Here is a 55200-nt window from a genome sequence, read left to right as displayed (position 1 = left end):
CGGCGTTGCGGTAGACCAGGTACGGACCGCCCGCGATCTCCATCACGAACGGGGTTTCCGGCGCGGGCGGCGGCGTGGACTCCTCGACGCTCAGCGTCGCCTTGTCGAACTGCGTGATGCGGTTCCGCTCGACCACGTAACCGGAGTCGTCGCCCTGCACGACCTGGCTGCCGTTCGCGGCGCCGGGCACGTCCGCGCGCGCGTCGACCCGGTTCGTCGAGCCGTCGACGTGGAACGCGGATTGGGCGGCGTCGTTGTAGACCCAGTGGCCGACCTGGACGAACTCCAGCCGTTCCGGGGTCGACGCCTGTCCGGTGACGGCCAGGCCGACCAGCGCCAGGCAGCCCGCGACCACCAGCGCCACGGCCATCCTCGTTCTGGCCACCACGCTGAACCGCTTCGTGCCGCGCTCGTCGGTGTTCACGCGATCAAGCTAGAGAGCGACCATGAAATTTCGATGAAACAGCCTGTCTCGGGCTCGCGGCCGCTTGTCATCGAAACCTCATGTTCGCGCGGGAGGCTCGGGCGACACTCTGAGGAGGCACGACGATGACCGATCTCGGCGCGGCCAGGACGGGCGGGCGGTACCAGGCGCCGCCTCCGCCGCTTCCCCAAGCGGGGGCCGCCGTACCGCGGGCAGCGGCCATTCCCGACTCGCTCGCCTACGCGGCGCCTGCCGCGCGGGCGGCCGCACGTGAGGCGGCGCTGGCCGCGCTCACCGCCGCTCGCCAGGCGGAGCAGCAGCCGCGTTGGTCCGCGGCGGTGCCCGTTCCCGCTCCGGCGCCCGGTCCGCCGCGACCGAATCCGCCGGTGCCCGTCACGGGTCGTCGGCCCCGCCGGTTCGGCGGGATCGGGATGGCGCAGATCGTCTGCTGGCAACTCGTCCTCGTCGCGCTCGTCCTGGTGGCTGGGCGGCCCTGGCCGCTGGTGGCCGCGGTGCTCACCGCCGCCGTGGTGGTCGTCGCGCTGACCGCCGTGCGGATTCGCGGACGCTGGCTCTACTCCTGGCTCGGTTCGGCGTCGGGTTACCTGACGCGCGACCGCGACCGGGATCTCCGGAACGCGGGCGAGGCGGGCCGGGCGCTGCTGCGCCTGCTGTCGCCGGAAGCGACGGGGATCACCGGCGAGATCGGCGACGAGACGGTGTTCATGGTCAGCCGTGCCGACGGGATCACCGCTGTGCTGCAACCGAAGTCGGCCGTCCGTGAGCGGCCGATGCCGTCACCGCTGACCTTGCTGCCGCCGTCGCGGGAACAGGCCTTGGACGTCGCCGCGCAGGTCATCCACCACGTCGGCGCGGACCGCTCACGGCCGCCGCGCGGCTGGGTCGCGCTGCAGGCGCTGCGCACCGTCGACGTCCACCGGGACGCCGACGTGCGGCAGGCACTCGGGAACACGATCCGGCGCGTACGGCGGCAGCTGCGGCGCGACGGGCTCCCGGTGCGGGCGCTCGCCGAAAACGAGGTCCTCGGCGCGTTCGCGTCGCTGGCGCACGTCACGGCGGGCCGGGCGCGGATCCGGGAGGACTGGCGGTTCTGGCACAGCGGCCCGATCTGCCAGGCGACCTTCCACCTCGACGGCTGGGACACGCTTTCACCGGCGCTCGCGGTGGATCTGACGCGCCGTCTGCTCTCCGCCGCGCCCGGTACCGCGGTGACACTCGCCGTGACCGCCCGCCGCGGTGCCGCCGATTCCGAACCCCGGGTCAGCGCGGCGATCCGGATCGCCGCCGCGGGTGCCCATCCGGTGGAACACGCGGTGCGGGACCTGGAACTCGCCGCACGCCGGGGCGGAGTGACACTGGACCGGCTCGACGGCAGGCACGCCAAAGGGGTGGCCGCCACCCTGCCGATCGGCGTCAGTTGAGCACGACGATCGCGACGGTGAGCGCGGTCGCGTACAGCGTCCAGGCGAGGTACGGCAGCAGCAACGCGGCGGCGACCCGGGAAGACCGGCGGAAGTACAGCGCCGTGACGACGATGGCGACGTCGAGCACGAGGATGTCGGCCAGTGCGAGGCCGTACGCGCCGGCGGCGAAGAACAGCGGCGTCCAGGCGGCGTTGAGGACCAGCTGTGCCGCGTACCAGACCAGCCCCCGGCGTTCGCCGCCGGATTTCCAGTACAGCCAGCCCGCCACCGCGATCCCGAGGTACAGGACCGTCCACACCGGACCGAACAGCCAGGCCGGCGGCGCGAACGGCGGCAAGTCCAGTCCACTGTAGACAGACCGGGCGCCGGACGCGGCCAGGCCGCCGACGAGCGCGACCACCGCGACCGCGACCAGGAACGGAAGGAACGCCAGCGGCGCGCGGAGTCGTCCTGGCATCGTGGTCATTCCCGGCTCCTGTCTTCGGCTCGTTCGAGCGTAAGTCAGGGAGCACGCCCTCGCAGCGCCGATCCGTGCCGCACCAGGCGATTACCTACACCGTTCGGGTGGCCCGGCCAGGAGCGCAATACCCGCCGTGATGTCCACCCGGTCGATAGCTCGACACGAGCCCGATCCGCGCCGATCAGTAAGTCGAACATCACATTCAGCTTCGCTGTGAAAGCGGTACCGCGGCGGGCCTCGTGTGACCAGACTCGGTGCAGGGGGTGCTGCTCGGAATGGACTCAGGTGACAGACGCGAGAACAGGATAACCGGAGACGTCTCCGGAACCGCGGTACAGGTCGGCGCCGTTCACGGCGACATCTTCCTCCAGCAGGGGGTCAAGCCGGTCATTCCGCGTCAATTGCTTCCGGTGTCCTCGTCGTTCACCGACCGGGAACGGGAACTGACCGCGCTGACCCGGTTGCTCGACGACGACCAGCGGCAAGGGCCGGCGCTGGCGGTGATCACCGGATCCGGCGGAATGGGGAAGACGGCGCTCGCGTCACGCTGGATCACGAAGCACGTCGACCGTTTTCCCGATGGCCAGCTCTACGTGAATCTGGGGGCCTTCAGCGCCGACGGGCCGACGACTCCCGACGACGTGCTCGGCGGTTTTCTCCGCGCGCTCGGCGTGCCCGCGGAGCAGGTGCCCGCCGAGATGGCGGAGCAGGCGGCCATGTACCGGTCGGTCACCGCCGGCAAGAGGTTCGCCGTCCTCGCCGACGACGCGGATTCCGCCGCGCAGGTCCGGCCGCTGCTGCCCGCGTCGCCGGACAGCGTCGTCGTCGTGACCAGCCGATGGCGGCTCGGCGCACTGGCCATGGACGGCGCGCGGGCGCTCGTCGTCTCCCCGCTCGACGAAGACGCGGGTTTGCGGCTGCTGGAAAGAACCGTCGGCACGCAACGTGTAACGACAGAACCCGAACGGGCCAGGGAGTTGGTCTCGCTCTGCGGTGGTATGCCGATCGCCCTGTGCGTGGCGGCCGCACGGCTCTCGACCCGGCCCCAATGGCCGATTTCCCGGCTGGTGGGCGTGCTTTCCGACGAGAAACGCCGTCTGTCGGGCCTCAAAATCGCCGACGAAGCGGTCGTGCAGGCGAGTTTCGACCTTTCCTTCGACGAATTGGACGCGGAGACGGCGCGGGTCTACCGCCTGCTCGGTCTCCACCCCGGCCGCGAGTTCGGTCTCGGTCTCGCCGCGGCCGCGATCGACCGTCCCGCGACCGAGACCGAGGACGCGCTGGACTCCCTGGTCGTTTCGAGTCTGCTGACCGACATCGGGCCTGACCGGTTCCAGTTCCACGATCTGACGCGGGTGCACGCGCGTCAGAAGGCGGCCAAGACGGAGGATCAGTCGGCCCGATCCGACGCGCTGCGGAGAATGCTGAACTGGTATCTCGACCACGTCGCCGAAGCCGATCTCGCCATCATCCCGCACCGCCATCGGCTCAGCCCGCGCCACGAACACGCGGAGCCAGCACGGTTCTCCGATTCCCGGGGCGCCTTGGACTGGGTGGAGCAGGAACTCGCGAACGTCGTCGCGACCATGCACACCGCCGTCGAAGAGGGCTGGTGGCAGGAAGTCTGGCAGTTCTGCGAGGGTCTGTGGGGTTTCTTCCTCTACCGCAAGCATTATCGCCAGTGGGAGAAGACGCACAAATGGGCGGTGGACGCCGCGCGGCACTGCGCGGATCCCGCCGCGGAAGCGCGCATGCACATCCAGCTCGGCTACGCCTATCTCAACACCGAGAAATTCGAAGACGCGCGGACACAGTTCGCGGCCTCCCTGGAAGCCTCTCGAACGATCGACGACCCGGCCGGTGAGGCGACCGCGTGGGAACACCTCGGCGTCGTCGCACAAAGCACCCGAGACCACCAGCGCGCGCTGGAGTACTTCACCCGTGCCCTGCGGCTCGCGGAGCAGGCGGGACAGCACCGCGGTGTGGTGCTGCATCTGAGACGGATAGGAGAAGCCAGCGCGGCTTTGGGGCGGACGCAGGAGGCGATCGGTCACCTGGAGCGCTCCGCCGCCGAAGCACTGGCGATCGGCGACGTCGTCCTCCACGCACGGGCACAGACACGGCTCGGCAACGCCCACCTCACCCTGGGGCAGGTCGGCGAAGCCTCCCGGCTGCTGGAGGAAGCGGCGGCGACGTTGCACCGTTCCGGCGCCGATCCGTATTACGCCGAAGCACTCGAAAGCCTCGCGGAATGCGGGCTGCGCGAGGGCGACACTCACGCGGCCCGCACCCATCTCCAGCGGGCGCTGGAGATCTACCGTCGTTCGAGGGATCTCAAGGCACATCGGGTGGAAGCACGGATCGCGGCGATCGCGGACGACACCGAAAGCTCTTCCGGGCCGCCGCCGGAATAGCGGGGCCAGCCGTCGATCCCGGTCCCGGCCGGGCCAGGGACGAACCGGTGATCCCGGAACCGGATCGAATCCCCGGCGATGACCGCCAGGGCCCCGGGCAACGCGCTCAGGACGGCGTCCGGCGCGGCGGCGCAGATCACCAGATCCGCGCGGCGCAGCCAGGCTTCGGGCGTCTTGCCCGCCCAGGCGACCAGCACGTGGTCCGGCAGCCCGCATTCGTCGGTCCACCGCACCTCGACGACGGCGCCGCGCGGCCGCGCCCTCAACTCTCCGGCCATTCTCGGGTGAGCAGCGGAACCGGCGTGACCTCGGCCGGGCGGTCCGGCTCGGGCATCGCGAGGATCCGGTAGATCTCCTCGCGCAGCCGCGCCGCCGCCTCCCCCGGCATCGAGGTGATCCGTTTCTCGATGGCCGTACGCCGCGAACCACCGGCGACGAGTTCGTCCACCTGCCCTCGCAAGGACCGCGCGGGGTCGAGAACGGACGCGGACTTCCAGAGCAGGCCGGCGAGACTTCCCTTCCGGACGTCGAGTACGGAGCCGGGATTGAGCAGAACCGGTTTCCCCAGCCCCGCCGCGTACTGCGTCACCGAGCCGTGGTCCCCGATCACGCAGTCCGACGCCACCAGCGCGGCCCGCCAGCCTTCCTCCGGCGGCAGGAGCCGGATCCCGGCTTCGAGCGCCTCGGCGAGCCACGCGCGCACTTGGCGGCTCCCGTGGGCCGACCACGTCAGCGGGTGCAGGGCCACCATCACCCGGTACTCCGGACTTCGCAGCACCGAGGCCAGCCGGGTGATCAGGTCCAGGTTCCCGCCGAACAGGGAATGCGGGGACCAGGTCGAACTGATCATCACCAGTTTCCGGTGCGCCTCGATTCCGGCCGAGTCCCGGTACCTCAGCCGCAGCGGCATGCTCGCCCGGATCCTGTCGTAGCAGACGTCGCCGGCGACGACGACCCGCGAAGCCGCCTCGGGAAAGGCCCGGCACATTCGCCTGGCGTCGTCCTCGTGGGCGAACACCATCGTTTCCGGGACCACCCGGCCGTCGCGGACGAGCAGATCCCTGGGATGTCCCGCGATCCCCGTCCCGTGCGGACTGACCCGCGACCGGATCCCTCCGGTGCCGTGCGGAAGCACCAGCACCGGCGCCTCCAGCTCGTCGATGCCCACGTGACTGGACGCGAGGGCCAGATCGAAGCGCATCCGCGAAGCCTGGTGCCACGGCAGGACGAGGCCTCCCGAGCGACGCAGGTACTCGTCGACCCCTGGCCATGTGTCCGGGCCGTCGGGTGTGGTGAAGGCGATCTGCACCCGGGCGTCCGCCTCCAAGAGCGGCAGTACGTCCGCCAGCCGGGTACCCGCCGTCATATGCGGCACCACCGCGAGCACCCGGCGGCACCCCGTCCTGGTCAGCCATCGCTCCGCCGTCCTGCTTCCCGGCACACGCGCCCACGAGATCCCGGTCATCGCCGCCCCCGTCCCGCCACCGACGAAATCCGCAGTCGTCCCGCCATTCCCGCCTCCACTCGTTTCAGTGATTCATCGTCACTGCGGAAAAGAGTGGCGGCCCGATCGTTCAGCCTCCTGTTCCGGGAATAACACCGCCCTTTCACGAGATGCCAGAGAGATGACAGATACCTGTCAGACGCGCCTTGACCTGGCCAGATCCGGATCCACCTGCGAAACTCGACCGTGGGAGCGCGGTCACTTCGGTGACACCTTGGGAGGGGAGGCGCCGTGGAGCAGCACATTTCGTTCGGATTTCTCGGCAAGACAATCGTTCGGATGCACGGTCGTTTGACCGTGCAATGGGGAAGAGCGCAAGAACACGCGGTCCTCGCCGTCCTGCTCGCTCAGGCGGGGCGGCACATTCCCATCCAGACGCTCGTCAGGCAGGCATGGCCGGAGGACCGGGCGCCACGAAATCCCGCTGCCACACTGCATACCTACGCCAACCGGGTGCGCGCCATCCTTCAGGACAGCGACACGGACGCGAGACTCGACAATACCGGCGGCGGTTACCAACTCCTTGTCGACCGTAAGGCGATCGACTACTTCCGGCTCGCCGAATCGATCACTTCCGCGCACCAGGCGTTCCGCGAACACGATCACGAACGAATACGCTCACTACTCGAAGGCGCCCTTCCGCTCTGGCGCGACATTCCGCTCGCCGAAGTGCGTACGGAATGGGCGGAGAACTGGCGGAATTCCGTCATCTTCGACGAATGGATACCCGCCAACGGCCTGCTGATCGACGCGTACATCGGCCTCGAAAAGTTCGATCCGGCGCTTCGCAGGCTCAACGATCTCCAACGCGAGCACGGTTTCATCACCGGTCTCGTCCGGCGCCGGTTGACCCTCCTGCACAAACTCCGGCGGCACAATGACGCCACCGAATACTATTTCGCCGCTCGGCGGCAGCTACTGGCCGACGGCGACGACCGAGGTGCCGAAGAACTCCGTCTTTTCCAGGATTCCCTCGCCGAAGCCGATCCACCGCCGTCGGCCGCCGGGCTCACGGCGCCCCGCCGAGAACCGAACGTCCCTCTGCTGCTGCGCCGTTTGCCCCGCGACATCACCGACTTCACGGGCCGCGAAGCGATACTGGCGTCGCTCGACCGGCTCACCGGAGCGCACGAAGGACCGCCCCATCCCGCGGTGATCGCGCTCGTCGGCGCGGCCGGGGTCGGCAAGACGGCCACCGCGCTGAGATGGACCCATCGCACGAGCACCCGGCATGCCTGGGGCACCTTCTTCATCGACCTCCACGGCGACGGCACCGCACCGCGGGTGGAGACCACCCAGGTCATCGACGACCTCCTCGACGCCTTGGGTTACGAGATCACCTCCATCACCGGCACCGCCGGACGTGAGACGAAACTCCGCTCACTGCTCGCCGAACGCCGGATGCTGATCGTCCTCGACAACGCGGCCGACAGCGCGCACGTCCGCCCGCTGCTCACCGCGCTGGCCGACTGCGTCGTCGTCATCACCTCACGCCGCCGCCTCACCGCGCTGTCGGTCCGCCACGACGTCCGGAACCTCACCCTCGGCACCTTGCCGCCGGACGATTCGGCCGCATTCCTGGCCCGGCGCATCGGCGCGCGGACGACGCGGGAGCCGGAGGCCGTGGCACAACTGGCGCGGATCGGTGCGGGACTCCCGCTCGCCCTCGCCCTCATCGCCGAACGCGCCGCCAACCGGGCGGGCACCACCTTGACGACCCTCGTCGGCCAGTTGCGGGATTCCGACGTCCTGCTGCACATCGGCGATGACGGCGACGGCGCGGACGCCAGCCTCAATTCGGCGTTCTCCTGGGTTTATCGAGCACTGCCTCCGGCCTGCGCCCGCGTCTTCCGGCTGCTGGGCATCCATCCCGGCGCGGAGATCAGCGTCGAAGCGCTGAGCGCGATGGCCGCCGCCGGCCGCCTGGAAACCCAGCGAGCCCTGGATTCGCTCGTTTCGGCACATCTCGTCTCCCAGCCCGCCGACATCGACCGCTACCGCGTCCACGACCTCCTGCACCGGTTCGCGGCGGTCCTCGTCAGGGACGATCACGAATTCGTGCCCGCCAGGAACCGCATGTTCTCCTATTACCTGCACAGTGCGGACGCGGCGCAGCGGACCGCTTCCCCGCATCGTCAGGCGCCGCCGATGCCGCCGCTCGAACCGGGCTGCGTTCCCCACCGCTTCGACGACGTGTCCGAGGCGCTGCGCTGGACTCTCCTCGAACGTTCGAATCTCGTGTCCATGGTCCGCCGCGCCGCGGAGGACGGCCTGCACGGCTACGCCTGGCGGCTACCGCATTGCCTGATCGACACGCTGAAGCGCTATGGGCTGTACGAAGACTGCATCAGCACGATGACCACCGCGGTCTCCTCCGCCGCCGCGGACGGGAACATCCACGCGGAAGCGTCCTCCAGTAACGACCTCGGTGAGATCCACCTGATCACCGGCGCGTACGACCTCGCGGACCGTTATCTGGGCCGGGCCCTGGAACTGTCCCGGCGCCACGGGATCGCGGTGGGGGAATTGTCGGTGACGCTGAACCTGGCGCGCCGTCACCAGTACGCCGGGCGGCTCCCCGAGGCCATCACCCGTTTCCGGGAATGCCTGCGGCTCGCGGAATCCGTCGGCGACCGGGAGCGGCAAGCCAAGGCCGCCCACCGGCTGGGCGACGCGCTCGTCGAACTCGACCTCCACCACCAAGCGCTGCCCCACTATCAGCTCGCCCTCGACCTGCGCCGGAAGGCCAACGACGTGGCAGGCACGGTGGCCACCCACACGGCGCTTGTCGACGCCTACACGAAACTCGGGGACCTGGACGCCGCGGACGCGCACCAACGTCCCGCTCATGAACTCCTCGACCAGGTCGGGATGACGGTCGCGACACGGCTGTACACCGTGATGGCGGAACTGGCGCACGCCCGCCGCCAGGACCGCGACGCGCTCCGTCACGCGCAGCACGCCCTCGAACTGGCCGAAAGGGCGAACCATGTCAACGGGAGGGCGCGGGCGTACGTCGCGCTTGGTTCGATACTGGCCGATCGCGGGAATCGCGAGGACGCGCGGTGGGTGTGGCGAAAGGCCGCCGGGCTCTACCGGGATACGGGCAGGGACCGGAAAGCCGAGAAAATCGACGGGCTCCTCGCCGAGATCGACGAGCCCGATCCGGTCGTCCCGCTCGCGAGGTCGGGGGAAGAGGACACCGTGGCTCTCCCCGCGCCGCCTCGCCCTATAGGTTCACGCAGCCCTCGAACGAGTGATCAATTGCGTCACGGCACGCCACCGATCACTTGATTTCTCCCGAATGCGCATGTCCGGCGTGTATCACCCGATTGGTCGAACAACTCTGAGTAGAGGGGGATTTGCGGGGAGGGAACTTGATCTCCTACGATGCGCGCGTGGCTGAAAATAGCCCGTCATGCCCGTATTTCGAGGAGAACCTTGAGCACAACCACGTTTCTTGCTGTACTGCCTGACGTCCCCACGATTTTCGCGGTCGTCGCGAGTTGGTGGAACTGCTGACACACCCCGGGTCGCCCGGACTTCGGTCCGGGCACCATCAAGCTCCCGAAATACCCGGTACCGTGAGGTGACCGTGCCCGACCGGACCCGACGGGGAGCGATCCGATGCCAGAACCGGTCCTCATTTCTCTCGCCGCCGCTCTCGCGGCCCGATCCGTGGCCGGTTTGTACAAACTGGTGAAGGAAAAATTCTCCGAAGACCCCGAGGCGACGGCGGCGCTCGAAGCCGCCGAAGGCGCCGCGGAGGATTCCGCGGAAGTGCGCGCGCTCGCGACGCGGCTGTCCACGGCCGAAGCCGAAGACCCCGAATTCGCGGAGCGGCTTCATCGCGAGTGGGACAAGGCGGGCGGGAACAGGGCCGAGACCGGTGGCGTGGTGAACACGGTCTCGGGCACGGTTTCCGGGAAGGTCGTGCAGGCCCGCGACGTCCACGGGAACATCTCGTTCTGATCCGGGCCACGGAAAACGCGTCGCGTCCACCTTGGCGCGTCACTAAGATCATCGCGCGATGAACGACGAGACTTTCCTCGCCCACGTGGCGGACGGCCTGGCCGCGTTGCCCGCCGTGCACGCCGTCACGCTCGGCGGATCACGCGCCCAGGAAACCCACAACCCCGGCAGCGACTGGGATTTCGCCGTCTACTACCGCGGCGGTTTCGACCCGGCGGATCTACGCGCCCTCGGCTGGGAGGGCGAGGTGTCCGAGATCGGCGCCTGGGGCGGCGGCGTGTTCAACGGCGGCGCCTGGCTCACGATCGACGGCAGGCAGGTCGACGTCCACTACCGCGACCTCGACGCCGTCGAGCGGCACCTCGCCGAGGCCCGGGAAGGCCGGTTCCACTGGGAGCCGCTGATGTTCCACCTCGCGGGCGTCCCCAGTTACCTGCCGGTCGCCGAACTCGCCGTCAACCGCGTGCTGCGCGGCGACCTGCCGCGGCCGGACTACCCGGAAGCCTTGCGGGAAACGGCTCCGGCGATGTGGCGGGGCCGCGCGGAACTGACCCTGCGCTACACCCGGGGCGCCTTCGTCCCGCGCGGGCAGGCCACGGAGGTCGCCGGCGCGCTGGCCACCGCCGCCATGGAGACGGCGCATGCGGTCCTCTCGGCCCGCGGCGAGTGGGTCACCAACGAGAAGCGGCTGTTGCGGCGGGCGGGACTGCGCGAGGCCGACGCGATCATCGCCGGTCTGCGGGCGGACGCGGATGTCCTCGCCAAGGCTGTCGACGACGCGGAGACGCTGTTCCGCGCGGCGGATTCCGCCACCGGGTAGCCGCGACCATCCCTGTGGCGCGCGTCACGGAATGACCGGCGATCTTCAGCGCTACAGAGAGATGAGACCCGTTCCGTACCAAGGGAGTGACATGTCCGCCACCGCCACGCCGGAAGAGACCGCTCTGGCCGTCCCCGCCCTCGACGACTTCGACTTCCCGCTCACCGACGGCGCGGCCTGCCGCATCGACGACCCGGACTGCGAAGCCTGCCAGTAAGCCGCCTGCCGGTTCTCACGCGGTGAAGGACGCTTTCCCCGCATGCGACGCGGGGAAAGCGTCCTTCAGCCCGGGCTCAGTTCACTCGCCCGTCGACGGCCGCCACGATGAGCGCGGCGCACCGCTTGACCGGCAGGCGCCGTTCCCGCGCCATCGTATCGAGAGCGGCACGGGCGGCAGGCCCAGGTAATCCTTGGGTGGCAAGCACTTTCAGCGCCAGGCTGATGACGTCGGCGGAAGGTGGCGCTTCAGGCATGAGGGGCCTCCGGCTCGCTCGGCGGACTGGCGAACGGCTGCGGGTACCCGCTCCCGACCGGGTTCACACCTCCCGTTTCACCGTGAAGACCGCCGGTCGTCGACGGCGTCCCGCCGGACCTGCTCGGCGTGCACCCCGATCTCCCCGAGCCGTTCGGCGAATCCGGTGTGCTCGCGGGGAAGCCGCGCGCGCAGGTCGGCCAGCGGGGCCAGCAGACCGGTGACGTCGTCCTCGCCGAGCACCGCGCTCACCCGGTCCGCGCTTTCCCTCGCCCTGGCGTTCAGCCCGTCCAGCGCGCCGGCCTGACCGGCCAGCTGCCGCAGGATCGCCGAGTTGCGCCGGGCCCACTCCGCCACCGCGCGATCACCCGCCCGCCGATCGCGTTCCGCGTCGACCCGTGCCTCCCCGGTGTGCTCGCCGCCGGTGGACGGCCGCAACCGCAGGAACCGCCGCTCCGCCGCCTGACGGCTCGCGACGCCGAGTGCCGGGGCAAGCGCCGTCCAGCTGGTGCCGCCCTCGCGAGCGGCCGCGATCAGCTCCGGTTCCCACGCGGCCAGCTGTTCGCGCACCGTCTTCAGCGCGATCAAGGCCTCCAGGACCCGCTCCGGTTTCGAAGCGCCGGAGCGGGCCTCGGCCACGATGTCGTGCACGGAGCGCACTGTCCGAGCGGGGTCTTCTTCCATTCCTGTCATCCCGTCTGTCATCGGATCGACGACTTGGCGGTTGTCATCGTTTCGATGACATGCTACAACAGTGGTGCGTGTTGACACCAGAGACAACGAGCCAGGAGGTGGAACCCGATGTTGATGCGCACCGACCCGTTCCGCGAGCTGGACCGGTTCGCCCAGCAGATGTTCGGCACCACGACGCCCGGAACGTGGTCCAAGCCGGCCACGATGCCGATGGACGCGTACCGCGACGGTGACGAATTCGTCGTCTGCTTCGACCTTCCCGGTGTCGCCGCCGACGCGATCGAGCTGGACGTCGAGCGCAACGTCCTGACGGTCAAGGCGGAGCGGCGGCCCTCCCCGGGTAAAGACGTCCAGATGCAGGTTTCCGAACGCCCGCTGGGTGTTTTCTCCCGTCAGTTGTTCCTCGGCGACGCCCTCGACACCGACCGCATCGCCGCCGGGTACGAGGCCGGCGTGCTGACCTTGCGCATCCCGATCGCCGAGAAGGCCAAGCCGCGGCGCATCGAGATCAAGGGCGCCGAGTCCGACCGCAAGGAGATCCAGGCCTGAGTGTCCCTTCCGGTGCGGGGCCGGCTCGGGCCCCGCACCGGCGGAGACCGGGGAAGAAAGGAAGTCCTCGTTGCTCACCATGCCTGTCCGGCACCCCCACACCCGTGAAGCCGTGTGGGACTACCTCGCCGACGTCACGGAGGCCCTCGGCGTCGGCCTCGAATCCTGCTCCGTCGACCACGACAGCCCGGTCTCGGCCTACGTCGCGCTCGACGGACGCCTCCCCACCCATCCGGAACGCGACGTGGCCCTGCTGTGGGACGAAATCCACGGCTGGGCCGTGGCGATCGAGACCCATTCCGGCGAAGACCTCATCGTGCTCCGCTATCTGGGCGGGAAGACCGCCACGCCGGAGCCCGCCAGGGTCGCGCGCTTCGTCAAGGCCGTACGCGAAGACGACCACCGCTTCGGACAACTCACCCCACCGGATTTCGGCACGCTGTCCGCCATCCACGAGTGACCGCGGCTCGCGTCGGGTACCTCCGAAGGGCTTAGGCCGTGTCCTGTGAGTATCGCCTGGCGTGCTGACCTGCGAAAAGAGAGCGGGGGACCTTTGGTATCGCGGGAGGGTGTGTGGATATAGGGACGTTGAGTGTCCCTATATCCACACACCCCTCACTCGCTGTCAGGGCCATCGCCGACCGTGTGGATTTTGGTGCGTTGGATGACCAGAAATCCACCCGGTCACCGCGCGGGCGACCGCGAACATGACTTACAGGACACGGCTTCGACCCGGAAGGAGTGCCGTGACCAGGATCGGCCTGTTGTACCCGACGCGAAACTGCGGCGAGGACGATTTCCTCGCGCTGGCGGCGAAACTGGATCCGGACCTTGTCGTGGACTTCGCGTACGTCCCGTGGGAAGAGAGGATCGGCCGGGTCGACGACCTCGACCCGGCCGGAAAACACGAAGCCGTCCGCGAACTCGGGGCACCGGACCGGCTTTCGGCGGCCGCGCGGTTCGACACGACGCCGCAGGTCGTCAGCTGGGCCTGTTCCAGTTGCAGTTTCACGCGCGGCCTCGAAGGCGCGCTCGAACAGAGCCGCGTACTGGGCGAACGGCTCGACGTGCCCGCGCGCAGCACTTCCTTGGCATACCTCACCGCGCTCGCCCACCTTGGCGCCGATCGCGTCGCACTCGCTTCGGTCTATCACCGCGACACGACCGCGACTTTCGCGGATTTCCTCGCCGAAGCGGGGGTCACCACCGTTCACTCGGTCTCCGCCGACGCCCCCTCGGACCGCGCTCTCGCCACCTGGGACCGCGGGCAGATCACGGAACTCGCGATCGCGGCCGACCAGGCCGAGGCCGAAGCGGTGCTGATCCCCGAAACCGCCCTGCATACGGCGCCGCTGCTCGAAGAACTCGAAACCGGACTCGGTAAACCCGTGCTGACGGCCACCGCGGTCACCCTCTGGGATTCCTTGCACGCACTGGGCACACCGCCGATCCGGCCGGGGCTCGGGAAGCTGTTCGCGCCGGCCTCTACGCCTTGAGCCTGCCGCGCAGCTCCTGCAGCGTCTTCGTGAGCAGACGGGAGACGTGCATTTGGGAGATCCCGACGCGCTCGGCGATCTGAGACTGGGTCAGCCCGTCGAAGAACCGCATCGCGAGGATCGCCCGTTCGCGTTCCGGCAGCTTTTCGAGCAGGGGGACCACGGTGTGCCGGTCCTCGATGTGCTCGAACCGGGAATCCAGCTCCCCCACCACGTCCGACAGGGGAAGCGAGCCCTCACCGTCGTTGACCGGCCGGTCGAGTGACGAGGTCTGGTAGCTGTTCGCGGCGAGCAAGCCTTCTCGGACGGTGTCGACGTCCAGGTCGAGGTGACCGGCGAGTTCGGTGGGGGTCGGCGCGCGGCCGAGGGTCTGGGTCAGCTCCGTGGTCGCACGCGAAAGCCGGGTGCGCAGCTCCTGCATCCCGCGCGGGACGTGCACGGCCCAGCCGGTGTCGCGGAAGAACCGCCGCACCTCGCCCATGACCGTCGGCACCGCGAAGGCGAGGAAAGCCCCGCCCATCCCGGGATCGAACCGGTCGACGGCCTTCATCAGCCCGATCCGCGCCACCTGGACCAGGTCTTCCCTCGGCTGGCCTCGTCCGCTGAAACGGACGGCGATGTGCTCGGCTATCGGCAGGAGTTCGAGGATCAGACGTTCGCGCAGACGGCGCCGGTCCGGGTGCTCGTCGGGCAAGGAGGCCATCTCGTCGAACAAGAGGCGGCAATGCGAATAGTCGTCCTTCCGCGCCCTGCCGCTTCGGCGGTCACGCGGGGACGGCACCACCTGTTCCCGCTCTTCCCGCAGGACGGAGTGGTCGAGGTCTTCCATGAGCGACGACGCGTTCATCAAAGTCACATTCGTCCCTGGTGAACTGGCATGGGTCCGCTCCCCTCGTCTCCACCGGATTACCCGGCAGGCGGATATGACAAACATCGGCCGCCCTGACCTGGACGGGTGATCTCACGATTCGTCCGTGATCCGAAGGGGTATTCGCAGGTCACGAACTTAGAGGAGGAGCCGTGCCTGAACAGAGCTGGAGCGACAAACGCGAACGTCAGTACTCGCACATCAAGTCCTCTCAGAAGAAACGCGGCGCGAGCACCGACCGCGCCGAGGAGATCGCGGCGCGCACGGTCAACAAGAACCGCGCGCAATCCGGTGAATCCAAGACCGCGAGCAAGAGTTCGACCAGGGACACCTCACCGCAGAAGCGCGGCGGCCAGCGGTCCGGCAACCGGAAGGGCCCCGGCGGGCCGACCAAGGACCAGCTCTACAACGAGGCCAAGAAGCGCAACATCAAGGGCCGCTCGAGCATGAGCAAGAAGGAACTGCAGAACGCCCTCGGCCGCTGATCGGAGGCAGGATGGACCACTCGCGCGCACCGGTACTGGAAGCCATCGACGCCTACCGCCGCGCGGCATGTTCATCTACGACGCCGCGGATCCGGAGCTGGGCACGGTACGGGTCGTCACCTGATCTGTCTCGGCGCTGACGATGGAGGATTTGGGACGTTCAGTGTCCCCAATCCTCCATCGTCGCGACCAGTCGAGTGGGGAGGAAAGCACAGGTCAGGGCGGTCACGAGCGGCGATTCGGGCGCGCGTGAAGACACCTTCCCCAGTACATGAAGGACCCCTTCCTTGCGCCTAGGTACAGGAAGGGGTCCTTCATGTACTTCGAACCCCAAACACTTCACGACCCGGGCGTGACCACCTTCAGGGTCGGCAGCAGCCCGGTGAGCTCAAGAGCGCGGAGCAGGACCTTGGACGGCGCCAGGCTCAGGTCGATGCCTGCCTCCGCGCAGTGACGGTTCACCTGCACCAGCACGGAAAGGCCCGACGAGTCGCAGAAGCTGACTCTGGTCAGGTCGAGCACCACGGCACCGGGACGGCACTCCAGCAACGCCTGGAGCTTGGCCAGGAGCCGAGGGCTGGTCGCAATGTCGATGTCACCCGCCACCTCGACGGTGATCGCGTCTTCCGAGCGCACCGTCTCGACCACGACGAGGGGAGCGGCCTGCCCGGCTTCGGTGTCGATCGCCATGCATCGACGGTAAAAGGGCCCGGTCCGGACCGCAACCGTCGTCTTCCGTTCAGGACGACTGGACGACCTGCCGCGCGATCTCGTCCTTGCCCATCTTCGAAGCACCCGTCACACCCGCGTTGCGCGCCTGGGTCAGGAGTTCTTCCTTCGTGGCCTCACCAGGACGGTCGCCGAGGTGCGAAGTGCGGCTCGTCACAAAGGCTTCACCGAGTTCGCGCCGCCGTGCCTCGTTCAGTTCGCGCCGCATCTTCGGCAGGACGGTGGTTTCCTCTTCCTTCACGTGATGCGTGACGGCCTCGACGAGGTCGGAAAGCACCTTGTCGAACTGCGTCGACCCGGGATCGGTGTCGTTCAGCTTCACCAGCAGTTGCTCGGCTTCGGCGTGTTCCTTCTGGCCGTGCGCGACCTCGTCGGACTCGTCGGCCTCGCCTTTGGCCGCCGGGTACACCTCGGCCTCCTCGGCCCGGCTGTGCGCGGTGAGCAGCGACGAAAGCACCGGGACGAGCAGCGGTCGTTTCTCCGGATGCCGTTCGAGTTCGCCGAACAGCCGCTCCACCTCGCGATGGTCCTGCATGATCAAGTCCACTACGTCGCCCGCCACAGCCGTCTCCTCGGTCCGGGATCACTTCGACGCCGTCGGGTACCCGCGCGGAGCCGATTCATTCCTCTCGGCGCCGGGATATCCTCACCGCATGGCTTGCCGTATCACCGAACTCATCCTCGACTGCGCCGATCCGGTCCGGATGGCGGCGTTCTGGTGCGAAGTACTCGGGTACGTCGAGATCGGCAAGGAAGGCGACGACATCGAGATCGGCCCGCCAGGAACCGGCTTCGGCGGCCCTCAACCCACGTTGATCCTGAGCCGCAGCGACGATCCGAAACCCGGCAAGCTCCCCCTGCACCTCGACGTGAACCCCACCGACCGCGATCAGGACGCGGAACTGGAGCGGCTGCTCGCCGCCGGGGCGGTGCCCGCCGACGTCGGCCAGACGGGGGAAGAGTCGTGGCATGTGCTCGCCGACCCCGAAGGGAACGTGTTCTGCCTCCTTCGCAAGCGGGTCGATCCCTGAGCTCCGTCCACATCGGACTTTCGATTGGCGGATGACACCACGGGGTACCCGTGAGGGACCCGAACCCGACTGGATGGTCAGTGATGGCGGACGAACGACTGTGGCAGCGCGACAGGGCCTGTTTCGGCTCCGCCGAGGACATCTCGGCAGGCCCGCTGGCCGAGCAGTTCGTCGAGCTCACGCGCCTGTTGCTGACCGCGTCGACGCCCGCGCAGGTCCTCGAGCAGATCGTCGCCGCCGCGTACCGGGTGGTCCCGGGCGCGGATCTCGTGTCGGTCACCCTCCGTGCCCCGGACGGAACCTTCCACACGCCGGTCTCGACCGGTGAGGTGGCGCTGGAGCTCGACGAGGTGCAGTACCGCGCCGGGTCCGGGCCCTGCGTCGACGCCGCCGCCGGCGAAAGCCCCGGGCACGTCCGCAGCGACGACCTGGCGGCGGAGAAGCGGTGGCCGGAGTTCTCGCGGGCCACCGTGGCGCACGGTTTCACCGCGATCCTGTCCACCGTGCTGGTTCCCCACGCGGCTCCGCCGAAGCTGCCGGGGGCGCTGAACATCTACAGCCGCCGCCCGGACGCCCTCGACACCGTCGCGGAGGACACCGCGCTGCTGCTGGCCACTCACGGTTCACTCGCCTTGGCGAGCACCAACGCCGTGAACCGGGCGGAGCTGGAGGCGCACCACCTTCGCCGGGCCGTCGAATCGCGCGACGTCATCGGGCAGGCGAAAGGGATCCTCATGCATCGACGCGGCCTGACCGCCGACGAGGCCTTCGACGTACTACGCCGCACCTCTCAGGACCTCAACGTGAGACTCGCCGAACTCGCCCGCACCCTCGCCACCCGGCACGACGAACTAGACCTCCCCTGAAGCGCGTGAAGGCCCCCTTGCCGAGGGAAGGGGGCCTTCACGCGCAAAACGGCGGACCCGCGATCAGGCGAGGTCGAACCGGTCCAGCTCCATGACCTTGGTCCAGGCGGCGGCGAAGTCGGCGGCGAACCGCTCGCGTGCGGCCTGACCCGCGTAGACCTCGGAGAGCGCCCGCAACTGGGAGTTGGAGCCGAAGACGAGGTCGACGGCGGTGGCCGTCCACCTCACCGCGTCCGTGGCGACGTCACGGATCTCGTAGACGTTCTCCTCGGCCTCCGACACCTTCCACCGGGTGCCCGGCGAGAGGAGGTTGGTGAAGAAGTCGTTGGTGAGCACGCCGGGCCGGTCGGTGAAGACACCGTGCCGGGTGCCACCGGTGTTGATCCCGAGTGAACGCAGGCCGCCGACGAGGACGGTCATCTCGGGGGCGGTCAGGTCGAGCATGTAGGCGCGCTCGACGAGCAGGACCTCCGGCTGCAACTTCTCCCCGGGACGCAGGTAGTTGCGGAAGCCGTCGGCGCGCGGCTCGAGCAGCGCGAACGAGTCGACGTCGGTGTCCTCCTGCGTGGCGTCGGTGCGGCCGGGGCGGAACGCCACGGTCACCTCGGTGCCGGCGTCGCGCGCGGCCTTCTCGACGGCGGCCGAGCCCGCCAGCACGATCAGGTCGGCCAGCGAGATCTTGGCGCCGCCGGCGTCGTTGAACTCGCGCTGGATGCCTTCCAGGGTCTCCAGCACGCCCGCGAGCTGCTCCGGCTCGTTGACCTCCCAGCCACGCTGGGGTTCCAGGCGGATCCGGGCACCGTTGGCGCCACCGCGCTTGTCGGTGGACCGGAAGCTCGCCGCGGCCGCCCAGGCGGTGCCGGCCAGCTGAGCGACCGTGAGGCCGGATTCCAGCACCTTCCGCTTGAGCGCGGCGATGTCGTCTTCGCCCACGAGTTCGTGGTCGACCTCCGGCACCGGGTCCTGCCACAGCTGCGGTTCCGGCACCCACGGTCCCAGGAAGCGGCTGACCGGGCCCATGTCGCGGTGCAGCAGCTTGTACCAGGCCTTGGCGAAGGCGAGGGCGAACTCGTCCGGGTTCTCCAGGAAGCGGCGCGAGATCTTCTCGTACGCCGGGTCGACGCGCAACGCCAGATCCGTGGTGAGCATCGTCGGCTTGTGCTTCTTGGCCGGGTCGTGGGCGTCCGGGATGATCGCCTCGGCGTCCTTGGCGACGTACTGCTTCGCGCCGCCGGGGCTCGTGGTGAGCTCCCATTCGTGGCCGAAGAGGATCTCGAAGAACCGGTTGCTCCACTGCGTGGGCTTGTCGGTCCAGGTGACCTCGAGACCGCTGGTGATCGCGTCGGCGCCCTTGCCGCTGCCGTGGGTGCTCAGCCAGCCGAGGCCCTGCGTCTCGATCGGGGCGGCTTCGGGCTCCGGGCCCACGTGGTCGTCGGCGATACCCGCGCCGTGGGTCTTGCCGAAGGTGTGGCCACCGGCGATGAGCGCGACGGTCTCCTCGTCGTTCATCGCCATCCGGGCGAAGGTCTCCCGGATGAAATGGGCCGCCGCGGCCGGGTCCGCACTGCCGCGGGGTCCCTCCGGGTTGACGTAGATGAGCCCCATCTCGGTCGCGCCGACGTCGGGCACCATCTCGGTGTCAGTGGCGTAGCGCTCGTCACCGAGCCAGGTGTCTTCCGGGCCCCAGAAGATCTCCTCGGGCTCCCAGGTGTCCTCGCGGCCGAAGCCGAAACCGAAGGTCTTGAAGCCCATCGACTCCAGCGCGACGTTGCCGGCGAGCACGAGCAGGTCGGCCCACGAGATCCGCTGGCCGTACTTCTCCTTGACCGGCCACAGCAGCCGCCGCGCCTTGTCGAGGTTGGCGTTGTCTGGCCAGCTGTTGAGCGGGGCGAACCGCTGCGCACCGTCACCGGCCCCGCCGCGGCCGTCGTGGATGCGGTAGGTGCCCGCGGCGTGCCAGCTCATCCGGATCATCAGGCCGCCGTAGTGGCCGAAGTCGGCGGGCCACCAGTCCTGCGAGGTGGTGAGCACCTCGACGATGTCCCGTTTGAGGGCCTCGACATCGAGTGCGGCGAACTCGCCGGCGTAGCTGAAGTCCGCGCCGAGCGGGTTGGATTTGGACGAGTGGGCGTGCAGCACCGAAAGGTCGAGCTGGTTGGGCCACCAGTCCTTGTTGGTGCGCGGACGGCCGCCGGACTTCGGCGTCGGCGAGTCGATCGCCGGGTTCTCGCTCTCGCTACCGTGCGCGGTCACGGAGTCGTGGGCCACCGGGCAGCCCTTCTCCGGGGTGTCACTCATTTCTTTCCTTCCGGGGCAGGCGAATTCATCGCTGGACGGGTTCGGCCGCACAGTCGGGGCAGACGCCCCAGTAGACGACCTCCGCCTCGTCGGTCACGAAACCGTGGTCGGCGGAGGCGGTGAGGCAAGGGGTATGGCCGACGGCGCAGTCGACATCCGCGATCGCGCCACAGGACCGGCATACGACGTGGTGATGGTTGTCCCCCACCCGGGTCTCGTAGCGGGCGAGCGTGCCCGCCGGCTGGATGCGGCGGATCAGACCGGCTTCGGTCAGCGCTCGCAGCACGTCGTAGACCGCCTGGTGCGAGACCGTCGGCAGGTCGGCCCGCACCAGCGCGATCACCGTTTCGGTGTCGACGTGCGGATGATCGCGCAGCGCGGCGAGCACGGCCAGCCGGGGCCGAGTCACGCGCAGCGAAACCGCTCGCAGCTGTGCCTCGAAGTCGGACATCACCAAGGACGATAAGAGCGTCTCTGGAACGGGTCAAATCAAGGCCACTCCGGAGTGACGGCCGGTTTCGGGGGGATCGACTCCGGGTAGCCGGTGAGCGAGCCATGACTTGCGTGAGGTGAGTTCATGACAACGACCGGAAAAGGCGAGCCGCCGGACCACATCGAGACAGCCGACGTCGAGTGCCTCGAAAACGCGGTCGACGTCCTGCGCGCACTGGATTACCGGCAGGGTGGTGCCTTTTCCCGCGACGCGGTGCACGTCGTGAAAAGGGTCAGCCTCCTGCTCCATTGGGGCGCGGTCCCCTGCGCGCTCCGGGCACGGCTGCTGACCGTGCTCGCCGATCTGCACAATCTGCTCGGCTGGACGGAATTCGACATCGGCCGCCGGATTCCGGCGCGGCTCCGGTTCGACCGCGCACTCGCTCTCGCCACCGAGGCGGGGAACGACGGCCTCGTGGCCAACATCTGTTATCGCCTCGGCAGACTGGAACTGCACCATGACGACGTCGAAGCCGGGCTGAGCCATCTCCGCCGAGGGCAGGCCGCCGCCGATCGGTCCGGTTCCGGGCGGGCGCGGGCGATCCTGACCGTCAACGAGGCGTGGGCCTTGGCGAAGGCCGGGGACGAGCGTGCCGCCCTCGCCTGCCTCTCGGAGGCGGAGTCCCGGTTCGAGCGGGCGGACACGTGGGCGGCCGCGCGGCCTTGGGAAGCCTTTTTCGGCACCACGGACATGGAAGCGATGCGAGGCACCGTCCTCACCGAACTCGCCCGGACGGTCACCTCGCGGCACAGCGACGAGGCGATCGCGCGGCTTCGCGACGCGACCGGCCACTACGGCGTGGAAATGTCCCGCAGCCTGGCGCTCACCCTGATCATGCTCGCGCAGAACCACGCGCTCCAAGGCGATTTCGACGAGGCCGTCCGCATCGGCACCGAGGCGGTGGACCTCGCGCGCGGCCTCGGTTCCGCCCGCACCAAGGACCGGCTCGCGCCGCTGGCGACACTGCTGCGCGCGCACGCGACCGACCCGGCCTCCCGCGATCTGCTCGCCCGGATCGACGCCTATCGCGCCGAGCCGGTCCCGTGCCCGGCGAACCGCCGCCCGAGCAGTACCGCGGTCGCCGCGAAACCCACGCACAATCCGGCCCAGACACCCCAGCCGCCCCAAGCGAACACGTAGGCGCACAGGACCATGGCCGGTACACCGATCGCCCAGTACCCGACGAGGGTGCAGCGGAGCCCGGAAACGGTGTCGCCGAGCCCGCGCAGCAGGCCGACGAGGATGTTCTGCGTTCCCTTGCTGTACTGCTGCGCGATGGCGAACACCAGCAGGGTCGACGCGGTGCCGAGCACCACCGCGTCGGCCTCGCCGTGCAGGAACGGCCACAACAACACCTGCGGTATCACCAGGTACGCCAGGCTCACCACCGCCATGAAGGACCACGAAAGGGTGAGCGCCTGCCGGGCGATCACCGGCGCCCGCCGACGTTCGCCGTGGGCGACCGCGCGACTGACCAAAATGGACGATCCCTGCGACAGTCCGATGTTGACCTGGTAGACGATGTAGGCGAGCTGGTTCGCGACGTTCGACGCGGCGAGCATCGCCGGGCCGAAGGCTCCCATCAGCACGGTCGCGATCGAGGTGATCGCGGCCTCGGACCCGTAGGTGAAACAGATCGGGGTCCCATGCCGGACGATATGCCGGACGACCGCCGGATCCGCGCGCCAGAGCGCGAGCGACACCATGGGGCGCAGCAGCGGATCCCGCCGGACGGCCGAGGCGAACACGGCGAGGGTGAAGAACTGGACCAGTGTCGTCGCCAAACCGATCCCGGCGATGCCCAGTGCCGGCAGGCCCGCCCAGCCGTAGACGAACGCGGCGTTGAGGGCGGCGTTGACCGCGATCGACACCAGCGTCACGGCGAGAAGGGAACCCGGGCGCCGCAGCCCGACGGCGAACTGACGCAGCACGTTCAGCCACACCATGGGGAACAGCCCGCCAGCCAGCGCGAACATCATCGCCCTTGCGAGTGCGACGATCTCCGGTTTCTGGCCGAGCAAAGGCAAAGCGGCCGCGAGTCCACAAAGGACCGCCGCGCCGATCGCCGCCGTCATGGTCGCGACGAGCAGCGCGGACCGCAGGAGCGACCGGATCTCGTCCCGCGCGCGTTCGTCGAGTTCGCCGGTGCCGGTACGGAGTTCGCCCGCACCGGCGGCCGTGGCCACGAGGTTCCCGACGCCGGTGACCATGCCGACGCACATGGTGCGGATCTGGTTGTAGAGCAGGATCGCCAGCCCGCCCGCCGCCACCGCCGTCACCCCGAGCAGGCCGAGCATGGCCAGGTCGACGCTGGTGAGCGCCACCTGTGCCAGCTGGATTCCCGCGATCGGCGCGGCCAGTGCGACGAGTGCCCGGTATCCGCGCGTGGCCACCATCGTGGTCATACGCCCACCGCCACCGGACGACCCGTCCTGTCGCGGATGGCCACTCGTACGGACTCCGCGTAGGCGGCGAACCAGCGATCCATCCGCCGGTGGGCGAGTTCGTCGAGCACTCCCCTGGCACGCAGCCATTCGTCGTCGTAGACCGAGTCGAGGTACTTCTCGCCCGCGTCGTTGCACAGCACCACGACGGTACTTCCGGCCGGATACGCGTAGAGCCGCCGGAGCGCGACCTGGATCGCGCCGCCGGTGGTCCCGCCGACCAGCACCCCGGTGCGCCGCCCGACGACGCGAGCCCCGGCGAAGGCGTCGCCGTCGGACACGCGGTGGGCTTCGTCGATCACCGATCGGTCCACGTTGTCCCCGACCGGGAAACCGGCCGGGCTGCCCGCCCCGGTCTGGTGGTAGATCCCCGGCGCGCCACCGAAGATGATCGAGCCGACGGGTTCGACCGCCACCGCGTGCGTGCCCGCTCCCGCCGCGCGCAGGGCGCGGGCCGTGCCGCACAGCGAACCGCCGGTGCCGATCGCCGCGACGAGCACGTCGACGCCGCCGAGCTGCTCGACAAGTTCCCGCGCCAAACCGGTGTAGCCGTTGCCGTTCCCCGGATGGTTGTGCTGATCGGGATGGTAGGCACCGGTGTCCGCGGCGATCCGGGCCGCGACCCGCCTCCGCTGGACCGAACTGACGCCGCCGTCCGCCGGGGCCTCGACGAACACCAGCTCCGCGCCGAGCGCACGCAGCATCCGGAGCTTTTCGCGGGCGGCGTGATGGTCGACCACGGCGGTGAACCGGTAGCCGCGTTCCAGTGCCACCAGCGCGAGCCCGTTGCCGGTGTTGCCGGAGGTGGGCTCGACGATATGCCCGCCAGGCCGCAGCCGTCCTTCGAGTTCCGCCTCGTCGATCATCTGCCTCGCCATGCGCACCTTGCACGAGCCGGTCGGGTTGAGGTGGTCGAGTTTGAGCAGGAGGCGCGTGCCGGTGCCGGTGCGCGCGAGCTCCAGCAGCGGCGTGTTCCCGATCAGATCGGACGCGCGCTGGACGATCGTCATCGGATCTCCTGGATCGGATAGTCGGTGTCGACGTGCCAGTGGTCGCCGTCGACCACCACCTTCGGCGGCAGGGGAAGCTGGTGGAAACCGCTCTCGTTCTTGTCCATCTGGTAGCCGGCCGTGTTGGGGTACACGAGCAGATCGCCGGTCCTCGGCCGGGCGGGCAGTTCCACCGCGCGCCAGGTGAGCACGTCGTACTCCATGCAGCTCGAACCCCCGACGCCGGTGCGCACCGGCGTGCCGTCCGTGGCCTCCCTGCGCACGAGGAGCGGATCGGGCAGGAATTCGCTGCCTTTCCACTGCTCGGACAGGCTCATGGACAGACCCGCGACCGTGGTGATCAGGTGACCTTCGGCCGGTTTACAGCCCAGCACCGGGAACACCGAGAACCCGGCGCCGTCGACGAGCGCCCGGCCCGGTTCGAGCAGCAGCTCGATCCCGGCCGCGCGCAGGCGTTCCGCGAGCGGCTTCCCGGCGATCTCGTGCCGCAGGATGGCGGTGACCATGGCCGCACCGGTCGGCGACTGGTGGTACGGATAGGTCCGCGCCGGGTTGCGGCCGTCGTGGAACCAGCCGTCATGCCTGCCGGACTCGAACCGCGCCCAGTCCTCGGCGTCCACATAGGACACGGCGATTCCGCCGCCGATACTGATCTTCGACGCGGGATGCCCGAGCGCGCGGGCGTCCTGGCAGAGCTCGATCAGGTACGCGGCGAGTTCCGCCCGCGGCACGGGGTCGTAGCCGTCGAGATGGAACGAGAAACCCCGCAGGACGACCGGTTCGGCACACTGCCGCACAGCCGTCTTCAAGGCGTCGGGCGCGAAGCCGAACCGGCTCTCCGGCGCGGACGGCGGCCTCACCCGCAGCAGCACCTGGGCCGTCTCCCCGAGTTCGGCGGCCATACGCGCGACGCGTTCCAGTTCGTCGGCCGCGTCCACCGCGATGAGACAGCGGTGCCGCAGGGCGAGCCAGAGGAGGCCGTCCGGTTTGGCTGCGCCGGTGACCCCGATCGCCTCCCCGCGCAGGCCGTTGCCGAGGGCGTGCACCAGTTCGGGCACGCTCGCGACGTCGACGCCCGTGCCGGGCAGGGTGCATTCCCGCAGCCACGCCGCCGCCTTGTTGGCCTTCTTCCCGTAGTAGACGGTGCCCTCGACGCGCTCGGCCGCGAGCGCCGCGACCATTCCCCCGAGGTTCTCGGAGAAAGTGGCCGGATGGATCACGTGGAAGGGGCCGCCGCCGATCCCGCGGGCGATCTCCCACAAGGTCTCCGAGTCACGCAGCCGGTGCGCCCAGGGACGTTCGAGCGCGGGCAAGGGCGGGGACAGGGTGTCGATCAGGTCCACAGGGCCACCTCACGGCCGCGGCCCGCCGCGATGGCGCGGGCGGCCAGCGCGTGCGCCACCGGGATGTCGGTGATGATCATGCCGCTGCTGAAGGCGAACACCCGGTCTTCGTCGGCGCGACGGCCGGGCGCGCGACCGGCGAGGATGTCGGGGAGTTCGGCGTCGATGCGGAACACGCCGTCCGGACCGGCCATCCGCTGCCCGGTCACCTCGACCTGCGCGCCGTTGGTCGCCACGGTGTAGTCGGCCTCGGCGAGCGTGCCCTCCTGGACTCCCTTGCTGGCGACCGAGATCAGCAGCCCGCCCGGCGGCAGCCAGCCGAGGCGGATCTTCGGATGCGCGGCCCGGCCCGACGCGGCGACCACGATGTCGGACTCGCGCGCCGCGGCCTCGACGTCGTCGACGAGTTCGACCGCCCGGTCCGGGAACCGCTCTTCGAGTGCGGCGACGCTGTCGCGCAGACCGTCGGGATGCGTGCCGAACAGCCGCAGCCGTTCGAGGTCCGGCAACGCGGTGAGCAGGTACGGCAGCGTCCGGATCCCCTGCGCGCCGGTGCCGACCATGAGCGCGGATCGCGCCCCCGGCCGGGCGCACGAACGCGCGATCAGCGCGGTGCTGGCAGGCGTGCGGGTGGCGCCGACGCGGTGGCAGTCCATGAGCGCGAACGGCAGGCCGGTCGCGTCGTCGTAAAGGGTGATCGTCGTGTAGTACTTCTCGGCCGACGTGCTGCCCTGCCGGTAGCTCGTCTTGAACGCGGCCTGCTCGAGGGAGCCGTCGTAGCCGAGCATCGAGTACGCGACGGCGTCCCGCGCGGGATCCGGCATCGGCACCATCAGCTTCGCCGGATTCCGCGAGGCTCCGGACGCGTAGGCCAGGTAACCGTCTTCGACCATGGTGATCGCCTCGTCCGGCGTGAGTTCGAGGTTGTGCAGATCCGTGCGCGTGAGAATGTGCAGCGAGGGACCGGAGCTCATGAACGTTCGGCCTTTCTGTGGACGGGGTGACAGGCGCGTCCCGGATCTCGGGAGCACGACAGGGGAAAGCCCGGCCGCAGCTTAATGAAAACGATTGTCTTTATCGGTAAGTGTGGCCTTTGTCACGCCTTGGGCGACATGTCGCGAAAGCCAGGTGTCGCCGCGAGTTCCGCCTCCAATCACGCGAGTTCCGCCTCCAATCACGCGAGTCTCGTGTGTGGACACGCGAATCACGCCTTGGCTTTCGCCTCCCTCGCTAAGCTGGCCGCCCTCGACCTCAGGAGTTGCCGGTGAGTGGAACTCGAAGTGCCGCCGAATGCCGCGCTCGCGCGGAAGAGGTCCAGGACCTCCACGCGCTCAGCCACCTCGCGCCGGAGCCGATCGGCCCGGCGTCGGGTTTTCCGCTGGTCGTCAAGGACAACATCCACGTCGCGGGCATGCCGAACGCCGCGGGCACCCCGGCATTGGCGCACCACGTTCCGCGTGAGCACGCGGGCGTGGTCCGGCGCCTGCTCGACGCGGGCGCCACCGTCATCGGCAAGGCGGCCATGCACGAACTCGCGCTCGGCATCACCTGCGACACGACTCCACTGGGTCCGGTGCGCAACGCTTGCGACCCGTCCCGCTTCGCCGGCGGCAGCAGCGGCGGGACCGCGGTCGCCGTCGCGGCGGGCATCGTCCCGGCGGGCCTCGGCACCGACACCGGGGGTTCGGTGCGCGTGCCGGCCGCGCTCAACGGGATCTGTGGTTTCCGGCCGACCACGGGCCGCTACCCGTCCGACGGCATCACGCCGTTGAGCAGCACCCGGGACACGGTGGGACCGATCGCCCGAACGGTCACCGATCTCGCGTTCCTCGACGCCGTCCTCGCCGCGGAGGAACCGGGACCCCTGCTCGAACTCCCGCCGATCCGGCTGGGCGTGCCGCACGGTTTCCTGACCGGCGACCTGGCCGACGACGTCGAAGAACTGTGGACGTCCGCGCTGATCCGCCTGCGCGCGGCCGGGGTCACCCTGGTGCCGGTCGACGACACGCCCCTCGCCGAACTCGTCACCGATCAGGGCATGCCGCTGGTGATTCACGAAGCAGGCACCGGGCTACGGGCGTACCTCGCCGAGTACCTGCCCGAGATTTCGTTCGAGCGACTTGTCGACGAGATCGCCGCGGCCGACGTCCGGGCGATCTTCGCCGAGTCGGTCGTGCCGGGCGTCGCGCCGGCCGTCTACGAGGCCGCCCTCGCCAACCGCTCGGCCTTACGCCGCGCCTACGCGAAGATCTTCGGCGAGACCGGCATCGACGCGCTCGGATTCCCCACGACACCGGCGACGGCCCAGGACTTCTCCGCCGTCGAGAAGTTCGTCCACCGTGGACGCGCGGTCCCGACCTTCCCCACCTTCATCCGCAACTGCCAGCCCGGCAGCATCGCGGGCGTCCCCGGTTTGACCGTCCCGATGGGACACGGCCACGGCGGCCTGCCCGCCGGGCTGGCGCTCGACGGCGCCGTCGGCGGCGACCGGAAACTGTTGGCGGCCGGAGCTTTCGTCGAACGGGTCCTGACGGGCTAGGCACCCTTGTGCATTGAGAGATAGGTCAAAGGTGGCGTGATCAGGTGAGATGGCCCCTGGGGTGACGCGGCACCGTACTCGCGTGATCAGACACGGATCTCGCGTGCTTGGAGACGTAACTCGCGTGAGAACGGGCTCGCACCGCAGAGCAGGGGCGAAGGCGTCCTTCACCGCATCGGACGCGGCGAAGGGCCCCTTCACCTCACCGCCGGCCCCCACCCATGACACCTTTGACCTACCCCTCAAAGAGAAGCGCGGCTTGACGCTTGCCAGGTCTCGTACGCTCTCAACGGAGGACGGAGGGACGGGATGCTGGAGGGGTTGCTGTCGTCCGGTGCGGGCGCCTTGTACGACGTCATGGTGCGATCGGGTCCGGTGCCGCTGGACGATCCGCGGGCTGAGAGCCCTGAGATGCGGGAATTGTTCGAGCAGGGTTTCGTGCGCCGTGATTACCGGGGTGATCCGGTGATCACGCCGATGGAGCCGGTGCGAGCGGTCGACCACGCGATCCTTGGCGCCCAGCAGCGGTTGCTCGAGCAGCAGCGGCAGATCATGACCGCGCGACAGCAACTGGACATGCTGCAGGAGGTGTATCGCTCGGCTTACGGCGGAGCCGGTGACGCCATGGTGGAGGTGCTCTCCGATCCGCAGCGGATCGGTTCATTGTCGTTGGAGCTGTGTCTGTCGGCGAAGGAAGAGTTCTTGGCCTTCACCACCCGGCACTTCAAGAGAAAGCCGGACGCGAGCACCGTCATGGCTTTGCCGGCCGCCGTCACCGAGCGCGGGGTGCGGCTGCGCAACGTCTACGAGCGTGCGGCGCTGGAGTTCGACGCCGCGCGAGATGTGGTCGACGCCAGTGTCGCGGCAGGCTGGTCCATGCGGGTCGCGCCCGAGTTGCCGATGAAGATGGTGATCGCGGACCGGCACTCCGCGCTGGTCCCGCTTGACCCGAGCGGGATGGAGGGGGCTGTGTTCGTCCGCAGCCCGACCGTCGTCGCGGCGCTGCGGATGCTGTTCGAACTCGTCTGGAGCCAGTCCGTGCCCCTGGGTGGCACCGGCAGCGAATCCCGGCACGGCCTCGGCGCCGCTCAGGCGAAGGTACTCGAACTGCTGGCCACCGGGATGACCGATGGCGCGATCGCCCGGCACCTCGACATCAGCGAGCGCACCGTGCGCCGCCACGTCCAGACCTTGCTGGAAGCCCTGCAAGCCGACAACCGGGTGGCCGCCGTTTACGCGGCCACCCGGCTGGGCTGGCTGGGCTGACCGATCACTCCACCTTCTTGCAATAGCCTCCGGTGGAGGTCCAGATCCAGACGCACTTCTGGGTGGGGTCGTGGTAGGCGGCCGCCGGAGGCGCGGTGATCGCGCCGAAGGCCACGGTGGCCGCGACCGCGGCGATCAGACCGGCCAATGCTCGCTTGATCATGTCGTCCTCCCCGTACAGTGACCTCTGCTTTGATACAAACTAGAGCTCAATGTCACTAGCGCGGAAGGGGCAGGTCCGGCCACTGTCCGGATCCGGCCACGGTCCGCTGGCCGAGAGCGGACACTGGCCGCGGTTGACCGCTGTGCGGCGGTCCGCGCGCTCCTAACGTCAGGTCATGTGCGACGACGAGCACCGGCGCTGGTGGGCCGAAGCGGGCAACGACCCGCGCCCCGCCCCACCCGGCTGGTGGCCGGAGACCGACACGCTGTTCTGGGTTCGGACCCCGGCGACGGACGCCGAAACCATGGACGGCGGCCCGCCCGGATGACGGGGCGCGGCAGGACCGGCGCCGTCGAGATGGCAACCGGTCAGGGGAGGGTGAGTGAAAATGCCACGTGTTGAGCGGCCTTTGGAGCTGAACGGGTCCGCGTTGTCGGAGTTCGCCGAGCACCTGCGGAAGTTGAGGGCACAAGCGGGGAGGCCACCGTACCGGGAACTGGCTCGGCGTGCGCACTACTCGTCCACGACACTGTCCGACGCGGCCGGTGGGCGCCGCCTGCCGAGCCTCGAGGTGACGCTGGCCTACGTCAGGGCGTGCGGTGGTGACCGCGGCGAGTGGGAGAAGCGGTGGCGTACGGTCGCCGTCGAGCTGAGCTCCTCGACCGTGGAGGCCACGAGGGACGACAGGCCCGCCCCCTATGTCGGACTGCGCGCGTTCGGCGCGGAGGACGCTGACTGGTTCTTCGGGCGGGAGCGGCTCGTCGACGAGCTACGCCGACAGGTCGCGGCACGGAGACTCGTCGTGGTGGCCGGCCCGTCCGGTTGTGGGAAGTCCTCGATACTTCAAGCGGGCCTCGCGCCGAAGCTGGCCGGTCCCGTTCTCCTTTTCACACCAGGGGTCCGTCCTCTCCGGGAGTGCTCACTCCGGATCGCGGCGCTCACGGATGGCGTGGCCGAGGCGGTGGTCATCGTCGACCAGTTCGAAGAGCTGTTCACGAGATGCGGGGATGATCGTGAAAGGTCGCAGTTCCTCGCCGTGCTGCACGCCGCGATCAGCAGGGAAAGAAGCCGCTGCCGCGTCGTGCTCGGTATACGTGCTGACTTCATCTCGCGTTGCACGCGGAGCCCCGAGCTGGCGGAGGCCGTGCAGAACGCGCTGATCGATGTCGACGTGATGACACCTGAGGAGTTGCGCCAGGCGATCTCCCAGCCGGCGCTCCGTGCTCGATGCGTGATCGAAAACGCGCTGCTGGCCACCCTCGTCGCGCTCGCGCACGGCCAGGAGGGCGCGCTCCCGTTGCTGTCCCACGCACTGTCCGAAACATGGCGACGTCGCAAGGGAAATACCCTCACCCTCGCCGGATTCGAAGCGGCGGGCGGATTCGACGGCATCCTGGCGAGCACCGCCGAGTCGGTGTTCGCCACCTTGGACGAAGCCCGGCAGGCGGTCGCCCGTGATCTGTTCCGGCGGTTGACCGAACTCGGCGAAGGCGCCAAGGACGGCAAACGCAGGATCAGCGCCGAGGAACTCGACGACACGCCGATCGTCGCCGCGGTGACCGGCCGGTTCACCCAAGCGCGTGTGCTCGTCAACGGCAGGGGCACCATCGAACTCGCCCACGAAAAGCTGATCACCGCTTGGCCGCGTATGGCCACGTGGCTGACCGAAGACCGCGGAGCGTTGCGTGTTCACCGTGAACTCACCAACGCGACCGCGATCTGGGAGCGACATCGCCGCGACCTCGGCGTGCTGCTTCGCGGCGCCCGGCTCGCGGCGGTCCGCGAATGGGCTGATCGCAGCGGAGACCCCAACACCAAGGAGCGGGTCTTCCTCAACGCCAGTATCGCCGCCGACGAACGGGAAAGACAGGCGAAACGACGAGCGGCCCACCGTCACCGGCTGCTCGGCCTCGTGGTGGCGATCCTGCTCGCCGCCGCGGTTTTGACCACCGTGTACGCCGCCTGAGCCCCTCGAAGCTCCACCCTGGTCGGTGCGACGTCAGCGGTGGCCCGCGGAAGGAAATCCGCGGGCCACCGCTCATGATCGAGACCGGTTCAGTGGTCAAGTGACGTCGATCAAGGCGCCGACCTGCAGGGTTCCGTTGTTCAATCCCGCCGTGTACGTGGCGAAGACCTCTTTGTTGCCGTCGATATGGGTGGCACTGGTGAAGGCGCCCGTTGTCTTGCGGGTGCGGTCCCAGATGCCGCTGCCCGGCACGACGCTGGTGACATGAAGGGTCCCGTCGGGCAGGCCCGCTGCCGAGACCGAAAGGAGCGCGCTGTTGGCGTCGATCAGATCGGCCGAGGAAGCCCAAACCCCGCCCACGGTGCGGTCTCGATACCAAACGCCGCTGTCGGGAACGACCGCGAAGAGATGCAGCGTGCCGTCGGGAAGTGCGGCGGCGGCGACCGAGGTGAGGTAGGGGTTGGTGTCGATCTGGGTCGCGGTGGCGCTCCAGACACCGGCCGAGGTACGGCCACGTGTCCAAACCCCGCTGCCGGGAACGACGGTGAAGAGAGCGAGGGTGTCGTTGGGAAGTGCCGTGACGGCGATGGCCGTGGTGTAGGGATTGGTGTCGACGCGCGCGGCGCTGCTCCAAGTGCCGTTGACGCCACGGATTCGGTGCCAGACCCCGCTTCCCGGGACGACGGTGAAGACGTGGAGCGTGCCGTCGTTCTCACCGGTGGCGGCGACGGCGGTGATGTGGGGATTGGTGTCGATCTGCGTCGCCGAGCCTGCCCAGCCGCCCGCGGCGGTGCGACCGCGATACCAGACGCCGGAACCCTTGACCACGTTGAAGACGTACATATTGCTGTTGGGAACACTCGCGACCGCGGTATCGGTGAGGTTGAGACTCCCATCGACCTTGGTGGCACGGGCATCCCATGTCCCGGCCGCCCAACGCGTCCGGTTGTACAACGGACCACGCGGCTCCTGGCTCACTTCGGCCGAGGTCCACCAGCTCGTCCGCTTGGTGGCGCCCGCCCAGCTCAGGCTGAAGTGAATGTGGTCGGTGTGCGGGCTGGGCCCGGTATAGGAATGCCAGGTGCCCGGGTTTTCGTACGCCTTCCAGATGCGGTGGTCCCAGATCATGTACATGATTCCCAGGCGGCGTGCCATCGCGTGCTTGTTGCCGTGTTCGTCGGTCGCCAGCAACCACCTGATGATGTCTTCGGCGTCGGCTTTCTGGGCCGGGTTGGTGATGTTCAGCATGTAGTCGAGCGCACGGCCTTCTTTGTGCTCGCTCGGCCCACCTGAGTCGCAGGCCCGGCTGATGGACGAATCGTGGGTGCCGTACGCCCGGTTCAGCAGGTCCCGCAGCCCGATGGTGCCCTTCTGGATCGTCAGGCATTGGTCTTGGCCGTCGTAGGCGGCGTAGTCGTCGATGGCGGCGGGAAAGGACGGCGTCGCAGGAGACGCCACCGCCGCCGAAGGTGCGGCGGTCATGATCGTGCAGGCGGCCAGGAGGCCGACGGCGAGCCGGACGGATCTGTGTCGCCCGGCTTTCCGGATCGGCCGGCGAAGTGAAACTTCGGACACGATGAAACCCCATTTCGATTGGCGCTGAAGCCGGGAGAGCGGACGTCCAGGTCCTTGCTGCCGGGGGCCGGCGTCTTGCTGGTGACGCCGGCCCTTCGCGATTCACGTGCCGTCGGTGAACAGCCGGCAGACAGTTCGGTCAGATCTTTTCGCTCTTCCAAGCGGAGCAGCTGTCGCTCGTCGGCCAGCTCTTGTCGACGCACACCCGCCACAGGATGGTGGTGCCGTCTCCCATGGGGAGGCGAGAACTGACGGTCGTGCCGCAGCCGGACGTGTTGTTGAGCCTCTGTACCTGGCCGCCCTGGGTCTGCCACTGCGCGTAGACGGAATCGTCGTCGCAGGCCGCGTCCTTCACGTAGAGGGTGTTGCTACTGGCGTAGAGCGCGCCGCTCACGCCGGGGATCCCGATGGTGCCGGCCGACGCGATGCCGGAGAAGCCGACCATCATGGCGGCCGCGGCTCCGAGAACGGTGACGGCAGTGGATTTACGCACGGTTTCCTCCTGATCAGGACCTTCGGCCGTGCGGCAGCCTGGTCCTTGGTGGTTGGTCGCCGACGGGTGCCGGCCTCGTGGCACTTCCGCACCGCGGATATCGAGGTGCCGAGCACAGGGATACGGCAGTCCGGTTGTCCGGCGCCGGGAGGTGCTCGGCCGGACATCAACCTCCGGACAACCGGTCGGTGGCCGGGCGACGGAAGGAGTGCGGTTCCGCTAAGGCCGGCGGCGCGGTCATAGCGAGGTCGCCTGTGTGAAGTACGGCATCCCTGGGTATGCCCAGGGCACGCCGTGGTGCTGCCCGGGTATCACCATGGCGGAGGTTTCGCCGGTTGACGTCCACAGCCGGCGGAGCCGCATTACCCACCGCGGACCGTTGAAGCTCGGCCTCCCGCCGTCGAGAACGGAATACCCGTCCCCGCGCGACCGCGGGGACGGGCCGGGGCTCAGGCCGCGGTCTTCTTCCGCTGGAGCAGCAGGAGAAGCGCGGTCACCAGGCCGATCGCGGCGAAGACCGCGCAGGCGAGGAAGGCGGCGCTGAAACCGTCGGTGAGGGCTGCCTTGTCGGTGGAGCCGCCGGTCACCGCGAAGGCCACCGAGGAGGTGATCGCGACGCCCAGTGCCGCGCCGACCTGGAAGGTGGCGTTGTTGAGCCCCGAAACCAGGCCGGACTCCTCCGGCCGGGCGCCGGACAGCGAGGCGATGGACGCCGCCACGTTGGTGCTGCCGATGCCCGAACCGAAGACCACGAGCCCGACGAACAGGTCGGTCCAGTAGCCGCCCTGCGGCGAGATGGCGGTCAGCAGCAGCAGGCCGGTGCCCAGCAGCGTCATGCCGACGATGGCGATCGCCTTGTAGCCGATCTTCGCCGCCAGGCGGGCCGCGACGTTGGCCCCGATGATGGACATGACCGCGTAGACGGCGGTGCTCAGCCCGAAGCGGACCGCGCTGTAGCCGAGGACCTGCTGCGCGTACAGCGAGGTCACGAAGGCTCCGCCGTAGACGCACATCGCCACGAGAAGCATCAGGATGTTCCCGCCGACCAGCGAGCCGGAACGGAAGATCCGCAGCGGCACCAGCGGCGACTTCCCCCGGCTCTCGACGACGACGAACAGGATCAGCAGTACCACCGCGCCCGCCAGCATCCACAGCGTGCGGCCGGACAGCCAGCCTGCCTCCGGCGCGACCACGACGGCGTACACCAGCAGCCCGATCGCGGCGGTGATCGTGAGTGCGCCCAGCGGGTCGAAGGACTTGCGGCCGGGCCGGACCGGCGTCTCCCGCAGCAGGCGCGGACCGAGGAACAGCACCGCCAGCACGACGGGGATGTTGATGTAGAAGATCCACTCCCAGCCGAGGCCGTCGGTGATGGGGCCACCGATCAGCAGGGCGGCGGTGGCGCCGAACGCGCCGATGCCGGTCCAGATGCCCAAGGCCTTGTTGCGTTCGGCGCCCTCGCCGAAGGTGTTCATCAGGACGGCCATCGCCGTGGGCGTCATGATCGCCGACGAGAGACCCTGGAGCAGGCGGGCACCGATGAGCACCTCACCGGACCAGGCGAGTCCGCAAAGGATGGACGCGACGCCGAAGAGGGCCGCACCGACCAGGAACATCCGGCGGCCGCCGAGCAGGTCGGCGGTCCGCCCGCCGAACATCAGCAGGCCACCGAAGGCCAGCAGGTAGGCGCTCATCACCCACTGGGCGTTGCCAGGGTCGAAACCGAACTCGGTCTCGATCGCCGGAAGCGCCAGCAGGACGATCTGAGAGTCGACGATGACCATGAAGAAGGCCGCGCACAGCAGCGCGAGGGCCTTCCAGCGTCTGGGGTCGGGGGTGGCCGACGCCGGGGCCGAGGCGTCGGGGAGATGGGTGGTACTCATCGCTTCTCGCTTCGTTCAAGGATTCTGTGATGGATCACCGGGGCATGACGGCATGGCCTCCACCACCGGGGTGCGGGTGGTGGAGGCCCGTCGGATCACGGATTCGTGCAGGAGCCCCAGTGCTGCCGAGTCTTGGTCACCCGACGTGCGGGAACAACGGCGAAACCTGCAACAATCGGTAACCAGCGTTTACCGATCGGAGGACACCGCCGTGGAGTGGAGGGAGCTCGAGTGCTTCCTGACCTTGGCCGAGGAGCTCCACTTCGGCCGCACCGCCGAGCGGCTGTACACCTCTCGCGCCCGGGTCAGCCAGAACATCCAGGCGTTCGAGCGACGCATCGGAGCCCGCCTGTTCGACCGCACCAGCCGCAAGGTCGTGCTGACCGCGATCGGGCGCCGTCTGTCCGATGAGCTCGAAGCCCACCACCGGGCGATCGTGGAAGCGATCGACGACGCCCGCGAAGCGGCACGGGGGCGCGGCAAACCGCTGCGTGCCGGATTCTCCGGACCCTGGTGCGCCGAGCTGCTGAATCTGGCGGGCGACGACCTGCACACCGAGCACCCCGGCACGTTCGTCGACGTCCGGGAGATCCACCTGTCCGACCCGCTGGGGCCGCTGCGCGCCAGGGAGGTCGAGGTGCAGCTGACCGAGTTCCCGGTGTCCGAGCCGGATCTGCGCACGTCGGCGCCGCTGATCGCCCAGCAGCGCTTCCTCGCGGTTTCCACCCGGCACCGTTTCGCCGAACGCCCCGCGATCACCCTGGAGGATCTGGCAGGCGAGGAGATGATCGTGTTCGGGGACCTGATGCCGGTCTATCAGCGCGAGCACTTCTTCCCGCATCGCACGCCCGAGGGCAGACCGATCCGCCACTCCCACAGCGTCCGGTACTGGCAGGACGCGATGTCGCTGGTCGCCGCGGGCCGAGGAGTGTGCCTCGCCGGCGGCGACGCCCGCCGGTACTACTTCCGGCCCGACATCACCTACCTGCCCATCAGCGACACCCCGCCGATCCGGTACGGCCTCGTCTGGCGCCTCGACGCGGAGAACCCCCGGCTGATGGACTTCATCGCCGCCGTCGAGCGCCTCGCCGTCGAGCGCGGCGGCGATCCGCAGCCCTGACGTCTGTGCTCACAACAGCGAATCGACTACGCGGCTCGGGCACGCGCGCCTCTCGGTTTCGCCGTGCGCCTGAGCCTGGAGGTACGCCTGTCGCAGGCCTGCGCGGGCGCGGTGGGCCAAGGCGGCGACCCCGTTCGGCGACACCCCCAGAACCGGTGCCAGTTCGGCCGGTGTGCGGCCTTCGGCGACGGTGCTCCACAGCACCGCACGCCACCGCACGGGCAACGTGTGAAAAGCGGACCTGACCAGCTGATCGGTCGATGCCTGCAGGGCCGGCCCGTCCGCTCCTTCGACGTCCTCGGTCGCCGGGACGACCGCGTGGGGCTGGACGCGTAGCCGGTGACGGCTCCACTGGGCGGCGACGTGCCGCATCGTGACGACCAGGTACGGCCGCAGCTCATCGCGCGGTCCACCGCCGTCGCGGACCGCGGCGAGCACCCGCGTGAACGCTTCGGCCACGAGATCCTCCCGTTCGGCGGGCTGGTCGACCCAGCACGCGGCGATCCGGCGCAGCGGCCCGGCATGCCGCCGGAAGAGCAGATCACCCGCCTCGAGGTCCCCTTCCCGGAGCCTCCCGAGCAGTCTCGCGTCCGGTGGGGCGTCGTCCACGGCATCCCACATCGCATTCTCCAGATTCCTGTTGATCAACAAGGGATTAGCGGCACGCACCCTCCGCCACGGAGTGACCGACAAAGTAACAGATACAACGGCGTATCCCCTACCCGTGACGGTAGGCTCGCGGAAGTGACCTCCCCTTCCGCGACCTCACGCTCCGGCGACGGCCGCGCGGCCCGCTGGGCGGGGCAGCGGGAGCGCCGTCGTCGTGAGTTCGTCGAGGCGGCCCTGCGTGCGATCGCCGAACACGGACCGAGAGCGTCGACGGCACACATCGCCGAGGAGGCCGGTGTCGCACGGCCACAGCTGTACAAGCACTTCGACGGCGCGACCGACCTGAACCAGGCCATCGCCGACGAAGCCGCGCTGCTCGTCACATCCGCGCTGCGGCCGGTATGGGAGCTGCGGGGAAGCGCGATGCAGCTGATCACCGTGGCTGTCGACGCGCACACCGGCTGGCTCGCCGAGAACGGCAACCTCTACCGCTACCTGAGCCTGCGCTCACACGGCGACCGGAACGCGGTCGCCGACGTCAGGACCGTCATCGCCCGGCAGCTCACCCAGCTGTTCGAGCACTACATGACGATGTTCGGAATGGACATCCGAATCGCGGAATCCGTCGCGTTCGGTGTCGTCGGACTCGTCGATTCCTGCGCCGCGCAATGGCTCGAGAACCCTCGCGGCGTACCGAGAACCGAACTCGCCGCCCTGCTCATCCGCTGGATATGGCGGTTGCTCGACGACACCCTCCGCGCGGGCGGTGTCGAACTCGACCCCCACCTCACGCTGCCGCCGCCCCCGCCGCAACCCGCGCTCTGACCGGCCTGGACAGGCAGGAAACGTGGACCTCACCATTCATCACCTCCGGTGCTTCCTCGCGGTGGCGGAGGAACGTCATTTCGGCCGCGCCGCGGCCCGGCTGCACCTGAGCCCTTCCGCGATGAGCGAGCAGATCGCTTCACTCGAACGACGGCTCGCCCGCCCGCTGTTCAAGCGCACCTCCCGCAGCGTCGAACTGACCGAGCACGGCCGGGAGCTCGCCCCGCGGGCCCGGCTCGCCATCGCGGGTATGGACGAGGTCCTGGACTGGGCACGGAAAGCGGTCGACGAGCCGTGCATCCGGGTCGGGCTGATGGTCTCCAGTCCGCGGTTCCGCGAGATCATGACGGCGGTGACGGACGAACTGCCGCAGGTCCGCTGGCAGATCCGGCAGCTGGGCTTCCTCGGCTGCCACAACGCGCTGACCGACGGCGAGGTGGATTGCGCCTTCGTCGCCGAACTCGGCCGGAACCCCGCTCCCGCGTTCGATTCGGTGCCGTTGTGGGAGGAGGGATGCGTGCTGGTGGTGTCCGACCGGCATCCGCTGGCGGCACGGGACTCGGTACGGCTGGCCGATCTGGCCGGGGAGACCTTCGTTTCGGTCGAGGACGAGGAGATCGCCGGGCACTGGTATTCGGCGCTCACCTCGGCCGGTGTCGCTCCCCGGCTGTTGCCGGTGTCCCGGAACTTCGAAGAGGTGCTCGAACTGTGCGGGGCCGGGCAGGGGCTCAACATCGCCGGGGAATCGGCGCCCGCCACCTACGCGCGACCAGGGCTTTCGTTCGTGCCCATCGTGGACTCCCCGCCGGCGACGACCTCCCTGTATCTGCGCCGGGAACGCCGGTCCGACGCGCTGGACCGGTTCGTCCGGATCGCCGCCGGACTCGGTGACCCGACCCGCTGATCATCCGGATCCGCCGAACGATCGTGCGGACGATCGCGCTGGTGTGTCCCGGTCCCGGCGACCAAGCTTGGCGACATGGCACACCGCTTCACCTCGCCGCCGGACGCGGTCCGGGTCGACGCCGACGTCGTCTTCGCCCGGCGGGACACCGGGGATCTGCTGCTGGATCTCCATCGCCCGGTGACCGGCGGACCGGTCCCGGTGGTGCTGTGGCTGCACGGCGGCGGCTGGTTCACCGGCGACCGCACGCTGGCGCCCGACCTCGTACAGCACGCCATGGCCACCGGCTGCGCCATGGCGAGCATCGAATACCGGCTCTCATCGCAGGCGTTGTTCCCGGCCCAGCTGCACGACGTGCGCGCCGCGATCCGGTTCCTGCGCGGACACGCCGAGCGTTATCACCTCCTCCCCGGCGCGGTCGGGCTCTGGGGCGCGTCGGCCGGTGGCCACCTGGCGGCGCTCGCCGGGCTCACCGGGCACCTCGACGAAGTGCCGGGCGAGCGGGAGACAGGCGCCGTGCCGGTGCGGGCGGTCGCCGCGTCCTATCCACCGGTCGACCTCGCCGAGGCGGCCGGCCCCCTGCCGGGCGGGGCTTCCTCGCCGGAGGCACGGTTGCTCGGCGGGCATCCGGCGCGCCTGCCGGGGCTCGCCCGGCAGGCCGGTCCCCTGAACTGGGTCGGCGCCGAGGCGCCCCCGTTCCAGCTCTCCCACGGCACCGGGGACGTGCTCGTGCCGCACCGGCAGAGCGAACGCCTGCACGCGGCACTCGTGGCCGCCGGTGTGCCGAGCGAGCTGTACCTCCTGGACGGGTACCGGCACGGTTTCCTCAATCCGCCCGGCCGGCTCGACGTCGCACTCGGCGCGGTGATGGACGACGGCAGGCTGGCGACGGAAGGCACCGCGTCCGCCCTGCGGCGGACTTCGGCCGCAGACGGCGAACCGGCCGCGTTCGGGTTCTCCGACATCCACGGCTTCTTCCGCAGGCACCTCAAGACCCGTTCCACGACAGGAGAAACCCGGTGACAACGTCCGATCCGGAGGCCAGGCACAGGCTCGCTCCGGTCATCAACGCCCTGCCCGGCGAACCGGTCCCCTACTACCTCGCCACCGGCGAGGGCCTCCGGCACGAAACCGGCGGTCTACTGTGGACGGTCATCGCCCGGACCGAGGACACCGGAGGCCTTTTCGACGCGGCGTTCGTACTCGGCCCGCGCGGCGCGGAGATCCCCTTCCACAGCTTCGCCGGCTATCAGCGGTCCTATTACGTCTTCGAGGGCAGCGCCCAGTTCTGGCTGCCGGGCGAGAGCCGGATCCTGGTGCCCGGCGACTCGGTGCACGTCCCGCCGGGCACGCCGGTGGCCTGCCGCATGCTGAGTCACCTGACCAAAGTGCTCCAGTACTCCGCCCCCGGCGGCGCGCTCGACGGGCTCCCCAAGGCGGCGAACGTCGAACAGCACATCTACGCCGCGGGAGCGGTGATCGCGGGCGAAGTGCCGCCGGGGGCGACACCGCACGACCCGCCGCAGGTGGCTCACGGTGACGCGTGGGACGACACTTTGCCCTCCGGCACCGAGGGTTACTTCCTGCGAGCCCGCACCGGCGACCGGCGGGGCTGGCCGGACGCGGTGAACTCGTTCCTGGCCAGGGGTCGCAACACCGGAGGCCGGTACTTCGCGGTGAACACCCTCGCCGCGCCGCAGCCGTACATCATCCGGCACTTCCACCAGCGGCACACCGAGAACTTCCTGTGCCTTTCGGGCCGAATCTGGCTGTGGGTCAACGGCGAGGAGATCCTCCTGACCCCAGGCGACTTCCTGCACGCCCCGCCCGGGACCGTACACAGCTTCGCCGTCACCGCGCACAACACCCAGCTGCTCGGCCTGCTCACCTCGGACATCTTCGAGCCGTTCTTCGACGTGACCGGCGTGCCGACCGAGGACCACGTGCTCACCGAGGGACTCATCGACCCGTCGGTGGTGATGGGTGGCATGCGAGCCAACCAGGACCTGGACGTCGTCGTGGCCGGTGGCCCGCCGGAGCGGGTCCGGGCCACCGGCATCTGAAACGCGGTAGCGTGTGCCGAACGAGCCGAAAGGATCCGGGGCACCGTGACTCGACGACTGTCAGCAGGCGACCGCCCCGGGTTCAAAGGCTTGCTCGGTCCCATTTGTCTCGTGCTCAGCCTGCTCGGCTGGCTGCTCCCCTACGGCGAGGTGGCCTCGGCACTGGCCTTGGCCGCCGGAGCACTGTCGATACTGACGGACCGCCAGTATCGACTGGACGGCCTTGTCATCACAGGCGTCTGCATCGCCGCACTCCAGCTCTTCTTCGCGCTGCTGCTGTTCACGATGGATCTGGCCGGCCACTGACGGCTGACCATTCGAGGTAGGCGCCGCAGCTCGGGCAGAACGCGTCGCTGAGATGGCCTGATGAGCCGCAGCCGGAACACACGACGACGCGATCGTTCTTCGTCCCGCCGTCCGGCGGGCCTGACAACCCCATCGGCGCCAATGAGGGGAGGCGTTCGCGGGTGCGTCGCAGCAGGTCCGCGCGTTGGTGCGGAGCGCCGAGGCTCCAGGCGAGGGAGAACAGGCCGTTGTCGCGGGACAAGGCGATCACGCCTTCGGGGACGTTCTTTTCCAGCCGGGTCAACACGTCCTCCGCCGACTCGCCGTCGACCGGCGCGGCGAGCCCGGTGATCCGGCAGAGCCATTCGACTTGCTCACGGTCCATGTCGCTGCCGGCGCGAACGGCCGCGCGGAGGCGGGCGAGTTCGATGAGCTGGCCGAGCATGTCCTGTTCGGACTCGACGAGGATCAGCCGGAACAGACTGGGAAAGTACATGCGCAGCAACAGGATCTTGATGTGCTCGTCCGAGCGTAGCCGCGAGGAGTGACCGTCGATCTGGTGGGAGAGCACGAAAGTGTTGAGGAACCGCTTGAGCCGCCGTGGATTGCGTTCACTGCGCTGGACGAGCAGAGACAGGTCTTCGTCGGCGAGCAGATGCGCGATGCCGGAGGCGTGGGCGCAGGCACGCGCCAGGTCGAGCGACCGTTCGGGGTCCGGGACGGGAACGACGTAGTCGACCTGGATGATCTTTTCCAGGTAGGCGCGGCTGAGTTCGGCGGAGGAGGCGTGTTCGCTTTGCGCGAGCGCGTCGCCGACGATCGCCGGGTCGTAGCCGATGACGAAGGTCAGCCCCGGGGCGTCGAGATAGAGACGGATCGCTTCGAAGACCTGGACGATGTTCTCCGGGGAGCATCGGTCGAGGTCGTCGATGAAGACCACGAGCATCCGCCGCTGGTCGAGGGGGCGGTTCTTGTCCGACCACGCGGCGACGGCGTCCTGGATCTCCTTGCGGATCCGGTTGCGCTGCGCGGCGTCGACCCGGAAGCGTTGCCACAGGTCGTCGGCCAGTGCCCGCAGGCCGATCCAAGAGGCCAGGACGACGAACGGGGTGGCGAGCCACGAGGAACGCCGGGTGCGGCGGAGGATCCGGCGGAGCACACTGGGGTCGAGCTGGTCGAGCACGGACCGGATGAGGCCGGTGAGCGCGTTGGTGCCTTCCGCGGTCCAGGCGTTGAACCAAGCGACGCGGACCCGCCCGCGATGTTCTTCGGCCCGGTCTTCGATGGCGTGGCGAAGCAACTGCATCAGGCTGCTTTTGCCGACGCCCCAACCGCCCTGGATGCCGATCGTGAACGGCGTGACGGCGCGCGCGTCGAGAAGAAACCCGGCCATGCGTTCGGCGATGACGCGATGCTCGAACATGTCCTCATCCGGGTCGATCGGATGGTCGCTGAGCAACGCGAACCGTGGCGGCGCGGGCTGCGAGGCCTGGACGCGCGCAGCCCCGTCCTCACCGGAGTCGACCTCGGACTCGCTCGGGACGGTCAGCTCGATACGCCGATGTGATTTCGTGTACTCGCCGCGGGCCTCGACCACCAACCGGGCCTGCGTCTGCTCGTCGAGCAGTACCGGGATCGTCCAGACGTGATCCCCGCGGGGATACACGGCCTTGCTCGCTCGCTGAAGTGGCTCGGGGATCGAACCGCCGTCGGCGTGGAAGGTCGCATGGAACAGCTCCACGATGTCGCTCGTGTTGAGCAGACGCACTTCGACCAGATACGGCTGGTCGTACTCCCGCGGGCCACCGACCACCCGCGCGGTCAGCCGCGGCGGATTCGGATCTTCGGCACTCATCACGCCGCAAGGGTATCCGGGATGCTGTGCCCCACATCACGTCGCGTGGTGTCACGTTTCGCCGGTTCCGCGGTGTCTTGGGAGGCATGTCCGAACACAGCACACCGAACCTCGAGGTTGTCGTGATCAGCGGCGACGAACACGCCGACCGGTTCACCCTGTTGCGGCCGCTGCTGTTCACGATCGTCTACGAGATACTCGGCTCGGCCACCGAAGCCGACGACGTGCTGCAGGACGGCTACCTGCGGTGGGCCGCGGTGGACCTCGCGACGGTGCGGGACACCAAGTCGTACCTGGCGCGGCTGGTGACCCGTCAGGCGCTCAACGCGTTGAGAGCGAGCGCACGCCGCCGCGAGGACTACATCGGCCCGTGGCTGCCCGAGCCGTTGCTGCTCGACGATAACGACGCGTCGGCCGACGTGGTGCTCGCCGAGTCCGTGTCCATGGCGATGCTGGTGGTACTGGAAACACTCACTCCCGACGAGCGTGTGGTGTTCGTGCTGCGCGAGGTGTTCGGCTTCGAACACAGCGACATCGCCGCCGCGGTGGGCAAAACCGTGGCGACGGTGCGGCAGGCGGCGCACCGCGCCCGCAAGCACGTCCAGGCGCGACGCAAGCGCTTCGAACCCGCCGATACCGCGACGACCGCACGGATCACCGAGCAGTTCATGACCGCGGCCACCACGGGTGACCTCCAAGGGCTGCTCTCGCTGCTCGCGAAGGACGCCGCCTTCACAGCGGACGGCGGCGGAAAAGCCTCCGCGGCGCGCATGCCGGTGGTGGGCGCGGAGAGGGTCGCCGCACGCCTCGTGGGCCTCTTCCACAAGGGGCGGGGGATGCCGGGCCTGCGGATCGAGACGGTCAACTGCAACAACGCGCCGGCGCTGATCGCCTACCGCGGCGACCACCTGGAGGGCGTGTTCCTCATCGAGATCACCAACGGCGAGATCACCGACATCTACGCCATCCGCAACCCGGACAAACTCCTCACGGCGACGGTACGGCGCCGGATCAGCCGGTAGCTCCCGAACCTCGCCGACAATCGATTGACAGGAAACCCGAAATGCGAACTCGACCGAGCGACAGCCACCAGCATGCGACCGGTTGGAGCCGGATCCGCCCCATCGCCTTCTGGTTCACCACTTTCGTCATCGTCTTCGAGTTGATCGCCGGATCGACTTGGAACCTTTTCACGATCGACTGGACGGAAGCCCAATTCGACCACCTCGGATACCCGGACTACTTCGCCCACATTCTGGGCGTGTGTCATATCGGGGCGGCCGTCACGATCGCCGTGCCCGGGTTCCGGCTGATCAAGGAATGGGCGTACGCGGGTATCTCTTTCCTGTGGTCGGGTGCGGTGGTGTCACATCTGGCACTGGGCGACGGTCTTGTGTCGTGGGGACCACCGCTGATGTTCCTGGCGTTCGCCGTCGCGTCGTGGGTGCTGAGGCCCGCCGACCGTCGGCTCCCGGAGACGAGGCTCCGCCGGAGCCGTCCTGCCGACGCCGGCCAGGACAAGGTGGGCAGGGCGGGGAACCGTCCTCGCGCTTGGGCCGTTTCGATCGGGCTCGTCGTCGTTCTGTCCGCCGTCTCGCTCCTCACGCTGCCCGCCGCGGAGGACGTCACACGCGAGTGGATCGTCGAGCGCGGCTGGGTCGCGGGGCTCGAAGAGAAGTGCGCTCAAGACAGCCGAGAACACACCATGACGACCGTCATGCCACTTCGATGACGACCTTGCCCGATGCGTGGCCGTTCTCGACGGTGGCGAGGGCGGCCGGGGCGTCGGAGAGCGAGTGGACCGCGGTGATCACGGGTGCGAGGAGTCCGTCGAGGGCCAGCCGGGCGGACCGCTCCAGGTTCCCGCGATCGAGGCGGCGCTCGACGAAACGCCCACCGAGCTCGGGCACCGACATGTCACCCACGGAGATGACACTGCGGGGATCCCGGGCCAGCGGAGCGACCGTCCGCAGTGAAGCGCCCCCGACCAGGTCGACGATCCCGCCGAAGCCGTCCGGAACCAGCTCCCGTGCCACGGCGACGACGTCCTCGGCGGCGTAGTCGATGAACCGCACCCCGATGGCTTCGGCATGCTCACGCTTGGCGGCACTCCCGGTGCCGATCACCCGCAGCTCGCGCCCGATGGCCAGCCGCGCGACGGCGAGGCCGACGCCGCCCCCGACCCCGTTGACCAGGACCGTGGCACCAGCCGGGAGGCCGAGCTGGTCGAGCACGTCCACCGCGGTCGTCCCGGCCACCGGCAGCGTTGCCGCGACGGTCGCGGACAGGCCCACCGGGATGCGCGCGGTGTTCGGCGCGGACAGCACCGTCGTCTCGGCGTAGGTACCACCGCCGGTGAGGGCGAAGCCGAAAACCGCGTCACCCACCTCGAGCCCGTCGACGTCCTCGCCCAGGGCAAGCACGGTTCCGGCCGCCTCCATGCCCAGCACACGGGGGAACGGACGCCCGCCGTCGAGCCCGGGGACCAGACCCGAGCGCACCGCGTGGTCGAGAGGGTTCACGCCGGCGGCATCGACCCGGATCAGCACCTCGCCGCGACCGGGGACGGGATCGGGACGATCGAAGAACTCCTGTACCTCGGGCCCGCCGTGCTTGCCGAAACCCCACACCTGTCCCATTTTTCGCCGTCTCCCGGATGACCGGCCCGGTGGTTCCGGGCGCTGTCGCCATCCTCACCGCTGACATCGGTGTAAGGGGCAAGCGGCTGAGGTTCGGGTCACAGCGTCAGGTCGGCCGCGCCACCGGTTCGGGGGCCGTGGACAGCTTCGCCCGGTGCCGGCTGTTGGCTTTGATCAGCACGTCGAGGGCTTCCCGGCTTTCGATCAGGTGCGCGATGTCGGCGTCGATCCGGTCGCGCTGGAGCATCATCAGCGTGAACGTCTCCTCGGCGACGCCGAGGTCATCGGGGATGTCCACGCACGGCAGCACGGTCGCGATCACCTGGCTGGACATACCCGCGTCGAACAGCTGCCGGATGAGCGACACGCGCTGGACCTCCGCGTCGGAATAGTGACGCTGCCCCGCGCCGGAGCGTGTACTGGTCAGCAGGCCCTGCTCTTCGTAATACCGCAGTGAGCGCGGACTCACGCCCGTGCGCTGGGACACCTCGCCGATCCGCATTCCCGCGAGCCTACGACCTCCGTCAGCGGTTGTCGTAGGCCGCGCGGGCGGCGTCGATACGCGGCAGGTGCGTGATACTCCAGTCGAGCAACGGCGCGGTCGCCTCGCGCAGGGTCCGCCCCATCGTCGTCAGCTCGTAGCTGACGTGTGGCGGCATGACGTTGTGGACCGTACGTGTCAGGATCCCGTCGCGTTCGAGGTCGCGCAGCGTCACGGTGAGCATGCGCTGGCTGATGCCCTCGATGGCACGTTTGAGTTCGGTGAAGCGTCGCGGCCCGTCCTTGAGCATGCGCACGATCAGCAGCGCCCACTTGTCCCCGACGATCCCGAGCACTTCGCGGGCCTGACACGGGTCCTGCATGGTTACCTCCAGAGAACCGGGGCACCCGAAAGTGCCGTATTGCCCGGTGCTCGTCGTGGGGATCATGATGCTTCCGGTTACCAAAGGGTACCGAGGCACGAGGAGGAACCACACGCGCATGGCCACATTCCTGCTGATACACGGCGCCTGGCACAGCGGACAGGTCTGGGACCGGGTGTCCCCGCTGCTCGAGTCGGCCGGCCACCGGGTATTCGCGCCGTCCCTGACCGGCTACGGCGACAAGGCACACCTACTGGGCCCCGAGGTCGGGCTCCACACCCACATCGACGACGTCACCGGCATCATCGAACACGAGCGTCTCGACGACGTCGTGCTCGTCGGGCACAGCTACGCCGGAATGGTCATATCGGGAGTCGCCAACCGGCTCCCGGAGCGGATCGCGCATCTTGTGTTCCTCGACGCGATGGTGCCCGAGGACGGCGAAACCGCGGTCGATGTCCTTCCGGTCACCAAGCACCTCGTCGACCTCGCCGTGGACGGCTGGCGGGTTCCGCCGATGCCGGAGAAACCACCGCCGCTGGGCTTGTTCGGGGTCACCGATCCCGACGACATCGCCTGGTTGCGCTCGATGCTGTCGGATCAACCGGTCCGCTGTCTCGTGGAGCCCGTCCGGCTGGACAACCCGGCCGCGCGCACGATCCCGCGCACGCACATCCACTGCGTCGGAGGTCGTCCGGCGGGCATCACCCGGAGACCGGTCCCCGCGGGTGAGCGGACCCGGGAACTGCCGACCGGCCACGACTGCATGGTCACGACACCCGTCGAGCTCGCCGGGCTGCTGCGCGACACAGCCTGACCGTACGTCCATTCTGGAAGCCAGACCGGCCACTGTGGACGACGCAGCAGCTACCCGGCCGACGCGCCGACCGGTGTGGCCGCGAACACCACCCCAGCGAGGACGGCCAGCACGGCGACGAGCCGTGCGAGCTGTCCTCGCACGGCCGTTGCCTGGTGGACTGTCCGCGTCACGACGGCGATGATACGGAGTCCGGTCGTCAATTCCGTGTTCGGCTCCGCGAGCGCTCCGCATCGTCTTGCCAAGCAACTACTATTACACTTAGTATCAATAACGCCAGAGCGCTCTCGCAGCGCTCCGCACCGCCCGCGTCGACTCTCCCCCTTGGCGACGCGTGCCGGCGGGTGCGTGGTCCCGCATGACTCCGCACTCGCTTTTTCCTGTCACGGACACGAAAAGCTCGATCTGATCAATCGGCATTCCCGAATCCCGGGACGCGACAGATCACCCTCAACTACCACGGGTAGTGGTCAGACGCGAAATCGAGTGAATTCTTCGCTACTAGTAGAACTAGTACGATCGAAGGTGGCAGACGGAAGATCTTTGCTGCTACGGTCCGATAACTGTGAGGGGCTATCCGACTACGCCGCGTCGCAGAGTGAAGCCGATGTTGTGGCTCGTCACTCTGCTCTTGTGGCTTCTTACGCTGGAGCTGGGCCACTGTTTCCCGCAAGCACACGCCCACGCGGACGAGCATGTCGCCGCCGGCGCCGCGACCCACGCCCCACTGACCGACGACTGCGAGCCTGAGCACCACGCGCACCGGCAACACACGACCACGGACGCCATTCATCGCGGTACGCGCGGAACTGCGGATACGGCGTGGTCGGCGATTCCCGCCGAGAATACGTTTACCGGATCCTTCCGCTCACCGGTTCATACCCCCGGCTATGGGAACCCTGGACGGGACCCGTGCCTGCCAGGGCGCGCCTTGCTCATCGAGATCTGTGTCACGCGAACGTGATCGGACTGAACGACCCAGCCGACCCCGTTCCGTTCGACCGTCGCGCCCCGCGACGATTCACTGAAAGAGATCTCGATGAGGACACCCTTGTCCGCCAACGGCTCGACCGTGTCCGGGACCACCCTCCCCGGCCAAAGGACCAGCACGCACGGCCGCAATCCGGCCAGTGCGGTCGGCAACACCCCCGTGCTGTGGATCGATGAACCGGACGCGGCGCCAGGCCGCGGCTTCTGGGCGAAGCTCGAAGGATTCAACCCCGGTGGCATGAAAGACCGCCCGGCCTTGCACATGATCGCCCGTGCACGCGAACGGGGCGAGCTGGCTCCGGGTGCGCGGATCGTGGAGTCGACCAGCGGCACGCTGGGGCTCGGCCTCGCGCTCGCCGGAATCGTCTACGGCCACCCGGTCACCGTGGTCACCGACCCCGGCCTCGAACCGATCGTGCACCGGATGCTGGCCGCGCACGGAGCCCGTGTCGAGCTCGTCACCGCGCCGCACCCCACCGGCGGCTGGCAACAGGCCCGCCGGGACCGCGTGCAGCAGCTCCTGGCCGAAGAGCCCTGCGCGTACTGCCCCGACCAGTACAACAACCCCGACAACGTCGACGCCTACGAACCGCTCGCCCTGGAACTCGTGGACCAGCTCGACCGCGTCGACACCCTGGTGTGCTCGGTGGGCACCGGCGGCCACTCGGCCGGCGTCTCGCGGGTCCTGCGCGAGCACTACCCGCGGATGAAGGTCGTCGGCGTCGACACCATCGGTTCCACGATCTTCGGGCAACCGGCGCGTCCCAGGTTGATGCGCGGGCTCGGCTCGAGCATCTACCCGTCCAATGTGGACTACCGCGGTTTCGACGAAGTCCATTGGGTCGCACCGGCCGAGGCGGTGTGGACCTGCCGCCGGCTCGCCGCGTCCCACCACGCGACGGGCGGGTGGAGCGTCGGAGCGGTCGCACTCGTCGCAGGCTGGCTCGCGAGGACCGAAGCCGCCGACACGAGGATCGTCACGATCTTCCCCGACGGTCCCCACCGCTACTTCGATACCGTCTACAACGACGACTACTGCGCGGCGAACGGTCTGCTCGGACAGACCCCCGCGGACGAGCCCGACGTCGTCGACGACCCCGCCGGCCAGGTCGTCGAGCGGTGGACACGCTGCGCACACGTCATCGACCCGTCCGAGGTGCGGGCGTGAAGGATCTGGCCGTCAAGTTCCGGTCGTTCGACCGGCCTTCCCAGCTGTTGATGCTGAACCAGTTCACCATCAACCTGGGCTTCTACATGCTGATGCCCTACCTCGCCGGGCACCTGTCCGCGGATCTCGCGCTGGCGGGCTGGGCCGTGGGGCTCATCCTTGGCGTGCGGAACTTCTCCCAGCAGGGCATGTTCCTGATCGGTGGCACGCTTGCCGACCGGCTCGGCTACAAACCGTTGATCGTGGCGGGATGCGCGTTGCGGACGGGCGGGTTCGCCCTGCTCGGCCTGGTCGATTCGGTTCCGGCGCTGATCGTCGCGTCGGCGGCCACCGGATTCGCGGGCGCGCTGTTCAACCCCGCGGTGCGGGCCTACCTCGCCGAAGACGCCGGCGAGGAGCGGCGGGTCGAAGCCTTCGCGTTGTTCAACGTGTTCTACCAGGCGGGCATCCTGCTGGGCCCGGTCGTCGGGCTGGTACTGACGAGCTTCGCCTTCCAGGTGACCTGCCTCGTCGCGGCCGCGGTGTTCGCGGTCCTGACCGTGCTGCAGATTCGGTCTCTGCCGCCTCGTTCACACACCAAGAAAGACGACGCCGCCCGGACCTCGATCAGACAGGACTGGGCCACCGCGTTCGGCAACCGCTCGTTCGTGCTGTTCTCGCTCGCGATGATCGGCTCGTACGTCCTGTCGTTCCAGGTCTACCTCGCACTCCCACTCGAGGCTCGCCGAGTCGGCGGCCCCGGAGTGGCCGGAACCACTTTGGTGGCACTGCTGTTCGCGGTGTCGGGAGGGCTGGCGATCGCCGGACAGCTACGGATCACCGCGTGGTGCAGGCGCCGGCGGGGATCCGGCAAATGCCTCGCCGTCGGCCTCCTGCTCATGGGAGCGGCCTTTCTCCCGCCCATGCTCACCGCGGGCGCGACCGCCGGTCCGGCGGCGTTGAGCTGGGCATCGCTGATTCTCTCCGCCGCCCTGCTCGCACTCGGGACCATCGTGGTCTTCCCGTTCGAAATGGACACGATCGTCGCCCTCTCCGGCGGCAAACTGGTCGCGACGCACTATGGGCTGTACAACACCGTGGTCGGCGTGGGCATCCTGCTGGGCAACCTGCTCACCGGCACCGCGTTGGATCTCGCGAGAAACGCCGGTGTACCAGCGGCACCATGGGCTGTCCTCGCCGTGATCGGAGCCGGTTGCGCCTGGTGCCTGCGTGCACTCGACAAGGCCGAACGCCTCACCCCGATGGCGGTGTGAAAGCCGTGACCCGCCGCATCCCCCGCCAGTAGTTATTGAGGGGTAAGGCAAACGTGTATCTCGCGTGCTCAGACTCCGCACACCCGAGTGTGGGCATCCAAACACGCGAATCACGCCCTACCGAAGTACAACCGCCCCACCGTCACCAAGAACCACATCCGACGGTAGCGAAAGCCTCCTTCCCTACCGTCAAAGTAGGCAAAGAGGCCCTCACTACCAGACGCAGAAGCGGACACCAGCCCCGCACCACGACACGTTCGACTTCCCTCAATACTATTACATCTAGTACTACTTGCCGTAGATCTCTTCCGACTCGGACCACAGGTGATCGATGGCGCGTCATGCGCTCCGGATCGTCCCAATGTGGACGATCTCGTCATCACCCTGCCCGCCGGAACCTACTTCGACTCGATCTCGCTGAGCCCGGAAGCCTTGACCAGCGCAAGGCCGCCGAACACGTCACGCTGGACGGCATAGTTCTCGTGGAAGTGCGTCCCGGGCGAATCGAGCCACGGCACGGCGCGAAGGCTCCCGCGAAACGACCTTGGTGAGCCTGTACCGGCGCAAGCGGTAGCGACCATCACATTTCGACGTCTCGCTACCCTATGCCACCTACCTAGTACTAAGTGAAATAGTGGACAAGTGCGGCTCGTTACCTTACGGTGACCCGCGGGCCTTCGGGGCGGTCCGTGACCAAGCTCGAAAACACGACAGGAGATCCAGCACCCGTGACACCGCACCGACGCCGTACGGCTTCACTGCGCGTCTTGACTGCCGCCGTTGTTCTCCCGCTCGGGTTGAGCACGATCCCCGCGAGTGCGCAGCCGGCGCCGCCGCCCGCCGAGGCGCAGGATCCGATGTCTCGCTACCAGCGCCTCGGCGCCGACGCCGCGAAAGCCGAAGAAGATTTCTCCGCCGCGCAGGATGACCTGGCCGCGCGGAAAGCCACGAGCGCCAGGGCAGATGCCGATCTCGCGGCCGCCAACAAGGATTTGGCGGACGCGGAGGTCTCGATCACGAAGTTCCGCGGCGAGGTCGACAAACTCGTCGCCGCGAACTTCCAGGGAGCTTCTTCGGTCAATCAGCTCGCGGCGTTGCTCGACAGCGACAGCCGGACGGATTTCCTGCAGAAGTCCGCGGCCATCTCCCTCCTGTCCGGACAGAAGGCGGACGCGCTCGCCGGGCTGAGGACCGTACTCGATCAGGCCGCCAAAGGCCGGGCACAGGCGGCAGAAGCCCAGAAACGCGCGAGCGAGGCGACCGCGGCCGCGCAGTGGGCGGTGGACCAGGTCACCAACCGGAAGAACGACCTCGACCGGCAGATCAAGCAGGTTCGTCAGGCGCTGGGGGCACTTCCGGCGCAGGACAAGGCAAAACTGGGCAAGGTCCAGGACAGTGGTTCTTATCTCGGTCCGCCCGGAGCGGCGAACGACGCGCTGCAAGCCGCACTGTCCAAAAGGGGCTCGCAATACGAATGGGGTGCCACCGGCCCCGCCGAGTTCGACTGCTCCGGTTTGACTTCCTGGGCCTACCGCCAGGCAGGCGTCAACATCCCCCGCACCAGCCGACAGCAGTACACGGCCGGAAAACCAGTCTCCCTCGACCAGTTGCAGCCTGGCGACCTGCTGTTCTACGACGACGGAACCGGCAATCCCGGCGCCATCCACCACGTCGGCATGTTCGTGGGCAGCGGGAAAATGGTCGACGCGCCGACCGAAGGGCAACTCGTCGACGTGCGCTCGATGAAGGGTGACGGGCACCTGATGGGCGCGAGGCGCATAGTCGGCTGAGCAGGGCTGGACGGTATCCTTCCCGCCAGGAGGTGTCATGCGTCGGTTGGGCGAACTTGAAGCCACGGTGATGGACGTGCTGTGGCGCGGTTCGGAACCCATGCTGGTCCGCGAGGTGCTCGTAGAGATCGCCAAAGAGCGGGACCTGGCGTACACCACGGTCATGACCGTGCTGGACAACCTGTACCGCAAGGAATGGGTCGTCCGCGAAATGGAAGGCCGCGCATACCGCTACCGGGCGATCACTTCACGCGAGGAAGCGACCGCTCAGGCTCTTCGTGACGTGCTCGACACGGCAAGCGACCCGGAATCGGTGCTGCTGCACTTCGCGCAGTCGGTCTCCGAGGAAGAGTCGGACATCCTGCGCCGCGCCTTACGCCGAAAGCAGCGAAAGCGGTGATCCCCGCCGCCGCGCTCCTCCTCGGCGTCCTGATCGTCGGCTGGTGTTCCCCACCGGTCCTGGCGAGATTCGGGACGCCACAGGGCAGCCCGGCGGCGGCGATCACCTGGTGGCTCATGGCCTCGATCGGTCTGCTGGTGAGCACGGTCGGCGGCGTGCTCCTTCTCGCCCTGCCCGGTCATGGCCCCGCGGATCAGATCACCCGCTTGATCGACGCCTGTCTGTCCACGATCAGCCACGACGGGATTCCGTCGCTTGACCTGGTGGTCGGCGGTACGGCCGGAGTCCTGCTGACGTTCACGCTCATCCGCCTGCTTTCGTCGTCGATCAGGCGTCGACGGCGCCGCAACCAGCTGCATGAGCGGCATCTCGACGCACTGCGGCTGTCCGGATCCAGGTCATCGGATCGCGTCCGCACCTTGTGGCTGCCTCATGAGCACCCGATCGCCTACAGCCTGGGCGGACGCCGCGCCATGATCGTCGCCAGCGACGGATTGCGAACCCGGCTCACCCCCGCGGAACTGCGAGCGGTGCTCGCCCACGAGAACGCCCACGTCCGCAGCCGTCACCACCTGCTCACCGGCTGTGCCGACGTACTGGGCAGGACCCTGCACTTCGTCCCGCTCATGCGCGAACTGCCGAAAGCGATCGGCCTCTTCGTCGAGCTCGCCGCCGATCGGACGGCGGCCGCGGAATGTGGAGCCGGACCGGTGCGGTCGGCGTTGCTCACCATCGGCGCCACCGGCGGTCCGAGGAAAGCGCTCGCGATGTCGGGTGGTGACACTTCGATCCGGATCAGCCGGCTCCAGGACCGTCAACGGCTGCCCTTGCGGTCCGGTATGACCAGCATCATCGGCGGCATCGCCTGCTTGACCGCCCCTGCAGTCGTCGCCGTCGCCCTCATGGGGGCGTTCAGCCTGGCCTTCTGCTGACAGCCGGCTCAGCCGATCGGCAACAGGCCCGACAGGCCGGTCGAATCACAGCAGTCCACCGCGTTCAGCTCGACCACCATGCTGTTCGGCACCGGGTCAAGTGCCTGACCGGGCTCCGCATCGAGGAACTCGGTCGTCGCGAGATCGAGATCGCCGGGCACGGTGATGATCACGTGCCCCGGGCCTGCGCTGGTGGTCACCACCGTCATTCCTTCCCTTGGGCCGCCTCGAAAGTATCGCAAGACCAGGTGAAACGCCGTGTGGAGGGCGGACCTGGAAACGGTCTCGCCCTCCACGCGGTGGTACAGCCGGTCATCGCAGCACCGCCGGGTCACCTCCGCCGGCGTCACTCGGCGCGCTCCGGGGGAAGCGCAGGGTGGCCATGGCCAGGAAGCCACCCGCGACCGCGATGCCCGCGGCCCCGAGGAACGCCGCCGAGTAGCCGCCGGTCAACGCGACCGGGTCACCGACACTTCCGGCGCCGAAGGACACGCCGACCGCGGTCATCGCGGCCAGACCGAGCGCCGACCCGATCTGGTACGAGGTGTTCACAATCCCCGACGCCAGCCCGCCTTCCTCCGGCTTCGCGCTCGAGATCGCGGTACCCAGCGATGGAATGAACGCCAGCGCCTGACCGAGCGCCGCGACCAGCGACGCGGGCAGGACATCGACGACGAAGTCGCCGGTCGGGCTGACGAACGACAACCACACCAGACCCGCCGCGAGCGCCCACAAACCACCGATGATCATCTTCTTCGGCCCGAACCGGCCGATCAGTTTCGGCGCGACCGCGACCATCAGCACCACGATCAGCACCGTCATCGGCAGCAACGCCGCACCACTGGCGAAGGCCCCGTAACCCAGGACCTGCTGCAGGTACAGATTGAGGAAATACCACATCGGGATCCACGCCGCACCGAGCAGGAACTGCGCGAGATTCGCGCCACCGAGGTTCGGCGTCCGGAAGACACCGAGCCGCACCAACG

The 55200-nt window shown here is 68.8% G+C and carries 58 protein-coding genes (1 of these 58 only partly in view); 31 read left to right on the top strand and 27 right to left on the bottom strand.

Features of this window, described 5'->3' with window-relative positions; translation table 11 throughout:
• On the bottom strand, positions 1 to 424 hold the beginning of the coding sequence (locus ACLJO0_RS19680) for a fibronectin type III domain-containing protein (protein ID WP_410579945.1). It extends 1709 nt beyond the left edge of the window; the window shows 424 of its 2133 coding nt (coding positions 1-424); its start codon is at positions 422 to 424; its stop codon lies beyond the left edge, outside the window.
• Positions 425 to 549: 125 nt separating this feature from the next.
• On the opposite strand from ACLJO0_RS19680, the gene ACLJO0_RS19675 reads away from it, so the two are divergent.
• The gene (locus ACLJO0_RS19675; protein ID WP_410579944.1) at positions 550 to 1866 is read left to right on the top strand and encodes a type VII secretion protein EccE; all 1317 of its coding nucleotides are present in this window, start codon (positions 550 to 552) and stop codon (positions 1864 to 1866) included.
• On the opposite strand, the gene ACLJO0_RS19670 is transcribed toward ACLJO0_RS19675, so the two are convergent.
• Positions 1859 to 2335, bottom strand: coding sequence for a TspO/MBR family protein (locus ACLJO0_RS19670; protein ID WP_410579943.1), 477 nt, complete (start codon positions 2333 to 2335; stop codon positions 1859 to 1861). The genes ACLJO0_RS19675 and ACLJO0_RS19670 overlap by 8 nt on opposite strands.
• A 269-nt stretch (positions 2336 to 2604) precedes the next feature.
• Here ACLJO0_RS19670 and ACLJO0_RS19665 point away from each other — a divergent pair, with 269 nt between their 5' ends.
• Positions 2605 to 4743 carry an ATP-binding protein gene (locus ACLJO0_RS19665; protein ID WP_410579942.1) on the top strand — a complete coding sequence of 713 codons (2139 nt, stop codon included), beginning with the start codon at positions 2605 to 2607 and terminating at the stop codon, positions 4741 to 4743.
• Here ACLJO0_RS19665 and ACLJO0_RS19660 read toward each other — a convergent pair.
• Both ACLJO0_RS19660 and ACLJO0_RS19655 read right to left on the bottom strand, forming a co-directional pair.
• Positions 4644 to 5021: a hypothetical protein gene (locus ACLJO0_RS19660; protein ID WP_410579941.1), complete on the bottom strand. Its 378-nt coding sequence runs from the start codon at positions 5019 to 5021 to the stop codon at positions 4644 to 4646. The genes ACLJO0_RS19665 and ACLJO0_RS19660 overlap by 100 nt on opposite strands.
• Positions 5006 to 6208: a hypothetical protein gene (locus tag ACLJO0_RS19655; RefSeq protein WP_410579940.1), complete on the bottom strand. Its 1203-nt coding sequence runs from the start codon at positions 6206 to 6208 to the stop codon at positions 5006 to 5008. The genes ACLJO0_RS19660 and ACLJO0_RS19655 overlap by 16 nt, the downstream gene beginning before the upstream one ends.
• A gap of 318 nt (positions 6209 to 6526) precedes the next feature.
• Here ACLJO0_RS19655 and ACLJO0_RS19650 point away from each other — a divergent pair, with 318 nt between their 5' ends.
• The 4 genes from ACLJO0_RS19650 to ACLJO0_RS19635 all read left to right on the top strand — a co-directional run bounded on the left by ACLJO0_RS19650 (position 6527) and on the right by ACLJO0_RS19635 (position 11256).
• The gene (locus tag ACLJO0_RS19650; RefSeq protein ID WP_410579939.1) at positions 6527 to 9541 is read left to right on the top strand and encodes a tetratricopeptide repeat protein; all 3015 of its coding nucleotides are present in this window, start codon (positions 6527 to 6529) and stop codon (positions 9539 to 9541) included.
• 333 nt (positions 9542 to 9874) lie between these two features.
• Positions 9875 to 10219: a hypothetical protein gene (locus ACLJO0_RS19645; RefSeq protein ID WP_410579938.1), complete on the top strand. Its 345-nt coding sequence runs from the start codon at positions 9875 to 9877 to the stop codon at positions 10217 to 10219.
• A gap of 58 nt (positions 10220 to 10277) precedes the next feature.
• Positions 10278 to 11039, top strand: coding sequence for a nucleotidyltransferase domain-containing protein (locus tag ACLJO0_RS19640; protein ID WP_410579937.1), 762 nt, complete (start codon positions 10278 to 10280; stop codon positions 11037 to 11039).
• Between the two features lie 91 nt (positions 11040 to 11130).
• Entirely contained in the window at positions 11131 to 11256 is a 126-nt protein-coding gene (locus tag ACLJO0_RS19635; RefSeq protein WP_007031507.1) for a hypothetical protein, read from the top strand.
• 76 nt (positions 11257 to 11332) lie between these two features.
• Here the strand turns inward: ACLJO0_RS19635 and ACLJO0_RS19630 are convergent, their stop codons facing one another.
• Both ACLJO0_RS19630 and ACLJO0_RS19625 read right to left on the bottom strand, forming a co-directional pair.
• Positions 11333 to 11512, bottom strand: a complete 180-nt coding sequence (locus ACLJO0_RS19630) for a hypothetical protein (protein ID WP_410579936.1) — start codon at positions 11510 to 11512, stop codon at positions 11333 to 11335.
• A 77-nt stretch (positions 11513 to 11589) separates the two neighbouring features.
• Positions 11590 to 12195 (bottom strand): HSP18 transcriptional regulator, encoded by a 606-nt coding sequence (locus ACLJO0_RS19625; protein ID WP_410580317.1) that lies wholly within the window; start codon positions 12193 to 12195, stop codon positions 11590 to 11592.
• A 117-nt stretch (positions 12196 to 12312) separates the two neighbouring features.
• Here ACLJO0_RS19625 and ACLJO0_RS19620 point away from each other — a divergent pair, with 117 nt between their 5' ends.
• From ACLJO0_RS19620 to ACLJO0_RS19610, 3 genes are all read left to right on the top strand, one after another.
• The gene (locus ACLJO0_RS19620; RefSeq protein ID WP_410579935.1) at positions 12313 to 12753 is read left to right on the top strand and encodes an Hsp20/alpha crystallin family protein; all 441 of its coding nucleotides are present in this window, start codon (positions 12313 to 12315) and stop codon (positions 12751 to 12753) included.
• A 79-nt stretch (positions 12754 to 12832) separates the two neighbouring features.
• Positions 12833 to 13213, top strand: coding sequence for a DUF6292 family protein (locus tag ACLJO0_RS19615; RefSeq protein ID WP_410580316.1), 381 nt, complete (start codon positions 12833 to 12835; stop codon positions 13211 to 13213).
• 286 nt (positions 13214 to 13499) lie between these two features.
• Entirely contained in the window at positions 13500 to 14249 is a 750-nt protein-coding gene (locus ACLJO0_RS19610; RefSeq protein ID WP_410579934.1) for a decarboxylase, read from the top strand.
• On the opposite strand, the gene ACLJO0_RS19605 is transcribed toward ACLJO0_RS19610, so the two are convergent.
• Complete coding sequence (locus ACLJO0_RS19605; protein ID WP_410579933.1) at positions 14239 to 15096, bottom strand: SigB/SigF/SigG family RNA polymerase sigma factor; 858 nt, start codon at positions 15094 to 15096, stop codon at positions 14239 to 14241. The two genes, ACLJO0_RS19610 and ACLJO0_RS19605, sit on opposite strands and share 11 nt — an antisense overlap.
• Before the next feature lie 173 nt (positions 15097 to 15269).
• Between ACLJO0_RS19605 and ACLJO0_RS19600 the strand changes: the two genes are divergently transcribed.
• Positions 15270 to 15602 (top strand): plasmid stabilization protein, encoded by a 333-nt coding sequence (locus tag ACLJO0_RS19600; protein WP_125792508.1) that lies wholly within the window; start codon positions 15270 to 15272, stop codon positions 15600 to 15602.
• Between the two features lie 339 nt (positions 15603 to 15941).
• Here ACLJO0_RS19600 and ACLJO0_RS19595 read toward each other — a convergent pair whose 3' ends face one another.
• Together ACLJO0_RS19595 and ACLJO0_RS19590 are read right to left on the bottom strand one after the other, a co-directional pair.
• Positions 15942 to 16292 carry an STAS domain-containing protein gene (locus tag ACLJO0_RS19595; protein ID WP_410579932.1) on the bottom strand — a complete coding sequence of 117 codons (351 nt, stop codon included), beginning with the start codon at positions 16290 to 16292 and terminating at the stop codon, positions 15942 to 15944.
• A 49-nt stretch (positions 16293 to 16341) separates the two neighbouring features.
• Positions 16342 to 16893, bottom strand: a complete 552-nt coding sequence (locus tag ACLJO0_RS19590; RefSeq protein WP_410579931.1) for a hemerythrin domain-containing protein — start codon at positions 16891 to 16893, stop codon at positions 16342 to 16344.
• Between the two features lie 91 nt (positions 16894 to 16984).
• Here ACLJO0_RS19590 and ACLJO0_RS19585 point away from each other — a divergent pair, with 91 nt between their 5' ends.
• Together ACLJO0_RS19585 and ACLJO0_RS19580 are read left to right on the top strand one after the other, a co-directional pair.
• The gene (locus ACLJO0_RS19585) at positions 16985 to 17362 is read left to right on the top strand and encodes a VOC family protein (protein ID WP_410579930.1); all 378 of its coding nucleotides are present in this window, start codon (positions 16985 to 16987) and stop codon (positions 17360 to 17362) included.
• Between the two features lie 83 nt (positions 17363 to 17445).
• Positions 17446 to 18228, top strand: a complete 783-nt coding sequence (locus tag ACLJO0_RS19580) for an ANTAR domain-containing protein (RefSeq protein ID WP_410579929.1) — start codon at positions 17446 to 17448, stop codon at positions 18226 to 18228.
• A gap of 63 nt (positions 18229 to 18291) precedes the next feature.
• Here ACLJO0_RS19580 and katG read toward each other — a convergent pair whose 3' ends face one another.
• Together katG and ACLJO0_RS19570 are read right to left on the bottom strand one after the other, a co-directional pair.
• Entirely contained in the window at positions 18292 to 20526 is a 2235-nt protein-coding gene (gene katG, locus ACLJO0_RS19575) for a catalase/peroxidase HPI (RefSeq protein ID WP_410579928.1), read from the bottom strand.
• A gap of 25 nt (positions 20527 to 20551) precedes the next feature.
• On the bottom strand, positions 20552 to 20977 hold the full coding sequence (locus ACLJO0_RS19570) for a Fur family transcriptional regulator (protein ID WP_410579927.1): 426 nt from the start codon (positions 20975 to 20977) through the stop codon (positions 20552 to 20554).
• Positions 20978 to 21103: 126 nt separating this feature from the next.
• Here ACLJO0_RS19570 and ACLJO0_RS19565 point away from each other — a divergent pair, with 126 nt between their 5' ends.
• The gene (locus ACLJO0_RS19565) at positions 21104 to 22159 is read left to right on the top strand and encodes a hypothetical protein (protein WP_410579926.1); all 1056 of its coding nucleotides are present in this window, start codon (positions 21104 to 21106) and stop codon (positions 22157 to 22159) included.
• Here ACLJO0_RS19565 and ACLJO0_RS19560 read toward each other — a convergent pair.
• The 4 genes from ACLJO0_RS19560 to ACLJO0_RS19545 are packed head-to-tail and all read right to left on the bottom strand — an operon-like array spanning position 22042 to position 26790.
• The gene (locus ACLJO0_RS19560) at positions 22042 to 23424 is read right to left on the bottom strand and encodes an MATE family efflux transporter (RefSeq protein WP_410579925.1); all 1383 of its coding nucleotides are present in this window, start codon (positions 23422 to 23424) and stop codon (positions 22042 to 22044) included. The genes ACLJO0_RS19565 and ACLJO0_RS19560 overlap by 118 nt on opposite strands.
• Complete coding sequence (locus ACLJO0_RS19555) at positions 23421 to 24473, bottom strand: cysteine synthase family protein (protein ID WP_410579924.1); 1053 nt, start codon at positions 24471 to 24473, stop codon at positions 23421 to 23423. The genes ACLJO0_RS19560 and ACLJO0_RS19555 overlap by 4 nt, the downstream gene beginning before the upstream one ends.
• Entirely contained in the window at positions 24470 to 25816 is a 1347-nt protein-coding gene (locus ACLJO0_RS19550; RefSeq protein WP_410579923.1) for a Y4yA family PLP-dependent enzyme, read from the bottom strand. The genes ACLJO0_RS19555 and ACLJO0_RS19550 overlap by 4 nt, the downstream gene beginning before the upstream one ends.
• Positions 25807 to 26790, bottom strand: a complete 984-nt coding sequence (locus ACLJO0_RS19545; protein ID WP_410579922.1) for an ornithine cyclodeaminase — start codon at positions 26788 to 26790, stop codon at positions 25807 to 25809. Before ACLJO0_RS19545 ends, ACLJO0_RS19550 begins: the two co-directional genes overlap by 10 nt.
• A 290-nt stretch (positions 26791 to 27080) precedes the next feature.
• On the opposite strand from ACLJO0_RS19545, the gene ACLJO0_RS19540 reads away from it, so the two are divergent.
• Together ACLJO0_RS19540 and ACLJO0_RS19535 are read left to right on the top strand one after the other, a co-directional pair.
• Positions 27081 to 28355 (top strand): amidase family protein, encoded by a 1275-nt coding sequence (locus tag ACLJO0_RS19540; protein ID WP_410579921.1) that lies wholly within the window; start codon positions 27081 to 27083, stop codon positions 28353 to 28355.
• A gap of 309 nt (positions 28356 to 28664) precedes the next feature.
• Entirely contained in the window at positions 28665 to 29621 is a 957-nt protein-coding gene (locus ACLJO0_RS19535; protein ID WP_410579920.1) for a LuxR C-terminal-related transcriptional regulator, read from the top strand.
• A 4-nt stretch (positions 29622 to 29625) separates the two neighbouring features.
• On the opposite strand, the gene ACLJO0_RS19530 is transcribed toward ACLJO0_RS19535, so the two are convergent.
• The gene (locus ACLJO0_RS19530) at positions 29626 to 29784 is read right to left on the bottom strand and encodes a hypothetical protein (protein WP_410579919.1); all 159 of its coding nucleotides are present in this window, start codon (positions 29782 to 29784) and stop codon (positions 29626 to 29628) included.
• Positions 29785 to 29959: 175 nt separating this feature from the next.
• On the opposite strand from ACLJO0_RS19530, the gene ACLJO0_RS19525 reads away from it, so the two are divergent.
• Complete coding sequence (locus ACLJO0_RS19525; protein WP_410579918.1) at positions 29960 to 30112, top strand: hypothetical protein; 153 nt, start codon at positions 29960 to 29962, stop codon at positions 30110 to 30112.
• A 60-nt stretch (positions 30113 to 30172) separates the two neighbouring features.
• On the top strand, positions 30173 to 31750 hold the full coding sequence (locus ACLJO0_RS19520) for a helix-turn-helix domain-containing protein (RefSeq protein ID WP_410579917.1): 1578 nt from the start codon (positions 30173 to 30175) through the stop codon (positions 31748 to 31750).
• Between the two features lie 96 nt (positions 31751 to 31846).
• Here the strand turns inward: ACLJO0_RS19520 and ACLJO0_RS19515 are convergent, their stop codons facing one another.
• The 3 genes from ACLJO0_RS19515 to ACLJO0_RS19505 form a co-directional block, all read right to left on the bottom strand.
• Positions 31847 to 33325 carry a hypothetical protein gene (locus ACLJO0_RS19515; RefSeq protein WP_410579916.1) on the bottom strand — a complete coding sequence of 493 codons (1479 nt, stop codon included), beginning with the start codon at positions 33323 to 33325 and terminating at the stop codon, positions 31847 to 31849.
• Between the two features lie 139 nt (positions 33326 to 33464).
• Entirely contained in the window at positions 33465 to 33818 is a 354-nt protein-coding gene (locus tag ACLJO0_RS19510) for a hypothetical protein (RefSeq protein WP_410579915.1), read from the bottom strand.
• Positions 33819 to 34267: 449 nt separating this feature from the next.
• Positions 34268 to 35701 carry an MFS transporter gene (locus ACLJO0_RS19505; RefSeq protein ID WP_410579914.1) on the bottom strand — a complete coding sequence of 478 codons (1434 nt, stop codon included), beginning with the start codon at positions 35699 to 35701 and terminating at the stop codon, positions 34268 to 34270.
• A gap of 211 nt (positions 35702 to 35912) precedes the next feature.
• Here ACLJO0_RS19505 and ACLJO0_RS19500 point away from each other — a divergent pair, with 211 nt between their 5' ends.
• Complete coding sequence (locus tag ACLJO0_RS19500) at positions 35913 to 36821, top strand: LysR family transcriptional regulator (RefSeq protein WP_410579913.1); 909 nt, start codon at positions 35913 to 35915, stop codon at positions 36819 to 36821.
• Positions 36822 to 36830: 9 nt separating this feature from the next.
• Here ACLJO0_RS19500 and ACLJO0_RS19495 read toward each other — a convergent pair whose 3' ends face one another.
• Entirely contained in the window at positions 36831 to 37442 is a 612-nt protein-coding gene (locus ACLJO0_RS19495) for an RNA polymerase sigma factor (protein WP_410579912.1), read from the bottom strand.
• Positions 37443 to 37565: 123 nt separating this feature from the next.
• Between ACLJO0_RS19495 and ACLJO0_RS19490 the strand changes: the two genes are divergently transcribed.
• The 5 genes from ACLJO0_RS19490 (at position 37566) to ACLJO0_RS19470 (ending at position 41528) form a co-directional block, all read left to right on the top strand.
• Positions 37566 to 38255 carry a TetR/AcrR family transcriptional regulator gene (locus ACLJO0_RS19490; protein ID WP_410579911.1) on the top strand — a complete coding sequence of 230 codons (690 nt, stop codon included), beginning with the start codon at positions 37566 to 37568 and terminating at the stop codon, positions 38253 to 38255.
• 22 nt (positions 38256 to 38277) lie between these two features.
• A complete protein-coding gene (locus ACLJO0_RS19485) occupies positions 38278 to 39159 on the top strand; it encodes a LysR family transcriptional regulator (RefSeq protein WP_410579910.1) in 882 nt (293 codons plus the stop codon).
• 75 nt (positions 39160 to 39234) lie between these two features.
• Entirely contained in the window at positions 39235 to 40182 is a 948-nt protein-coding gene (locus ACLJO0_RS19480) for an alpha/beta hydrolase fold domain-containing protein (protein ID WP_410579909.1), read from the top strand.
• Positions 40179 to 41222 carry a quercetin 2,3-dioxygenase gene (locus ACLJO0_RS19475; RefSeq protein ID WP_410579908.1) on the top strand — a complete coding sequence of 348 codons (1044 nt, stop codon included), beginning with the start codon at positions 40179 to 40181 and terminating at the stop codon, positions 41220 to 41222. The genes ACLJO0_RS19480 and ACLJO0_RS19475 overlap by 4 nt, the downstream gene beginning before the upstream one ends.
• A 111-nt stretch (positions 41223 to 41333) precedes the next feature.
• The gene (locus ACLJO0_RS19470) at positions 41334 to 41528 is read left to right on the top strand and encodes a hypothetical protein (RefSeq protein WP_410579907.1); all 195 of its coding nucleotides are present in this window, start codon (positions 41334 to 41336) and stop codon (positions 41526 to 41528) included.
• Here the strand turns inward: ACLJO0_RS19470 and ACLJO0_RS19465 are convergent.
• On the bottom strand, positions 41503 to 43362 hold the full coding sequence (locus ACLJO0_RS19465) for a P-loop NTPase fold protein (RefSeq protein ID WP_410580315.1): 1860 nt from the start codon (positions 43360 to 43362) through the stop codon (positions 41503 to 41505). The two genes, ACLJO0_RS19470 and ACLJO0_RS19465, sit on opposite strands and share 26 nt — an antisense overlap.
• 86 nt (positions 43363 to 43448) lie before the next feature.
• Here ACLJO0_RS19465 and sigJ point away from each other — a divergent pair, with 86 nt between their 5' ends.
• Both sigJ and ACLJO0_RS19455 read left to right on the top strand, forming a co-directional pair.
• On the top strand, positions 43449 to 44384 hold the full coding sequence (sigJ, locus tag ACLJO0_RS19460; protein ID WP_410579906.1) for an RNA polymerase sigma factor SigJ: 936 nt from the start codon (positions 43449 to 43451) through the stop codon (positions 44382 to 44384).
• 41 nt (positions 44385 to 44425) lie between these two features.
• Complete coding sequence (locus tag ACLJO0_RS19455) at positions 44426 to 45094, top strand: DoxX family protein (protein WP_410579905.1); 669 nt, start codon at positions 44426 to 44428, stop codon at positions 45092 to 45094.
• Here the strand turns inward: ACLJO0_RS19455 and ACLJO0_RS19450 are convergent.
• The 3 genes from ACLJO0_RS19450 to ACLJO0_RS19440 form a co-directional block, all read right to left on the bottom strand.
• A complete protein-coding gene (locus ACLJO0_RS19450; protein WP_410579904.1) occupies positions 45078 to 46001 on the bottom strand; it encodes an NADP-dependent oxidoreductase in 924 nt (307 codons plus the stop codon). The two genes, ACLJO0_RS19455 and ACLJO0_RS19450, sit on opposite strands and share 17 nt — an antisense overlap.
• A 106-nt stretch (positions 46002 to 46107) precedes the next feature.
• On the bottom strand, positions 46108 to 46503 hold the full coding sequence (locus tag ACLJO0_RS19445) for a MerR family transcriptional regulator (RefSeq protein WP_410579903.1): 396 nt from the start codon (positions 46501 to 46503) through the stop codon (positions 46108 to 46110).
• Positions 46504 to 46525: 22 nt separating this feature from the next.
• Positions 46526 to 46864: a winged helix-turn-helix transcriptional regulator gene (locus tag ACLJO0_RS19440; protein ID WP_125792475.1), complete on the bottom strand. Its 339-nt coding sequence runs from the start codon at positions 46862 to 46864 to the stop codon at positions 46526 to 46528.
• 118 nt (positions 46865 to 46982) lie between these two features.
• On the opposite strand from ACLJO0_RS19440, the gene ACLJO0_RS19435 reads away from it, so the two are divergent.
• Entirely contained in the window at positions 46983 to 47681 is a 699-nt protein-coding gene (locus ACLJO0_RS19435; protein WP_410579902.1) for an alpha/beta fold hydrolase, read from the top strand.
• A 50-nt stretch (positions 47682 to 47731) separates the two neighbouring features.
• Here ACLJO0_RS19435 and ACLJO0_RS19430 read toward each other — a convergent pair whose 3' ends face one another.
• Entirely contained in the window at positions 47732 to 47854 is a 123-nt protein-coding gene (locus ACLJO0_RS19430) for a hypothetical protein (protein ID WP_410579901.1), read from the bottom strand.
• Between the two features lie 866 nt (positions 47855 to 48720).
• Between ACLJO0_RS19430 and ACLJO0_RS19425 the strand changes: the two genes are divergently transcribed.
• From ACLJO0_RS19425 to ACLJO0_RS19405, 5 genes are all read left to right on the top strand, one after another.
• Positions 48721 to 49839 (top strand): PLP-dependent cysteine synthase family protein, encoded by a 1119-nt coding sequence (locus tag ACLJO0_RS19425; protein ID WP_410579900.1) that lies wholly within the window; start codon positions 48721 to 48723, stop codon positions 49837 to 49839.
• Complete coding sequence (locus ACLJO0_RS19420) at positions 49836 to 51092, top strand: MFS transporter (protein WP_410579899.1); 1257 nt, start codon at positions 49836 to 49838, stop codon at positions 51090 to 51092. Before ACLJO0_RS19425 ends, ACLJO0_RS19420 begins: the two co-directional genes overlap by 4 nt.
• Positions 51093 to 51859: 767 nt before the next feature.
• Positions 51860 to 52882, top strand: a complete 1023-nt coding sequence (locus ACLJO0_RS19415) for a C40 family peptidase (protein WP_410579898.1) — start codon at positions 51860 to 51862, stop codon at positions 52880 to 52882.
• A gap of 37 nt (positions 52883 to 52919) precedes the next feature.
• Complete coding sequence (locus tag ACLJO0_RS19410) at positions 52920 to 53282, top strand: BlaI/MecI/CopY family transcriptional regulator (RefSeq protein WP_410579897.1); 363 nt, start codon at positions 52920 to 52922, stop codon at positions 53280 to 53282.
• Entirely contained in the window at positions 53279 to 54214 is a 936-nt protein-coding gene (locus ACLJO0_RS19405; RefSeq protein ID WP_410579896.1) for a M56 family metallopeptidase, read from the top strand. Before ACLJO0_RS19410 ends, ACLJO0_RS19405 begins: the two co-directional genes overlap by 4 nt.
• A gap of 8 nt (positions 54215 to 54222) precedes the next feature.
• Here ACLJO0_RS19405 and ACLJO0_RS19400 read toward each other — a convergent pair whose 3' ends face one another.
• Together ACLJO0_RS19400 and ACLJO0_RS19395 are read right to left on the bottom strand one after the other, a co-directional pair.
• Positions 54223 to 54423, bottom strand: coding sequence for an STAS domain-containing protein (locus ACLJO0_RS19400; RefSeq protein ID WP_410579895.1), 201 nt, complete (start codon positions 54421 to 54423; stop codon positions 54223 to 54225).
• Between the two features lie 103 nt (positions 54424 to 54526).
• Positions 54527 to 55200 (bottom strand): MFS transporter (locus ACLJO0_RS19395; protein WP_410579894.1); only part of this gene is annotated, 674 nt, incomplete at its 5' end.

This window comes from Amycolatopsis sp. lyj-108 (genome assembly GCF_046549005.1).
GTDB lineage: Bacteria > Actinomycetota > Actinomycetes > Mycobacteriales > Pseudonocardiaceae > Amycolatopsis.
This window is presented reverse-complemented; position numbering and strand designations above follow the sequence as displayed.

Excerpts from the sequence above, each read along its gene's own strand:
- ACLJO0_RS19580 (WP_410579929.1), top strand. The coding sequence starts at position 17,446 with ATGGCGGACGAACGACTGTGGCAGCGCGACAGGGCCTGTTTCGGCTCC.
- ACLJO0_RS19595 (WP_410579932.1), bottom strand. The coding sequence starts at position 16,292 with ATGGCGATCGACACCGAAGCCGGGCAGGCCGCTCCCCTCGTCGTGGTC.
- ACLJO0_RS19625 (WP_410580317.1), bottom strand. The coding sequence starts at position 12,195 with ATGGAAGAAGACCCCGCTCGGACAGTGCGCTCCGTGCACGACATCGTG.
- ACLJO0_RS19660 (WP_410579941.1), bottom strand. The coding sequence starts at position 5,021 with ATGGCCGGAGAGTTGAGGGCGCGGCCGCGCGGCGCCGTCGTCGAGGTG.
- ACLJO0_RS19630 (WP_410579936.1), bottom strand. The coding sequence starts at position 11,512 with ATGCCTGAAGCGCCACCTTCCGCCGACGTCATCAGCCTGGCGCTGAAA.
- ACLJO0_RS19675 (WP_410579944.1), top strand. The coding sequence starts at position 550 with ATGACCGATCTCGGCGCGGCCAGGACGGGCGGGCGGTACCAGGCGCCG.
- ACLJO0_RS19640 (WP_410579937.1), top strand. The coding sequence starts at position 10,278 with ATGAACGACGAGACTTTCCTCGCCCACGTGGCGGACGGCCTGGCCGCG.
- ACLJO0_RS19455 (WP_410579905.1), top strand. The coding sequence starts at position 44,426 with ATGCGAACTCGACCGAGCGACAGCCACCAGCATGCGACCGGTTGGAGC.
- ACLJO0_RS19400 (WP_410579895.1), bottom strand. The coding sequence starts at position 54,423 with ATGACGGTGGTGACCACCAGCGCAGGCCCGGGGCACGTGATCATCACC.
- ACLJO0_RS19535 (WP_410579920.1), top strand. The coding sequence starts at position 28,665 with ATGCTGGAGGGGTTGCTGTCGTCCGGTGCGGGCGCCTTGTACGACGTC.
- ACLJO0_RS19530 (WP_410579919.1), bottom strand. The coding sequence starts at position 29,784 with ATGATCAAGCGAGCATTGGCCGGTCTGATCGCCGCGGTCGCGGCCACC.
- ACLJO0_RS19665 (WP_410579942.1), top strand. The coding sequence starts at position 2,605 with ATGGACTCAGGTGACAGACGCGAGAACAGGATAACCGGAGACGTCTCC.
- ACLJO0_RS19520 (WP_410579917.1), top strand. The coding sequence starts at position 30,173 with ATGCCACGTGTTGAGCGGCCTTTGGAGCTGAACGGGTCCGCGTTGTCG.
- ACLJO0_RS19440 (WP_125792475.1), bottom strand. The coding sequence starts at position 46,864 with ATGCAGGACCCGTGTCAGGCCCGCGAAGTGCTCGGGATCGTCGGGGAC.
- ACLJO0_RS19585 (WP_410579930.1), top strand. The coding sequence starts at position 16,985 with ATGGCTTGCCGTATCACCGAACTCATCCTCGACTGCGCCGATCCGGTC.
- ACLJO0_RS19525 (WP_410579918.1), top strand. The coding sequence starts at position 29,960 with ATGTGCGACGACGAGCACCGGCGCTGGTGGGCCGAAGCGGGCAACGAC.
- ACLJO0_RS19565 (WP_410579926.1), top strand. The coding sequence starts at position 21,104 with ATGACAACGACCGGAAAAGGCGAGCCGCCGGACCACATCGAGACAGCC.
- ACLJO0_RS19465 (WP_410580315.1), bottom strand. The coding sequence starts at position 43,362 with ATGAGTGCCGAAGATCCGAATCCGCCGCGGCTGACCGCGCGGGTGGTC.
- ACLJO0_RS19670 (WP_410579943.1), bottom strand. The coding sequence starts at position 2,335 with ATGACCACGATGCCAGGACGACTCCGCGCGCCGCTGGCGTTCCTTCCG.
- ACLJO0_RS19450 (WP_410579904.1), bottom strand. The coding sequence starts at position 46,001 with ATGGGACAGGTGTGGGGTTTCGGCAAGCACGGCGGGCCCGAGGTACAG.
- ACLJO0_RS19445 (WP_410579903.1), bottom strand. The coding sequence starts at position 46,503 with ATGCGGATCGGCGAGGTGTCCCAGCGCACGGGCGTGAGTCCGCGCTCA.
- katG (WP_410579928.1), bottom strand. The coding sequence starts at position 20,526 with ATGAGTGACACCCCGGAGAAGGGCTGCCCGGTGGCCCACGACTCCGTG.
- ACLJO0_RS19635 (WP_007031507.1), top strand. The coding sequence starts at position 11,131 with ATGTCCGCCACCGCCACGCCGGAAGAGACCGCTCTGGCCGTCCCCGCC.
- ACLJO0_RS19650 (WP_410579939.1), top strand. The coding sequence starts at position 6,527 with ATGCACGGTCGTTTGACCGTGCAATGGGGAAGAGCGCAAGAACACGCG.
- ACLJO0_RS19505 (WP_410579914.1), bottom strand. The coding sequence starts at position 35,701 with ATGAGTACCACCCATCTCCCCGACGCCTCGGCCCCGGCGTCGGCCACC.
- ACLJO0_RS19655 (WP_410579940.1), bottom strand. The coding sequence starts at position 6,208 with ATGACCGGGATCTCGTGGGCGCGTGTGCCGGGAAGCAGGACGGCGGAG.
- ACLJO0_RS19495 (WP_410579912.1), bottom strand. The coding sequence starts at position 37,442 with ATGTGGGATGCCGTGGACGACGCCCCACCGGACGCGAGACTGCTCGGG.
- ACLJO0_RS19645 (WP_410579938.1), top strand. The coding sequence starts at position 9,875 with ATGCCAGAACCGGTCCTCATTTCTCTCGCCGCCGCTCTCGCGGCCCGA.
- ACLJO0_RS19570 (WP_410579927.1), bottom strand. The coding sequence starts at position 20,977 with ATGTCCGACTTCGAGGCACAGCTGCGAGCGGTTTCGCTGCGCGTGACT.
- ACLJO0_RS19555 (WP_410579924.1), bottom strand. The coding sequence starts at position 24,473 with ATGACGATCGTCCAGCGCGCGTCCGATCTGATCGGGAACACGCCGCTG.
- ACLJO0_RS19620 (WP_410579935.1), top strand. The coding sequence starts at position 12,313 with ATGTTGATGCGCACCGACCCGTTCCGCGAGCTGGACCGGTTCGCCCAG.
- ACLJO0_RS19615 (WP_410580316.1), top strand. The coding sequence starts at position 12,833 with ATGCCTGTCCGGCACCCCCACACCCGTGAAGCCGTGTGGGACTACCTC.
- ACLJO0_RS19560 (WP_410579925.1), bottom strand. The coding sequence starts at position 23,424 with ATGACCACGATGGTGGCCACGCGCGGATACCGGGCACTCGTCGCACTG.
- ACLJO0_RS19435 (WP_410579902.1), top strand. The coding sequence starts at position 46,983 with ATGGCCACATTCCTGCTGATACACGGCGCCTGGCACAGCGGACAGGTC.
- ACLJO0_RS19605 (WP_410579933.1), bottom strand. The coding sequence starts at position 15,096 with ATGAACGCGTCGTCGCTCATGGAAGACCTCGACCACTCCGTCCTGCGG.
- ACLJO0_RS19545 (WP_410579922.1), bottom strand. The coding sequence starts at position 26,790 with ATGAGCTCCGGTCCCTCGCTGCACATTCTCACGCGCACGGATCTGCAC.
- ACLJO0_RS19425 (WP_410579900.1), top strand. The coding sequence starts at position 48,721 with ATGAGGACACCCTTGTCCGCCAACGGCTCGACCGTGTCCGGGACCACC.
- ACLJO0_RS19480 (WP_410579909.1), top strand. The coding sequence starts at position 39,235 with ATGGCACACCGCTTCACCTCGCCGCCGGACGCGGTCCGGGTCGACGCC.
- sigJ (WP_410579906.1), top strand. The coding sequence starts at position 43,449 with ATGTCCGAACACAGCACACCGAACCTCGAGGTTGTCGTGATCAGCGGC.
- ACLJO0_RS19410 (WP_410579897.1), top strand. The coding sequence starts at position 52,920 with ATGCGTCGGTTGGGCGAACTTGAAGCCACGGTGATGGACGTGCTGTGG.